43 protein-coding genes, 3 tRNA genes and 1 pseudogene are annotated in these 43,738 nt (G+C 63.4%); 38 read left to right on the top strand and 9 right to left on the bottom strand.

The genetic code is table 11. From position 1 onward, the window contains the following. The first annotated feature begins 526 nt into the window (after positions 1-526). Positions 527-1,744, top strand: a complete 1,218-nt coding sequence (locus tag IOC69_RS01180) for a tail fiber domain-containing protein (RefSeq protein ID WP_290541693.1) — start codon at positions 527-529, stop codon at positions 1,742-1,744. 407 nt (positions 1,745-2,151) lie between these two features. Here IOC69_RS01180 and IOC69_RS01185 read toward each other — a convergent pair whose 3' ends face one another. Together IOC69_RS01185 and IOC69_RS01190 are read right to left on the bottom strand one after the other, a co-directional pair. Next, positions 2,152-2,436, bottom strand: a complete 285-nt coding sequence (locus tag IOC69_RS01185) for a hypothetical protein (RefSeq protein ID WP_290541694.1) — start codon at positions 2,434-2,436, stop codon at positions 2,152-2,154. A gap of 207 nt (positions 2,437-2,643) precedes the next feature. Further along, positions 2,644-3,678 (bottom strand): Fe(3+) ABC transporter substrate-binding protein, encoded by a 1,035-nt coding sequence (locus IOC69_RS01190; RefSeq protein WP_290541695.1) that lies wholly within the window; start codon positions 3,676-3,678, stop codon positions 2,644-2,646. Positions 3,679-3,845: 167 nt separating this feature from the next. On the opposite strand from IOC69_RS01190, the gene IOC69_RS01195 reads away from it, so the two are divergent. The 9 genes from IOC69_RS01195 (at position 3,846) to IOC69_RS01235 (ending at position 13,076) form a co-directional block, all read left to right on the top strand. Next, positions 3,846-4,052, top strand: a complete 207-nt coding sequence (locus tag IOC69_RS01195) for a hypothetical protein (RefSeq protein ID WP_290541729.1) — start codon at positions 3,846-3,848, stop codon at positions 4,050-4,052. 55 nt (positions 4,053-4,107) lie between these two features. After that, a tRNA-Ser gene (locus tag IOC69_RS01200) sits at positions 4,108-4,200 on the top strand. A gap of 603 nt (positions 4,201-4,803) precedes the next feature. Next, positions 4,804-4,880: transfer RNA gene (locus tag IOC69_RS01205), tRNA-Met, on the top strand. A gap of 173 nt (positions 4,881-5,053) precedes the next feature. Next, the gene (locus tag IOC69_RS01210) at positions 5,054-5,263 is read left to right on the top strand and encodes a helix-turn-helix domain-containing protein (protein WP_290541696.1); all 210 of its coding nucleotides are present in this window, start codon (positions 5,054-5,056) and stop codon (positions 5,261-5,263) included. Continuing rightward, positions 5,256-8,318 (top strand): BPTD_3080 family restriction endonuclease, encoded by a 3,063-nt coding sequence (locus IOC69_RS01215; protein WP_290541697.1) that lies wholly within the window; start codon positions 5,256-5,258, stop codon positions 8,316-8,318. The genes IOC69_RS01210 and IOC69_RS01215 overlap by 8 nt, the downstream gene beginning before the upstream one ends. Positions 8,319-8,336: 18 nt before the next feature. Beyond that, positions 8,337-8,570 (top strand): hypothetical protein, encoded by a 234-nt coding sequence (locus IOC69_RS01220; RefSeq protein WP_290541698.1) that lies wholly within the window; start codon positions 8,337-8,339, stop codon positions 8,568-8,570. Then, positions 8,567-9,301, top strand: coding sequence for an NYN domain-containing protein (locus tag IOC69_RS01225; RefSeq protein WP_290541699.1), 735 nt, complete (start codon positions 8,567-8,569; stop codon positions 9,299-9,301). The genes IOC69_RS01220 and IOC69_RS01225 overlap by 4 nt, the downstream gene beginning before the upstream one ends. Continuing rightward, positions 9,298-12,204, top strand: a complete 2,907-nt coding sequence (locus tag IOC69_RS01230) for a site-specific DNA-methyltransferase (RefSeq protein WP_290541700.1) — start codon at positions 9,298-9,300, stop codon at positions 12,202-12,204. The genes IOC69_RS01225 and IOC69_RS01230 overlap by 4 nt, the downstream gene beginning before the upstream one ends. Further along, positions 12,204-13,076, top strand: coding sequence for an HNH endonuclease signature motif containing protein (locus IOC69_RS01235; RefSeq protein WP_290541701.1), 873 nt, complete (start codon positions 12,204-12,206; stop codon positions 13,074-13,076). Before IOC69_RS01230 ends, IOC69_RS01235 begins: the two co-directional genes overlap by 1 nt. Positions 13,077-13,370: 294 nt before the next feature. Here the strand turns inward: IOC69_RS01235 and IOC69_RS01240 are convergent, their stop codons facing one another. Then, on the bottom strand, positions 13,371-13,784 hold the full coding sequence (locus IOC69_RS01240; protein ID WP_290541702.1) for a hypothetical protein: 414 nt from the start codon (positions 13,782-13,784) through the stop codon (positions 13,371-13,373). A gap of 133 nt (positions 13,785-13,917) precedes the next feature. Continuing rightward, positions 13,918-14,805 carry a branched-chain amino acid aminotransferase gene (locus IOC69_RS01245; RefSeq protein ID WP_290541703.1) on the bottom strand — a complete coding sequence of 296 codons (888 nt, stop codon included), beginning with the start codon at positions 14,803-14,805 and terminating at the stop codon, positions 13,918-13,920. Between the two features lie 116 nt (positions 14,806-14,921). On the opposite strand from IOC69_RS01245, the gene IOC69_RS01250 reads away from it, so the two are divergent. The 4 genes from IOC69_RS01250 to IOC69_RS01265 are packed head-to-tail and all read left to right on the top strand — an operon-like array spanning position 14,922 to position 17,949. After that, entirely contained in the window at positions 14,922-15,452 is a 531-nt protein-coding gene (locus IOC69_RS01250; protein ID WP_290541704.1) for a MarR family transcriptional regulator, read from the top strand. Next, positions 15,442-16,125: a response regulator gene (locus IOC69_RS01255; protein WP_290541730.1), complete on the top strand. Its 684-nt coding sequence runs from the start codon at positions 15,442-15,444 to the stop codon at positions 16,123-16,125. The genes IOC69_RS01250 and IOC69_RS01255 overlap by 11 nt, the downstream gene beginning before the upstream one ends. A gap of 5 nt (positions 16,126-16,130) precedes the next feature. Next, on the top strand, positions 16,131-17,471 hold the full coding sequence (locus tag IOC69_RS01260; RefSeq protein ID WP_290541705.1) for an ATP-binding protein: 1,341 nt from the start codon (positions 16,131-16,133) through the stop codon (positions 17,469-17,471). A gap of 7 nt (positions 17,472-17,478) precedes the next feature. Then, complete coding sequence (locus IOC69_RS01265; RefSeq protein WP_290541706.1) at positions 17,479-17,949, top strand: hypothetical protein; 471 nt, start codon at positions 17,479-17,481, stop codon at positions 17,947-17,949. 299 nt (positions 17,950-18,248) lie between these two features. Here the strand turns inward: IOC69_RS01265 and IOC69_RS01270 are convergent, their stop codons facing one another. The 5 genes from IOC69_RS01270 to IOC69_RS01290 form a co-directional block, all read right to left on the bottom strand. Continuing rightward, positions 18,249-18,800, bottom strand: coding sequence for an NUDIX domain-containing protein (locus tag IOC69_RS01270; protein ID WP_290541707.1), 552 nt, complete (start codon positions 18,798-18,800; stop codon positions 18,249-18,251). An 8-nt stretch (positions 18,801-18,808) separates the two neighbouring features. Next, positions 18,809-19,144, bottom strand: coding sequence for a tRNA-binding protein (locus IOC69_RS01275; RefSeq protein ID WP_290541708.1), 336 nt, complete (start codon positions 19,142-19,144; stop codon positions 18,809-18,811). Between the two features lie 8 nt (positions 19,145-19,152). Next, positions 19,153-19,977, bottom strand: coding sequence for a pyrroline-5-carboxylate reductase (gene proC / locus IOC69_RS01280; protein WP_290541731.1), 825 nt, complete (start codon positions 19,975-19,977; stop codon positions 19,153-19,155). After that, the gene (locus IOC69_RS01285; protein WP_290541709.1) at positions 19,974-20,477 is read right to left on the bottom strand and encodes a YbjN domain-containing protein; all 504 of its coding nucleotides are present in this window, start codon (positions 20,475-20,477) and stop codon (positions 19,974-19,976) included. Before IOC69_RS01285 ends, proC begins: the two co-directional genes overlap by 4 nt. Before the next feature lie 189 nt (positions 20,478-20,666). Beyond that, positions 20,667-20,945, bottom strand: coding sequence for an accessory factor UbiK family protein (locus IOC69_RS01290; protein ID WP_290541710.1), 279 nt, complete (start codon positions 20,943-20,945; stop codon positions 20,667-20,669). 119 nt (positions 20,946-21,064) lie between these two features. On the opposite strand from IOC69_RS01290, the gene lgt reads away from it, so the two are divergent. The 24 genes and pseudogenes from lgt to IOC69_RS01410 all read left to right on the top strand — a co-directional run. Beyond that, the gene (lgt, locus tag IOC69_RS01295; RefSeq protein ID WP_290541711.1) at positions 21,065-21,898 is read left to right on the top strand and encodes a prolipoprotein diacylglyceryl transferase; all 834 of its coding nucleotides are present in this window, start codon (positions 21,065-21,067) and stop codon (positions 21,896-21,898) included. Then, positions 21,885-22,934 carry an SAM-dependent methyltransferase gene (locus tag IOC69_RS01300; protein WP_290541712.1) on the top strand — a complete coding sequence of 350 codons (1,050 nt, stop codon included), beginning with the start codon at positions 21,885-21,887 and terminating at the stop codon, positions 22,932-22,934. The genes lgt and IOC69_RS01300 overlap by 14 nt, the downstream gene beginning before the upstream one ends. Positions 22,935-22,937: 3 nt before the next feature. Continuing rightward, on the top strand, positions 22,938-23,699 hold the full coding sequence (gene pgeF, locus IOC69_RS01305) for a peptidoglycan editing factor PgeF (protein ID WP_290541713.1): 762 nt from the start codon (positions 22,938-22,940) through the stop codon (positions 23,697-23,699). 277 nt (positions 23,700-23,976) lie between these two features. Beyond that, positions 23,977-25,236, top strand: a complete 1,260-nt coding sequence (locus IOC69_RS01310) for a hypothetical protein (RefSeq protein WP_290541714.1) — start codon at positions 23,977-23,979, stop codon at positions 25,234-25,236. A gap of 118 nt (positions 25,237-25,354) precedes the next feature. Next, positions 25,355-26,287 (top strand): ribose-phosphate pyrophosphokinase, encoded by a 933-nt coding sequence (locus IOC69_RS01315; protein WP_290541732.1) that lies wholly within the window; start codon positions 25,355-25,357, stop codon positions 26,285-26,287. A 386-nt stretch (positions 26,288-26,673) separates the two neighbouring features. Next, positions 26,674-27,054: a RidA family protein gene (locus IOC69_RS01320; protein WP_290541715.1), complete on the top strand. Its 381-nt coding sequence runs from the start codon at positions 26,674-26,676 to the stop codon at positions 27,052-27,054. Between the two features lie 52 nt (positions 27,055-27,106). After that, positions 27,107-27,183 (top strand) — tRNA-Asp (locus IOC69_RS01325). Positions 27,184-27,505: 322 nt separating this feature from the next. Beyond that, positions 27,506-27,871 (top strand): NADH-quinone oxidoreductase subunit A, encoded by a 366-nt coding sequence (locus IOC69_RS01330; protein WP_290541716.1) that lies wholly within the window; start codon positions 27,506-27,508, stop codon positions 27,869-27,871. Positions 27,872-27,912: 41 nt separating this feature from the next. Beyond that, positions 27,913-28,386, top strand: a pseudogene (locus IOC69_RS01335) (NADH-quinone oxidoreductase subunit B family protein); the annotation flags it as partial. Positions 28,387-28,388: 2 nt separating this feature from the next. Then, a complete protein-coding gene (locus IOC69_RS01340) occupies positions 28,389-28,988 on the top strand; it encodes an NADH-quinone oxidoreductase subunit C (RefSeq protein ID WP_290541733.1) in 600 nt (199 codons plus the stop codon). A gap of 259 nt (positions 28,989-29,247) precedes the next feature. Continuing rightward, complete coding sequence (locus IOC69_RS01345) at positions 29,248-30,441, top strand: NADH-quinone oxidoreductase subunit D (RefSeq protein WP_290541734.1); 1,194 nt, start codon at positions 29,248-29,250, stop codon at positions 30,439-30,441. Beyond that, positions 30,438-31,121, top strand: a complete 684-nt coding sequence (gene nuoE / locus IOC69_RS01350; RefSeq protein ID WP_290541717.1) for an NADH-quinone oxidoreductase subunit NuoE — start codon at positions 30,438-30,440, stop codon at positions 31,119-31,121. The genes IOC69_RS01345 and nuoE overlap by 4 nt, the downstream gene beginning before the upstream one ends. A gap of 9 nt (positions 31,122-31,130) precedes the next feature. After that, a complete protein-coding gene (gene nuoF / locus IOC69_RS01355) occupies positions 31,131-32,438 on the top strand; it encodes an NADH-quinone oxidoreductase subunit NuoF (protein WP_290541718.1) in 1,308 nt (435 codons plus the stop codon). A gap of 3 nt (positions 32,439-32,441) precedes the next feature. Then, a complete protein-coding gene (locus tag IOC69_RS01360) occupies positions 32,442-32,897 on the top strand; it encodes a DUF3291 domain-containing protein (RefSeq protein WP_290541719.1) in 456 nt (151 codons plus the stop codon). Between the two features lie 12 nt (positions 32,898-32,909). Further along, on the top strand, positions 32,910-34,991 hold the full coding sequence (nuoG, locus tag IOC69_RS01365; RefSeq protein WP_290541720.1) for an NADH-quinone oxidoreductase subunit NuoG: 2,082 nt from the start codon (positions 32,910-32,912) through the stop codon (positions 34,989-34,991). 3 nt (positions 34,992-34,994) lie between these two features. Then, entirely contained in the window at positions 34,995-36,056 is a 1,062-nt protein-coding gene (gene nuoH, locus IOC69_RS01370; protein ID WP_290541721.1) for an NADH-quinone oxidoreductase subunit NuoH, read from the top strand. Positions 36,057-36,176: 120 nt separating this feature from the next. Continuing rightward, the gene (gene nuoI, locus IOC69_RS01375; RefSeq protein ID WP_290541722.1) at positions 36,177-36,665 is read left to right on the top strand and encodes an NADH-quinone oxidoreductase subunit NuoI; all 489 of its coding nucleotides are present in this window, start codon (positions 36,177-36,179) and stop codon (positions 36,663-36,665) included. A gap of 11 nt (positions 36,666-36,676) precedes the next feature. After that, positions 36,677-37,282 carry an NADH-quinone oxidoreductase subunit J gene (locus tag IOC69_RS01380; protein WP_290541723.1) on the top strand — a complete coding sequence of 202 codons (606 nt, stop codon included), beginning with the start codon at positions 36,677-36,679 and terminating at the stop codon, positions 37,280-37,282. Between the two features lie 3 nt (positions 37,283-37,285). Beyond that, entirely contained in the window at positions 37,286-37,594 is a 309-nt protein-coding gene (nuoK, locus tag IOC69_RS01385) for an NADH-quinone oxidoreductase subunit NuoK (RefSeq protein ID WP_290541724.1), read from the top strand. A gap of 11 nt (positions 37,595-37,605) precedes the next feature. Beyond that, positions 37,606-39,651 carry an NADH-quinone oxidoreductase subunit L gene (gene nuoL, locus IOC69_RS01390; RefSeq protein WP_290541725.1) on the top strand — a complete coding sequence of 682 codons (2,046 nt, stop codon included), beginning with the start codon at positions 37,606-37,608 and terminating at the stop codon, positions 39,649-39,651. Next, positions 39,648-41,162: an NADH-quinone oxidoreductase subunit M gene (locus tag IOC69_RS01395; RefSeq protein WP_290541735.1), complete on the top strand. Its 1,515-nt coding sequence runs from the start codon at positions 39,648-39,650 to the stop codon at positions 41,160-41,162. The genes nuoL and IOC69_RS01395 overlap by 4 nt, the downstream gene beginning before the upstream one ends. 13 nt (positions 41,163-41,175) lie before the next feature. Then, positions 41,176-42,621: an NADH-quinone oxidoreductase subunit NuoN gene (gene nuoN / locus IOC69_RS01400; RefSeq protein WP_290541726.1), complete on the top strand. Its 1,446-nt coding sequence runs from the start codon at positions 41,176-41,178 to the stop codon at positions 42,619-42,621. 10 nt (positions 42,622-42,631) lie between these two features. Further along, a complete protein-coding gene (locus tag IOC69_RS01405; RefSeq protein ID WP_290541727.1) occupies positions 42,632-43,384 on the top strand; it encodes a biotin--[acetyl-CoA-carboxylase] ligase in 753 nt (250 codons plus the stop codon). After that, a partial coding sequence (locus IOC69_RS01410) for an MBL fold metallo-hydrolase (RefSeq protein WP_290541728.1) occupies positions 43,381-43,738 on the top strand: 358 nt, incomplete at its 3' end. The genes IOC69_RS01405 and IOC69_RS01410, both read left to right, overlap by 4 nt.

The following is a 43,738-nucleotide window of genomic DNA, read 5'->3' on the forward strand; positions in this document are numbered from 1 at the left end:
CCGAAGCCGGCAAAAGCCACGCCTGATCTACTTCCCACGATCGAAATGTCTTGCTCATAACCCGAGTGAATCAAATTCTATCCCCGCCGTCTAGGCTGTTTTCCAGACAGGCTCCTAGGGCAAAATGCGCCAAAGAGGACACCCCTTTGCGCCAAGATTATGCATAAGCCGCCGGGCTCGTGTGCCTTGCTGCCGGCCAGTCGAGCCCATCCGGCAGCAACGCGCCAGATGAGACCGGTCAACGGCCTGCCCATCCGGTCCGGATTGAGAACGTTGTGATCATGAAGTGACGCACCCTTTGCAAAGGCGCGGATTAAGCTTCTCAAACATGCACAGCTGAAAGAAGGCCTATGTTTGGCTATGCCGCAGCGGACGCGCGCGCCGAACATGATTGCGCGCGGTACAAACTCGGATAAATTGTTAGCGCCGGGAACGCGGCTTGCGGTTGTGGTGATGACCCGGCCCGCCACGGCTTTTCGCAGTGCAGTGCCAAGTCAAGCCATCAGCTCCAGAAAGGGTGACATTCATGCTAAAACGCCATCATGCTTTTACCGCCGCGCTTGTAGCTCTCGCCGCCGCAGCGGGGCTTCCCACCGCCGCCGAAGCCGGCCCCTGTGTGCCGGGCACCGGCAGCAATGCAGACAATAACACCTGCATCGGCACGGCAGCGCTGTCGAGCAACACCACTGGTGTCTTCAATGCTGCAATCGGCGTTCAGGCGCTCAATAGAAACACCACCGGCAGCCTCAACACGGCCAGCGGCGCCGGTGCGCTGCAGAACAACACCGGTGGCAGTGGAAATACCGCGAGTGGCGCCAGTGCGCTCACGCGGAACACCTCCGGTAGCTTTAACACCGCAGCCGGCATTTCGGCGCTTTTCAGCAATACGACCGGTGGCAACAATGCCGCCAGTGGCGCAAGCGCGCTCTACTCCAATACGACCGGCGCCCTTAACACCGCGAGCGGCGTCAGCTCGCTTTACAGCAACCAGACTGGGAGCAACAACACCGCGAGCGGCGGCTACGCGCTCTACGCCAACACGACCGGCAGCGGCAATACCGCAAACGGCTACAACGCGCTCTTATACAACACCACCGGCACCGGTAATATCGCACTCGGTTTTCAAGCTGGCCTCAACTTGACGACGGGCAGCAACAATATCGTCATCGGCAACACCGGCACTGCCGCCGATCTGAACACGATCCGCGTCGGCGCGCAGGGCACCCAGACCCGCACCTTCATCGCCGGTATCCGTGGTGCCACGGTCACCGGCGGGCAGTCAGTGGTGGTGAACGCTGACGGGCAGCTTGGCGTGACCTCGAGCTCGCGCCGCTACAAGGACGACATCCAGCCGATGGGCGAGGCCAGCAGCCCGCTGATGCAGCTTCGCCCCGTCACCTTCCGCTACAAGGAGGCTGATGCAGATGGCAGCAAGCCGCTCCAGTATGGCCTGATCGCCGAGGAGGTCGAGCAGGCGATGCCAGGCCTCGTGATCTACAACAAGGACGGCACGCCGGAATCGGTGGCCTATCAGGTGCTGCCCAGCCTGCTGCTCAACGAATACCAGAAGCAGAACCGCGAACTTGCGGGCATCGAAGCCAAGTTGGCTGCTGCCGAAAGCAAGTTGGCTGCCTCGGATGCGAAGGTGGAAGCCATGCAAGCCGAACTGGCCGCGCTCAAGCTGGCGGTGAGCCGCTTTGCAGCCGCGCCATCCGCCATCAAGCTGGCGGCCAGCCAGCCATAAGGTCCGCGCCCACCCGGCGCGCATCGGCCGGCCGGGCGCGGACCGGGATAGTTTGGCTATTGAAGCGAAGGTTGATCCGAAGCCAATCGCTCGCGCAACGCTTCGCCCTCACGTGCGAATGCATATGAGGGCCCGTTGCGCCAGCTGTGATCTCTCAATAGTTTGTCGATCCGGTCCGGATCGAGGAAGCTGTGGTTGTGACACTGCAGTTTCTTCGAAGAGAACCGGATGAGAATTCACAAGACGGCACGATTGACGCCCATTGCCCGAGAGCGGCTGGCGAGTGCGGTAATGCTCGAACTCTTGCAGGAGCGCAGGGTGATGCCGAACCTCAAAACGCTCTCTGGCAAAAAGCAAAAGGGCCGGAAATCCGGCCCTCGCTGGTCATGCGGATTGTCGGCGCGGGATCAATAGTCGAGCTGGTTGTCATCCCCCAGATTGTCCGGCGTTTGCTCCTGGGTGAGGTTGAAGATGTTGCTGTCGAACTGCTTCCTGGCGAGGTTCCGGTTATAGACCTCGGACTGATAGATATCGACCTGGGCGTTGAACTTGCTCTGCTCGCTGTCGAGCGGCGGCGCGGCATCCTTGCCGAGGCCGTAGTCCTGCCCCATGGGGATGAAGTTCTGATCCGCCAGCGCCGGAAGAGCCGAAAGGGCAAAAACCGCCGCGGCGGCCATTATCGAATAACGCATGATCAACTCCAATCACGCATACGATAGCCGAGTATGGTTGAAAAAGCATCTACAATCCGCAACCCGGAACCTTAACTTTTCAGCCCCTCCCGGCGGTCCTCAAAGCATGATCCGCAAAAGTGGAACCGGTTTTGCGATAAGATCATGCTCAAGCTTTTGGTCTGGCGCATGATCCGACCAGGTGACTCCACCTCACCGGAACATGCGCTAATCGTTGAAGCCCACCTCGTCGACCAGCTTCGAGGCTGCGGGCTCCAGCCTGGCGATCTCGGCGACGTTCAGCGTGTCGGGGGTGAAGCTGCCCCATGAGGTGACGACGGCGTTGGCCGGCACCTTGGGGTTCACCGGATATTCGAAATTGCCGTTGGCATAAAGCGCCTGGGCCTCGTCGCCGGCGAGGAATTCCATCAGTCTCAGGGCATTGTCCCTGTTGGGGGCATTGGCGGTGAGCAGCATGCCGGAGATATTCACATGCGTGCCGAAATCGGGCGAGGCGGGGAACACGATCTTCACTGACCTGGCCCAGTCCTGCTGCTCCGGCTCCTTCGTCTCGGTCAGCATCTTGCCCATGTAATAGGTGTTGGCCAGCGCCAGGTCGCATTCGCCCGCAAACACGCTCTTGGCCTGGCTGCGGTCATTGCCCGACGGCTTCACCGCGAGGTTGGCCTTGAGGCCCTGGAGCCACTGGCGCGTATAATCCTCTCCCTTGTGCGCGATCATCGCGGCGATGAGGCCCAGATTATAGGGATGGTTGCCGGGCCGCATGCAGATCTTGCCCTTCCACTTGGGGTCGGCCAGCTCCTCATAGGTGATGGCGGTGACCGGCGCCCGCTCGCGCGAGGCATAGACGACGCGGGCGCGCATCGTGAGGCCGAACCACCGGTTGTCCTTGTCGCGCAGGTTGGCCGGCACCCTGTCGAGAATCGCTCTGTCGTTCACCGGCTGGGCGAGGCCGCGGCCAGCGGCCTCGACCAGGCGCCCGGCATCGGCGGTGAGCAGCAGGTCGGCCGGGCTGTTGCGGCCCTCCTGGGCGAGGCGTTCGACGAGGCCATTGTCGGCGAAGACCGCCTTCACCTCTATTCCCGTCCTGGCGGTGAAGGCGTCGAACAGCGGCTTGATCAGCTCGGGCTGGCGGTAGGAATAGACATTCACCACAGCAGCGGCCTGCGCCGCGCCGCCGCCCCCCGCGGCGACGGCGAGGGCAAGACCGAGACCGATGATCTGGCGGCGGGTGGCAGGCATGGGCAACTCCCTGAAGCGAAACAATCCCTGCGCGCTGTATGACGCGCCGGGGCAGGGCCTGTCAATAAAAACCGAGTAAAATAGTCAGGATTAGAATCGTTCCAGGCTGGAAGCCGGGCGCGGGACCGGCTATGATGGTTTTCGGCCAGCAATCGAAATGGTGGACCATGGCATTCGAGCAACTGAAGGCGCAGATCGGACTCCTGCTGGGCGAGATGAACGACCAGCCGGAAGACCTGCATGAACTCTATCAGCAGGTCCACCAGGAGCTGGCCCAGATGCGCGCCACCGGCATGGACGTGCCCGCCGACCTCGTCGAACTCGAGCAGCGCCTGCTCGCCGAATTCCCGCTGGCGCCGCCGCCTGAAGCTTAAGCCAGCCACGGCAGGCTTGCATCCCCCGTCAAATCACGGCAAAAAGCCGCAAGCAGGAGACGTGGCCGAGAGGCTGAAGGCAACGGTTTGCTAAATCGTCATACGCTTTCAAGGCGTATCGAGGGTTCGAATCCCTCCGTCTCCGCCACTTAACCCCTCGGCGAGGGCAGTGCCCCCGGTCGTGGTGTGGTGTCTGACCGGGCAGGCGCTCGCAAAGCGCGGCCACAGTGAGCACCATCGACAGTGAGAGGCCAAGCACGAAGGTTTCCGCATCGATCCCGGCATTGCGCATGACCGAGGACATGGACCCCGGCCAAAGCGCCGGTTGCGATGCCAAAGGCGATGACGACGGTGGTGTTGGCGGTGCGGGGCGACGGCAAGCCGGGCATCTTGCAACCGTCAGCGCATGTTTCGTTCATTGGGAATCGCCTGGACGCAACATGCGCCGGATCAAAAGCCTGAGCATGATCTCATCGCAAAAGCGGTTCCACTCTTGCGGATCATGCTCGAGCCCAACCGGCCTGCGGGAAGAACGCGGCCCCGCCGGATGGCCGGACCCCTTCGCGAAACGGTCCGTCTTGCGGCGGACCCCGCGGGCCTGAACCCTGTCTTTCCGGCGATTGAGCGCCAGACCGCGGTTTTCCCGCCGATACAATGATCCGAGCCGCGACATTTTCCAAAGCGAAAAGAAAATTGTCATGAGGGCTTCACAAACGGAACAGGCATTGCTACGTAGTAGCTGCGTTCATGACGCGGGATGGAGCAGCCCGGTAGCTCGTCAGGCTCATAACCTGAAGGTCGTCAGTTCAAATCTGGCTCCCGCAACCAAAATCCGAAAGTGAATTCAAAAGCTTACGCAAAGCCCCGCAGGCCCTCGGCCGCGGGGCTTTTGCTTCATGTCCGCACTGTGTCCGTTTTTTGGGGGCATTCGGAAGCACGCCTAGTCAGGTTTGGCAAAGTCTGGCATCCTTTGAGCACTCGAATCGAGAAAGGACGGGTCCATGCCGGACTCCATTCTCACGCTCCCTGAGGTGGCGGTATTGCTGAAGGTTGCCGAGAAGACTGTCTACACGATGGCGCAGCGCGGACAGCTTCCTGCGTTCAAGGTGCGTGGGCAGTGGCGTTTCAAGCGATCCGATCTCGAACAGTGGATTGAAGATCAAAAGGCGGCGGTTAAAGGCGAAGCCTCGAAAGGTGACGCGCATGACTGAGCATTTCTTCGAAAAGCCGATCCTCAATACACCCTACGCTTTTCCTGCGCGGCATTGGGAGTTCGATGCCGATGGGCAGCCGACGAACCAGATTATCGAGACGCGCCGACGTTCGGACCTGATCACGCCGGTCCCGAAGCCGAAGAAGCGACGGCAGAACCAGAAGCAAGGTTCGCTTGTCCTTGGCGGCGCCGACGACCTTTCGACCGGGAAACAGGAATACAACCCAACACCGATCATCAACGAGATCCGGACCTACGTCGAAACCTGGCGCAATCTGCCGAACTCCGATCAGTGGCTGGTCACACCTGAAACCGCTCGCCTCCTGAAGCATTGGCGACATCATCAGTTCGAAGGCATCCGTCCGTTTTTCTGTCAGATTGAAGCCGTCGAGACGGCGATATGGCTTGTGGAGGTCGCGCCGAAGCTGGGCGCGCGGGTCGCGAAGTTCTGGGCGCACATCAAGGGTGGCAACGAGCAGGCCAATCCGGAGTTGCTTCGCCTCGCTTTGAAGCTCGCGACTGGCGCGGGCAAGACCACCGTCATGGCGATGCTGATTGCGTGGCAAACGGTCAATGCCGTGCGGCATCCGAACAGCAGGCAGTTCTCACGCGGCTTCTTGATTGTCGCGCCGGGCATCACCATTCGCGATCGTCTGCGTGTCCTGATCCCCAACGATCCCGAGAGCTATTACAAGCACCGGGAAATCGTACCGCCCGACATGCTGGCGGATATCGACCGCGCCAAGATCGTCATCACCAATTATCACGCCTTCAAGCTGCGCGAGCGCATGGAGGTTGCCAAGGGCACACGGACGGCGATCGAAGGATGGCGGGGCGAAAAGCTGCAAACCCTCGAAACCGAAGGCCAGATGCTTCAGCGCGTCATGCCCGAACTGATGGGCATGAAGAACGTCGTCGTGCTGAACGACGAGGCGCACCATTGCTATCGCGAGCGCGTGAAGGATGCGACGGGCGAAACCGAGGAGGACTTGAAGGGCGAAGAGAAGGACGAGGCGAAGGAGAACAACGAGGCCGCGCGGATGTGGATTTCGGGCCTTGAAGCCGTCAAGCGCAAGCTTGGCCTGGCGCTGGTCTATGACCTTTCCGCGACGCCGTTCTTCCTGCGCGGATCGGGCTACATCGAGGGCACGCTGTTCCCCTGGACGATGAGCGATTTCTCGCTGATGGACGCCATCGAATGCGGCATCGTCAAGCTGCCGCGCGTGCCCGTCGCCGACAACGTGCCGGGAGGCGATACGCCGAAGTTCCGAAATCTCTGGGATCATATCGGCAAGAAACTGCCGAAGAAGGGGCGTGGCGCATCCGGCAAATCGCTCGATCCGTTGAGCTTGCCCGCCGAACTCCTGACGGCGCTCGAAACCCTCTATGGCCACTACGCGAAAACATTCGAACTCTGGGAAAACGAGGGGATAGGCGTGCCGCCTGTCTTCATCGTCGTTTGCAACAACACATCCACGTCCGAGCTGATCTACAAATACGTTTCCGGGTTCCATCGCGAGAACGACGACGGATCGACCACGCTTGAGAACGGGCGCCTGGCGCTGTTCCGAAACTACGACGACTTCGGCAACCGCATCGCGCGGCCGAACACGATTCTGATCGACAGCGCGCAGCTCGAATCCGGCGAAGCGCTGGACAAGGACTTCCGCGAAATGGCCGCCGACGAGATCGAACGGTTCCGCCGCGAGATGATCGAGCGCACCGGCGACATACACGCGGGCGACGCCATCGACGAAGCCACGCTGCTCCGCGAAGTCATGAACACGGTCGGCAAGAAGGGCAGGCTCGGCGAGCAGATCCGCTGCGTGGTCTCGGTCTCCATGCTGACCGAAGGCTGGGATGCGAACACCGTCACGCATATCCTCGGCGTTCGCGCCTTCGGCACCCAGCTTCTGTGCGAGCAGGTCGTCGGCCGCGGCCTGCGCCGCCAGTCATACGACCTGAACGACGAAGGGCTGTTCAACGTCGAATATGCGGACGTGCTCGGCATCCCGTTCGACTTTGCCGCCAAGCCGGTCGTTTCGCCTCCGGCCAGGCCGCGCGAAACCGTCCGCGTCCATGCCGTGAAGCCGGATCGAGATTCCCTGGAAATCGTCTTCCCGCGCGTCGAAGGCTATCGCGTCGAATTGCCCGACGAGCGGCTGGAAGCCACCTTCGGCCCGGACCATGTCCTCAACCTCACGCCGCAGCTGGTCGGCCCGTCGGTGACGAAGAACCAGGGGATCATTGGCGAAGGCATCGATCTGACGATCGCGCATCTGGAAGATATGCGGTCCTCGACGATCCTGTTCCACCTGGCAAAGCATCTGCTCTACAATAAGTATCGCGATCCCGGCGAAGAGCCGAAGCTTCACCTTTTCGGCCAGTTGAAGCGGATCACGCGCCAGTGGCTCGAAGGCGGTTATCTCAAATGCACGGGCGGCGCCTATCCCGCCCAACTGATCTACAAAGAGATCGCCGATATGGCGGCGGAGCGGATCAAGGCCGCGATCACGCTGAGCCTCGTCGGCGGGAACCCCGTCAAGGCTATCCTCGACGCCTATAACCCCACCGGTTCGACGGCCTATGTGAACTTCACCACCTCGAAGGAAACGCGCTGGCAGACGAACGGCCCGCCGCCGAAATGCCATGTCAACTGGGTGGTCTGCGACAGCGATTGGGAAGCCGAATTCTGCCGCGTCGCCGAGGCGCATCCATCCGTGCGCGCCTACGTCAAGAACCAGAACCTCGGCCTCGAAGTGCCCTATCTGATGGGCTCCAGACCACGCAAATACATCCCCGATTTCGTCGTGCAGGTGAATGACGGGAAGGCGGAGCCGCTGAATCTGATCGTCGAGATCAAGGGTTTTCGCGGTGAGGACGCGAAGGAAAAGGCCAACACGATGCGCAGCCTTTGGGTGCCAGGTGTGAACAACCTGGCCAAGTTCGGCCGCTGGGCCTTTGCCGAATTCACAGCCGTCTACGAGATCGAGGCGGAGTTTGGAAGGTTGATGGCGGGTCTGGCACCGTTGGGAGTGGACCATGCACGCTGAAGCGTCAAAGGCGATGTGATGAGCGAGGATGCAAAGGACCAGGCAGGCCAGAGCAAAAGGCTTGAGATCAGCCGCGCTGATCTCAAGCCGAAGGCGATGGCCTGCCGCAGTGTCGAGAGAAATTCATTGATTTTTAGCACTGCTAAAGGTATGCTCATGTTCATCCGCCCCTTGGCAGTACGCTGCGATCCTCGCGATCATGAACGCAGCCGACCCCTTGGGGCTTTTGCGCTTCTGGGGGCGGCAGCATGACAAAGCTGGCTATCCTTATTGATGGGGGCTACTTCCTCAAGCGATTGCCGACGGTTTTCCCGCACGCCGATATCCAAAATGCAGAGTCGGTTGCAGGCGCGATCCAGCGGTTGATCACCTCCTACCTCAAGCATCGCAATAAGATTGAAAGATTGCCGCACGAGCGTGCGTTGCTCTATCGATCATTCTATTATGATGCGAAGCCATATCTGGGAAAAGAGCATCTCCCAGTGTCAAAGCGGGCGGTTGACTATTCCCGCACGCCTGAAGCCGTCTTCCGGCTTGATCTTTTTGAAAAGCTCCGGCGCATGTCGCATATGGCCGTGCGGCTGGGTGAAGTGCGTCGCGAACGCGGATGGATCCTTCGCGAAGACGCTCAGAAGCGCCTTCTCAAGAACGAGATCAATGTCGCCGAATTGACCGACGAGGATTTTACGACCGGTCTTCGACAAAAGGCAGTCGACATGCGGATTGGCACCGATATCGCGTCTGTCACCCTGAAGCGCCAGGTTGACACGATCGTGCTGGTGGCAGGCGACAGCGATTTTGTTCCGGCGTCGAAGCTCGCCCGGCGGGAAGGTGTGCGCGTCATCCTTGATCCCCTCTGGCGTAGTATTTCACCAGAGCTTTTTGAACATATTGACGGCTTGCGCAGCGGTTTCCCCAAGCCCGGAACACCCGCCGCGAACGCACAAGTGCCGGCGGACGATGATGAGGACGAAGCCACGTGACCAAGAAACCCCTTTCCGTTGAAGCGCTGAAGCACGACGCGGCCACGCGCCGCAACATCCCGACGGCGGAATATGAAAGCGTGATGCGCGAGGAGGAGAAATCTCCGGTTCAGCTTAGCTACGAGCGCCGCATTCCATATGACGCGAATGGCCCAAGGGCCACGCGCGACCGCGATCTCGATCCGCAGCTCGTCTGGCGCGGCAAGGATGAGCAGGACTGGTCCGATCTGATCGTCGCAGCACCGCCCCTCTTCATTCAGGAGAAGGTGCACCCGAAGGTCATCATCGATGATCTGAAGCGCGAGGCGAAGAAGCGCGCTGACGAGGCCGCACCGCCACCAGCCGATCTCTTCGCCGATTTCAACGGGTTGAAGGACAAGGAAGCCGCGACCGAGTTCTACCAGCACGACCAGCACTGGTCGAACCGGATGATCTCGGGCGACAGCCTTTCGGTGATGGCGAGCCTGGCCGAGCGCGAGTCCTTACGCGGTCAGGTGCAATGCATCTATTTCGATCCGCCCTATGGCATCAAATTCAACTCGAATTTCCAGTGGAGCACGACATCGCGCGACGTGAAGGACGGCGCGAAGGACCAGATCACGCGCGAACCTGAGCAGGTGCGCGCCTTCCGGGATACGTGGAAAGACGGTATCCACTCCTACCTCACGTATTTGCGCGATCGGCTAACCGTGGCGCGCGATCTCTTGCATGAGAGCGGGAGCATATTCGTCCAGATCGGTGATGAAAACGTGCACCGGGTAAGAGCATTGTTGGATGAGGTGTTTGGCGATGAGAATTTCATCGGCTTGATCTGGTTTCGTAAGAAAACCATGCCTCTCGGAGCCACGTATCTTGAGAGAATGGGCGACTACATAGTTTGGTTTGGAAAAAACAAAGAAAAAACCAAATTCAGGCGGCTTTACAAGAGCATCGATATATCTGGCGATTTCCATTGGAATTGGCGACAGGTAGATAACATCACACGCACCAAATTCTCTAAAGCTGATCTAGCTGGAAATCCAGCAGGCGATCCGTTGAGGCTCGTTTCGATGTGGCCTCCTTCCTTCAGTGCGAAGGATGTCTATGATCTTCCCTACCAAGGGAAGAAATGGCCACCAGCGCCGGGACAATGTTATCCGTCGGGTACTGAAAAACTTGAACGCGTCGCAAAGGCGGGGCGGTTTGAGATCGAAGGGAAATTTCTTCGATATGTTATGAAATTGTCGGACGATGATACGACAAAACTGAATTTGACTTGGACCGACACGGTTGGCGCTCGCGATCAGAGGTATGTAGTAGAGACGAACGAGTTTGTAGTTCAGTGGTGTCCTTTGCTCACAACTGATCCCGGTGACTTGGTTTTGGACCCCACCTGTGGATCTGGAACCAGCGCCTATGTTGCCGAACAATGGGGACGGCGCTGGATCACCATTGATACAAGTCGCGTGGCTGTCGCGCTGGCGCGGTCGCGTTTGATGGGCGCTCGATATCCTTACTATCTGCTCGCTGACACTCCGGAAGGACAGCGCAAAGAAGGTGAAGTCACCCGAACTCCGCCGAAGACCACGCAAACTCGTGGCGATATTCGTCACGGTTTCGTCTACGAGCGCGTTCCGCACATCACTCTGAAAGACATCGCCAACAACAAAGAGATCGATACGATCTGGGAGACTTGGCAGGAAACCCTGGACCCCTTGCGGGCCAAACTTAACGCCACGCTCGGCAAAGCATGGGAAGAATGGGAAATCCCGCGAGAAGCTGCGGCAGGGTGGTCCACCGAGGCAAAATCAACTCATGTCAAATGGTGGGAAGCACGCATTGCCCGGCAAAAGGAGATCGACGCCTCGATCTCAGCCAAGGCAGAATCCGAATTTCTTTACGACAAGCCATATCCGGACAATAGCCGCGTTCGCGTCGCGGGACCATTCACGGTCGAAAGCCTCTCGCCGCATCGCACGCTGGCGGTCGATTGGAACGATGAACTCGTCGATGTGCTCCAAGCCGCCAACGGCAAGCGCAAGGCGGCGGAGAAGGGCGATGCGGTCACCGACTTCGCGCACATGATCCTTGAAAACCTGAAAGCCGCTGGCGTGCAGCAAGCGCACAAGGAAGACCGGATCACCTTCACCGCGCTCACCGGCTGGCCGGGCCGCTTCATCTGCGCGGAAGGGCTCTTCACGGAGGGCGAGACTCCCGCCGCAGGCGGCAAGGGCGACCGCCCGCCGGCCGGTCAGGCCGCCCCCGCGGAGGCGTCGGCGCAGCCGATTGCCGCGAGCGCAAAAATGAAGCGCGCGGGCATCTTCATCGGCCCGGAATTCGGGACCGTGTCCCGCCCCGATCTTGTCGCCGCCGCGCGCGAGGCGGGCGATGCGGGCTTCGACGTGTTGATCGCCTGCGCCTTCAACTATGATGCCCATTCCGCCGAGTTCGACAAGCTCGGCCGCGTGCCGGTGCTCAAAGCCCGCATGAACCCCGACCTGCACATGGGCGCCGACCTCAAGGCGACAGGTGCTGGCAATCTGTTCGTGATCTTCGGCGAGCCCGACATCAAGATCGAGGATGCGGGCGACGGCCTCATCCGCGTGAAGGTGTTCGGCGTCGATGTGTTCAAGCCGCAGACCGGCGAGGTGATTTCGGAGGGCACCGACGGCATCGCGCTGTGGATGCTCGACACCGACTACAACGAGGAGAGCTTTTTCGTCCGCCACGCCTATTTCCTCGGCGCGAACGATCCCTACAAGGCGCTGAAGACGACGCTGAAGGCGGAGATCGATCAGGAAGCCTGGGACAGCCTCCATTCCGACACCTCGCGCCCCTTCGCGAAACCGGCCTCGGGCCGCATCGCCGTGAAGGTCATCAATCACCTCGGCGACGAGGTGATGAAAGTGTTCGGGGTGGAGTGATGAGAATTGGCGATCTGGTTCGGCACTACATCCCGTTCATCCTTGAATACTGCGAAAAGCATGATCATTCAGAGTTTTATCGGTTGTGTGATCGCGCCTATTCGACGGACACGCTGGATGTGAATTTTCCGTTCTGTAAGCCGGTTGCGGAAATTTCGGCATTGGAAAATCGGCGCTTTTGGTCACAGGTTTACGTCGTGAGCGGCATTTCCGTCCGTGTCATCAGCCAATGGTATGACCCGCCAATCAGCAAGAGCCGACCCAGTCTTGTCCAATATCAGGAGCGCTGCGGGATCGAGATGATCGACGCAGCCCGGGTTGTCGCGGGTGCTGAAAGTGCCGAGGATATGCCAGTCGAAAGGGCCCCGCGCGCCGCCCGCAGCCGGTTCAAGGGCAACGCGATCGGCAATGCCCAGAATCCGCTGGTGCGGAACATCTTGAGCAATCTGGGCATGGAGAGTTTTGGACAAAATCATTGGCTGCAGGTGATCGACGCCTTTGGTGGATGCTGCGCCTATTGCGGGCAGGAGGGCGATGTGGTGATGGATCACGTGGTGCCTATCAACAAGCAGTCACTTGGCGAACATCGTCTCGGCAATATCGTCCCCTGCTGCCGTGCATGCAACGACCGCCTCGTATTCGACGGCAATTTCGGCTTCGATGTGGTCACGGACTTCTCGGCCGGCGTCGGCGAAGGCGACGTGCTTCAGCTCTCACTTGGAAGCGCCTGCGACAGCTATGCCGAGGTGATGGCGGTGGCGAGCCAGGTCAACGCGGATACGGTCTTCGATTTTGGCGGTCTTGGCAGTATCACTTTGCAGGGCGTGAGCATGGCGGCCCTCAACCCGGACGACTTCCTGTTTGCGGCGTAGAGGTCGCCCCCGTCGCTCTTGCCGGCTTCGACAAGGATGATGCGGCCGATTGTCTTCTGCTCCAGCGCATGTTCCGTTCAGGCGGAATCGCCTGGACAGAACATGCGTCGGGTCAACAGTTTGAGCATGATCTTGTCGCAAAAGCGGTTCCACTTTTGCGGATCATGCTCCAGCCGCCGTGCGGCAGCGGTTCCGGAGGAACCGCCGCCGATGATCAGGGCATCGCACTGTGCCGCCAGTGCCGGCGGGGGCGGGGCTCAGGCCTCTCCCGCGCCAGGCGATCGGTCCGTGCGGTCAGTTCCCGAAGACGCGGGCCGTCCATTTGTTGGCGATCGAGCCATTGGATTCATTGAAGCAGAGCCCGCGGTCCGGATAGCAGACCACGCTGGCCACCGGGCTGAAGGGCCTGGCATAGGCGGGGCGATAGACCGGCTGCGGATAATAGACCGGATAGGGCTGCGCATAAGCATAGGGCGGCGGCGGGGGATAGGGCTGGTAGCGCGGCTGATAATCCCTGCGATTGCGGTTGGCGCTGTCGGCGATGGCGGCGCCGATGGCAAGCCCCGCGATGCCGCCGACGATGGCCGCGCCCGTGTTGCTGATTTTCTTGTCGGCGCGCGCGTCCGGGGCCGTGGCCGCCAGCAGGCTCACCGCGGCGGCTGCGGCGATAAGGCGTGAGGGGACGGCGGAGATAAGCGGATGAAACAAGTTAGCCTCCTGTGCTGCTCGCGAAGATGACGTTCCGTTGCGGCCTGACCGCGACGGTAATGTGGCAGCGGCATGGAACGGGCCGCTTCGATTCTTGTTCTAAGGGATCGCCGATGAACCGCCGATGAATGGCTCAGGCGGCCTTTGACTTCGGCCGCACCGCATTGGCGTAGCTGTCCATCATGGTGCGGCTGATGTTGCCGGGCTTGAAGCTGTGGGGGCCGATTTCGGCGACCGGCGTCACCTCCGCCGCCGAGCCGACGATGAAGCATTCATTGAAGCTGGGAAGTTCTTCCGGCAGGATCCGGCGCTCGATCACCTCGAGGCCCTGTTCCCTGGCGAGAGCGATCACCGTCTGGCGGGTGATGCCGTTGAGGAAGCAGTCGGCGATCGGCGTGTGTATGGCGCCGTCGCGGGTGAAGAAGATGTTGGCGCCGGTGCATTCGGCAACACGGCCCTGCCAGTCCAGCATCATGGCGTCGGCACAGCCCTTCTTCTCCGCCTTGTGCTTGGAGATGGTGCAGATCATGTAAAGGCCCGCCGCCTTGGCATGAACCGGCGCACAGGCGGGGTCGGGCCGGCGGTAGTCCGCGATGTCGAGCCTGATGCCCTTCATCTTGGTTTCGGGATCGAACATCGAGGGCCAGGCCCAGGTGGCGATCGCCACATGGATCCTGCTGTGCTGGGCGGCGACCGCCATCATCTCGGAGCCGCGCCAGGCCACGGGGCGGACGTACTGGTCGCCGCCGCCGTTGAGCGCCACCACCTTGTCCTTGGCCGCGTTCAGTTCCTCGACCGAATAGGGGATCTCGAAGTCCATGATCTCGGCGGATTTCCTGAAGCGGATCGAATGCTCCGCCGATTTGAAGATCGCGCCGTCATAGGCGCGCTCGCCCTCGAACACGGAGGAGCCGTAGTGCAGGCCGTGGGTCAGCACATGCACCCTGGCCTCTTTCCAGGGCACGATTTCGCCATTGAACCAAATCCAACCGTCGCGCTGGTCGAAGGGAATGGTTGCCATGCTGAGCCGCTCCTGTCCGGGGTAGAAGGGCGCCAAGGGGCTGATTTTTCAGCCTTTCGCGCCCTTTCTTAACTTTCGACTGGCAAAGCGTAGCGATCCGGGGTAAATATGTCAATATGGCTGACGTAATTTCTGCCCAGGGAACGGGCGAGCAACTCCTGAGCGAGCAGGAGACGGTGGCGCTCATCGAGCTGATGTTCTTTGCCTACCGCGATTTCGTGTCGGATCCGGATGAGATTCTCGGCACATACGGCTTCGGCCGGGCTCACCACCGGGTGCTGCATTTCGTCGGGCGCGACCCGGGCATGACCGTTCAGCGGCTCCTCGATATTCTGCGGATCACCAAGCAGAGCCTCGGCCGCGTGCTGAAGGAGCTGATCGGCAAGGGCTATATCTTCCAGAAGGAAGGCGAGGCCGACCGCCGCCAGCGCCTGCTTTATCTCACCGAGGCAGGCGAGGAATTGCGCCAGCGCCTGATGGACCCGCAGATCGGCCGCATCCGGCGCGCCGTGGCGCTGCCGGAGGGCGATGCCGCGCATCTTTACCGCACGGTGCTCTACCGCATGGTCTCGCCCGCCAACCGCGAGACGGTGCGCGACTGGATCGGCCGCGCGGGCCTGCCGGGTGACGCTCAAGATGGTGGATGACATTCCGCACATTCTGGTGGTCGATGACGACCGCCGCATCCGCAACCTGCTCCAGGCCTATCTCATGGACAACGGCTTCCGCATTTCCGTGGCGGCCAGCGCGGCGGAGGCGCGCGGGCACATGCGCATCGTGGCCTTCGACCTTGTGGTGCTCGACATCATGATGCCGGGCGAGACCGGCCTGTCCTTCACCGGCTGGCTGCGCGCGGAGGGAAGTTCCGTTCCCGTGCTGATGCTCTCGGCGCTGGCCGAAACTCCGGACCGCATCGCGGGGCTCGAGACGGGCAGCGACGACTATCTTGCCAAGCCCTTCGAGCCGCGCGAGCTCCTGCTGCGCATCCGCGGCCTGCTGAAGCGGCAGGAGCAGCCCGCCCGCGGCCGGCCGGAGGTGGTTTTCGGTCCCTTCACCTTTCATATCCAGCGCGGCGAATTGCGCCGCGGCGCCGGGCTCATCCGCCTCACCACGCGCGAGCGGGAGTTCCTGCGCATCCTCGCCGCCAACGCCAGCACCACGGTGACGCGCGGCGACCTCGCCCCCGAAGGCTCGGAGGAGGGCGCGCGCAGCGTTGACGTGCAGATCAACCGGCTGCGCCAGAAAATCGAGGACGATCCCTCGAACCCCGTCTATCTCCAGACGGTGCGCGGCGCGGGCTATGTGCTGCACACCGGCTGAGCGCCATGGCAGGGAACTGGTTCTACAGCCGCTTCAACACCTTCCTCGAGCGCCACATGCCCGAGGGTCTGTTCCCGCGCGCCCTCATCATTCTTGTGGCGCCCGTGGTGCTGCTGCAGACCATCATGACCGGCCTCATTCTCGAGCGGCATTTCGAGAACGTGACGCGCCTTCTGGCGCGGAGCTATGCGCGCGACGTGGCCATGCTGGTGCAGCTCTACCACGACTCGGACAGGAGCGCGGCGGCCGAGGACAGGATCGAGAATCTCGCCAACAACACCCTGGGTCTCGGGCTCACCATCACGCGCGGCGAGTTGCCGGAGCCGCTGCCCACGCCCTTCTTCTCGCGCGCCGACACACGCCTCACGCGCGAACTCACGGTGCAGATGAACCGCCCCTTCTGGCTCGACATCAGCCAGCAGCCGGATTTTGTCGGGGTGAAGGTGCTGGCCGCGCCCGGCGTCATCTTTGACTTCCGCACCAGGGGCGAGCGCACCTTCGCCACCTCCACGGGTTTCCTGCTTGTCCTTATGCTGCTGTCCTCGGTCTTGCTGCTCGGCATCGCCATCGTCTTCCTGCGCAATCAGATCCGCCCCATCACCGATCTCGCCCGTGCGGCGCAGAGCTTCGGCACGGGGCGCGATCTTGGCGTCTTCCGCCCGCGCGGCGCGCGCGAGGTGAAGGCGGCGGGCGAGGCCTTCCTCGACATGCGGGACCGTATCGCAAGGCAGGTGGAGCAGCGCACCGCCATGCTGGCCGGCGTGTCGCATGACCTGCGCACCATCCTCACCCGCTTCAAGCTGGAGCTCGCGGTGCTGGGCGATGGCCCCAGGGTGCAGCCCCTGAAGGAAGACGTGGACGAGATGCAGCGCATGCTCGAGGCCTATATTGCCTTCGTCAGGGGCGACGCCGGGGAAAGCCCGCGGGAGGTCGATCTTGCGGGCCTCGTCCAGAATGCCGCGCGCGCCTGCCGCAATGGAACTTGCGAGATCGACGTGCCGCGGGGCCAGATGGTGCGCGTCAAGCCCAACGCCTTCGGCCGGCTCCTGGCAAATCTCATTGGCAATGCCGTGCGCTATGCCAAAACCGTGAGGGTGACGGCCACGGTGGCCAATCACATGCTGACGCTGCTGGTCGATGACGATGGTCCGGGCATCCCGCCGGACAAGCGGGCGGATGCCTTCCGGCCCTTCGTTCGCCTCGACAATGCCCGCAATCTCGACGAAACGGGAACCGGCCTCGGTCTTGCGATCGCGCTCGACATTGCCCGCGCCCATGGCGGCGAACTGCACCTGGGCGACAGTCCGAAAGGCGGGCTTCGCGCCGTGGTGCAAATTCCTGTATAGGGGACGCATGATGGATTTCCGCCTCGACCCGCTCTGGCTCAGGCTCAACCTGATGAATTCCGAAGGCCTGCAGGCCTTCGCGCCGCTTATGGACGTGATGCGGAGGCAGATGGGCCAGAACGCCGAAATGGCCCAGCGAGCCATCGAGGAATACCGCAAGTTCCTGTTCCTCGCCATGCGCGCCGGCCACCAGGTGATCCCGCCCGGCCCCGTCAACGACGCCTGGATGCTTCATCTCCAGAACGCCCAGAACTACTGGGAAAAGCTGGGCCAGATGATCGCCGAGCCCCCGGGGGTCCAGGGTGCGGGCGTCAGGGAGTTCGCCTCCATGGCCGATGCCTGGAAGGCAACGCTCGAGAGCTACGAGAAGATCTTCGGCATGAAGCCCCCCATGGACATCTGGGGCCAGGGCCCCGCCGCCGGAAACCCGTGGATGCAGGCCATCAACGGCTGGAAAAAGATGTTCGGGATGGGCTGAGACGGCAACGCCCCGCTCCTTGAATTCCATCATGCCCGGGTTCATCCCGGGCATCCTTTTCCGCCACCCCCAAAAGGATCGCCGAGACAAGCCCGGCGATGATGAACCGCGAGCGAGTGCTGCTGTCGGTGGCTTCCCAGCAATGACAGCAACCAGGGCAAAGAGCGCCACCACCATGCGCCACACCGTAGCGAACATCACACCTCCCTACTGACCGCCGCACACCCCAATGCCAATTCCATCACCCCGGCCTGCGCCGCGATGACTTCCCTGAACGGATTTTCGGAGTATGCGCCTTCCTACCACACCGAGCGCGCGCTGTCAAGGACTAAATTCCAAAAATGGATTTCTATCCAGCTGCGCCCCTCATTGCCGTCACCCCGGCGGAAGCCGGGGCCCAGCTTACCCCGCACGCCACTGCCAGAAGCTGGATCCCGGCCTTCGCCGGGATGACGGTGCTGGGGGAGTATGGTGTTGATGAGCGCGTCCTTGATCGCCTTGGGCCGCACATCCAGTCGTTCAAGCTCCTGACACGCAGCCCAGCAAAATGTCAGCGTCGCGTCGTGCGGCACAATAGCCTCGGGCGGATTGTCGAACACAATCTGAAAACAGTGCTCAAGCTGCGCGATCAGCGAGCCGTCATGTTCGAAGGTATTCTCGAATGCACAAAGCCTGCGGCCCACCTGCACGTCCCAACCAAGTTCTTCCATAAACTCGTGGGCGAGCGCGGCCTCGACGGTTTCTGCATCTTCCACCCGTCCGCCGGGCAGCGCCCAAATCGTCTCGTGAACTTTGCGCTGCAGGAGAACCTTGCCCTCATGAACCAGGATGCCGCAGGCCCGGGTGCGCACGGCCAGCCCTAATACAGCCTTCCGCCGTTCGGCACCGCCCGTTCCACCGCTGCCAGCACCACGTCGCCCTCGCCGTCGGGAAAGCCCAGGGTCAGCACTTCCGACATGAATTTGCCGATCTGGCGCGGCGGGAAGTTGACCACCGCCGCGACCTGGCGGCCCATCAGCGTCTCCGGCGTATAGTATTTCGTCACCTGGGCGGAGGATTTCCTCACCCCGATCTCCGGCCCGAAATCGATCTTCAGCTTGAAGGCGGGCTTGCGTGCCTCGGGGAAGGGCTCGACCCCGATGATGGTGCCGACCCGCACATCGATCTTCAGGAAATCATCGAAACTGGCCGTCATCGCTGCTCTCAGCTGGCCAGTTCGCGCGAGCGGCGAAGGGCGGCGGCCACGGCCTTTTCGAACAGCGGCTTCATGCCGGTGTCCTCCGCCATCAGCACCTGGAGGGCCTCATGGGTGGTGCCCCTGGGCGAGGTCACGTTCTGGCGCAGCACGGCTGCGTCCGTGCCGGACTGGCGCATCAGCTCGCCCGAACCCGCCACGGTGGCGCGGGCCAGCTGCGCGGCCAGCTCCTTCGGCAGCCCGATCTTCTCGCCCGCCGCGGCGAGGCATTCGGTGAGGTAAAATACATAGGCCGGCCCCGAACCCGAAACCGCCGTCACCGCATCGATCATCGCCTCGTTCTCGACGGTCACAACCTCGCCCACCGCCTCCAGCAGCCTGCGCGCCAGGGCCAGCTGGCCGGGAGTCACATTGGCGTTGGACGCCATGGCGGTGATGCCGCGGCCCACCGCGGCGGGCGTGTTGGGAATGGTGCGGATCACCGCGGCGTCCGCGCCGAAGTGCCGCTCATAGGATGCGATGGTCTTGCCCGCCGCCACCGTCAGCACCAGCGGCTTCGAGGCCTTGAGCGGGGAGATGCTGAGAAGAACCTCCTCCATCAGCTGCGGTTTCACCGCAATCACCACCACCTCGGCGTCCGGGATCGCCGCGACATCGGGGTTGAGACGGATGCCATGGCGCCCGATCAGCTGCTTCGTCTCCGGCGGCGGCGCGGGGTCCAGCGCCACGATCCTCGCAGGGTCCGCCCCGCCGGCAAGCCAGCCTTCCAGCATCGCGCCGCCCATCTTGCCCGCCCCCACCAGCACCAGCGTTCCGGCGAGCGTCACCATCAGGCCTCACCCCATGTATCGATCATTGCGGCCTCCAGCGCGTGGCCGGCCGGCTGGCCGGCCCACACGACGAAATGCACGGCGGGAAAATAGCGCTCGCAGGTTTCGACGGCAAGACGGATGAGCGCCTCGCACTGCGCGTCATTGGCCTCGGCATTGCCGGAGAGGAGAAGGCTGTTGCGGAAGATCAGGCTGCCGTCCGCATGCCACAGGTCGAAATGGCCGACGAGGAGCTGCTCGTTGATGCGCGCCAGAAGCTTCGCGACCTCGTCGCGGCGGCCCGGCGGCACTTTCGCCTCGAGGCTCGCCGCCACATGCAGGATCTCGAACTCGTCGCGCCAGCTGAGCGAGATCGACATGCCGCTCCAGCCGCCGGACACGTCCATCGTCACCTCACGGGCGTCGGTGCGCGAGAAGGCCCACTCATGGGCCTCGGCGATGCGTTCCACCCGGTCGAGCGGATTGCCCGGCTCCGCGTCGCGTTCAAGGGCCTCGAGGGCCATCGTCGTTCCTCCGCTGGCTGACGAATCATCCGCCGGGCCACGGAGCGGAAACTGCCCAACACATCGAGTCGCATCAACAGCCGACCGGAGGGCGGAGGTGATTCCTCCACAGGGGAATGATTTTTTTCCGCAGCGCCCGCAGAAACGATTGCGCCGCCCGTCGATGACGGGAAGTGCCCGGGCGGCGGCTCAGTCGGCCCGTGAACCGTCGGCCCCGCCGGCGCCGAACCTGGCTTCCAGCGCCGCGATCCGGGCATGAAGCGCCTCGTTCTCCTCGCGGGCCTTTGCGGCCATGGCCTTCACGGCCTCGAATTCCTCGCGCTTCACCAGTTCCATGTTGTTGAGCAAGCGCTCCATCTGGGACTGGACGAGGGTGTCCACCTCGCGGCGCAGGCCCTGGGCAGCTCCGGCGGCATTCGTCATCAGCTTGGCCAGTTCGTCGAAGAAGCGGGTCTGCGTGGTGGTCATGGCGGTATTCCTCCCCTGACGTGTTAGCTATGGGTTCTGGCCACCGAGTTCAAGATGCGGCCTTGCCGCGCCCCCCGCCGCCTTGACGGGGCAGGGGCCAGACCCCAGTGTCCGCCGCCATGAGTATCCCAGGCCTTTTCGCCGTCCTCGCCTACCCTCATGTCGATCCGGTCATCGTCCAGTTCGGCCCCTTCGCGGTGCGCTGGTATGCGATGGCCTATATCGCCGGGCTGGTCTTCGCGTCCTGGTACATGAAGCGGCTGGTCACGAACTCCAGGCTCTGGGGCGCTCAGAGGCCTTCCATGACGGTCCGGCAGGTCGATGATTTCTTCATCTGGTCCATCCTCGGCGTGGTGCTGGGGGGCCGGCTCGGCTACGTGCTGTTCTACAAGCCCCTGTTCTATGCCGCACACCCGCTTGAAATCGTGAAGATGTGGGATGGCGGCATGTCCTTCCATGGCGGTTTTCTCGGCGTCGTGGTGGCCTGCATGCTCTATGGGCGTTCGATCGGCTGCAGCCTTGACCGGATGCTGGACCTCGGCGCTGCCTCGGTGCCGGTGGGCCTCGGGCTGGGGAGGCTGGCCAATTTCATCAACGGCGAGCTCTGGGGCCGGCCTGCGGACCTGCCCTGGAGCGTCGTCTTCCCGCATGACGAGCTGCAGGTTCCGCGCCACCCCAGCCAGTTGTACGAAGCCGCGCTCGAGGGCCTCGTCCTGTTCCTCGCCGTGCGGACCGCCACCCACCGTTACGGCGCGCTTCAGCATCCGGGGCGGGCGTCGGGCATTTTCGCGCTGGTCTATGGCCTGTCGCGCATCTTCGCCGAGTGCTTCCGGGAGCCTGATCACTTCCTCGGCTATTTCGGCGGCTTCCTCACCATGGGCATGATCCTGTCGCTGCCGCTCTGCGCGGTGGGCATCTGGCTTCTCCTCAGGTCCCGGCATGACCCCGCTTGAGACTTTCCTCACCGGCCTGATCGGCGCCGAGGGTCCGCTCAGGATCGACCGCTACATGGCCCTCTGCCTGGGCCACCCCCGCTATGGCTATTACATGACCCGTGACCCGCTGGGCGACCGGGGCGATTTCATCACCGCCCCCGAGGTCAGCCAGGTTTTCGGCGAGCTGATCGGCGTCTGGGCGGTGGGGGCCTGGGGCGCCATGGGCCAACCGGAGGCAATCAACCTCGTGGAACTCGGCCCGGGCCGCGGCACACTGATGGCCGATGTGCTGCGCACGGTGCGCAAGGCCGCGCCCCGCTTCGCTGCCGCGGCCAGCGTCCACCTCGTCGAGACCAGCCCCGTGCTCCGCGCGAAGCAGCACGGCGCAGTGGGCGAGGCCGCCACCTGGCACGACCGCCTCGGGGACGTTCCTGACAGCCCGATGATCCTCATCGCCAACGAGTTCTTCGACGCGATCCCCATCCGCCAGTTCGAGCGCCGCGGGGGTGCGTGGCGCGAGCGGGTGATCGGCCTCACCGATGGCGGGCTCTCGATGGGTCTGGGCGGAATCGTGCCGGGCTCGATGGGCAAGGACGGCGACGTGATGGAATTCGCCCCCGCGCGGGACGAGATCGCGCGGCACATCGGCGGGCGGCTCGCCGCACATCCGGGTGCCGCACTCCTCATCGACTATGGCCATCTCCGCACCGCGCCGGGCGACACGCTGCAGGCCATGCGCGCGCACCGCTTCGTGCCCCTCACAGAAGCGCCGGGCGAGGCCGACCTCACGTCGCATGCCGATTTCGAAAAGCTGGCCGCCGCGCTGCGCGAAGGCGGCGCCGTGGCGCATCACGCCATGACCCAGCGCGGCTTCCTCATGGCCATGGGCCTTGAGCAGCGCATGGCGCAGCTGGCGCTGCGGGCGGATGACCAAACCCGCGCAACGCTCGCCCGCCAGATGGCGCGGCTTGCGGACGGGGCGCAAATGGGTAACCTGTTCAAGCTGCTCTGCGCCACCTCGCCGGGCATGAGCGCGCCCTATCCCTTCGGATGATCCATGATCGCATCGGACGCACTGGCCCTCGGCGGCATTTCCCACGGCTTCTTCACCCGCGAGGGCGGCCATTCGACCGGCCTGTTCTCATCCCTCAATTGCGGCATGGGCTCGGGCGACGACAAGGAGGTGGTGGCCAAGAACCGCGCCGTGGTGGCGGAAAGGCTTGGGCTTGCGCCCGATAGTCTGCTCTCCGCCTGGCAAATCCACAGCCCCGATGCCGTCGTCGTGTCTGGTCCATGGGACGGCGGGCAGCGCCCGCGCGCCGATGCGCTGGTGACGAAGACGCGCGGCGTGGGCCTTGGCGTGCTCACCGCCGACTGCGGCCCCGTGCTCCTCGCCGATCCGAAGGCCAAGGTCATCGGTGCGGCGCATGCGGGCTGGAAGGGCGCGCTCACCGGCGTCACGACCAGGACTCTCGCGGCCATGGAAGAGCAGGGCGCGGACCGCGCCAATGTCACCGCCGTCATCGGCCCGACGATTTCGAAGGCGGCCTATGAAGTCGGTCCCGAATTTCCGGGCCATTTTACTGAAACTGACCCTGGCAATGCGCGCTACTTCACGCCGTCGCCGCGCGCGGGGCATTTCATGTTCGATCTTCCCGGCTACCTCGCCGGTCGCCTGCGCGCGGAAGGTGTGGGCGCCGTCGTCAATCTGTCGCTCTGCACCTTCAGTGACGAGCGGCGCTTCTTCAGCTACCGGCGCGCCACGCACCGCAGCGAAAAGGATTATGGCCGCCTGATCTCGGCCATCGCGCTCACCTGAGGCAGGTTCCGGTTCCGGGGGAATCGAAACCTGCTCCATCTATTTGTTTGGTCGCATTTTCGACGGTCAACCGGTGACCAATTGACCAGAAAATGCTTCAGGAACGACCCATGGCACTGCATGTCGGACGCGCCGGATACGCCCGCCGCATCAAGGGCACACTCGCCGCTGTCTCGGAACCGGCGGCAAGCTGGCGCCCGGCCGCACCCATATCACTGGGGAAAAGAGGGCGGAGCCCGTTTCAATGGCGCCGCTGAAAATGATAATCCGGCAGGTCATGGGCGAATTGTGTGCGATCCGCGGGGCGGAAGGGCGCCGGGGCTTTCTGGCCACGGCGCTGCTGGCTGTGTTTGCCCTGCTGCTCACCGCCTGTTCGGCGGGTTCGATCCTCACCGATTCCGGTCCCTCGGCCAAGGGCAACCCCAAGGGCAAGACCGTGCCGCCCGTCGCCCTCCAGCAGATCGCCGGCATTCCGCCGGATATGCTCTCGTCGTTCAAGCAATCGCTTTCAGCGGCCGGTGGCCAGCATGACATCGGCTTCGTCGAGGGCAATCTCGGGCCTGGCGCGTTCAGCCTCGGGGGATCGATCCGCGCCATTCCCGGCAATGCGGGCGTGCGCGTTGTTTATGAGTGGCAGTTCCGCGATGCCGACGGCGTGCTGATCGACACGCTGACCGGCGAAGACAATGCGGGCGTCTATTCCGGCCCCGACCCCTGGGGCGCGGTCACGCCTGACGTGCTCGACCGCGTGGCGCGGCGCACGGCTGGCCTGATGGCGCAGCGGCTGTCTTCCATGGGCTATGCCGCGCGGCTCGCCAGCCTGACGTCGCCGCCGCCGGAGCTGTTTGCCAGGGCCGGCCCCGCGGCGGGCCGCCAGATCGACTTCGAGACCGTGCATGGCCCCGGGCTGGCCGAGATCGGCGCCGCCCAATTCGCCACCGCCGACCAGGTGGTGGAACACGAGGACATCACGCCCCAGGAGGCCGGCATGTCGCCCATCCCGGGCGAGGCGCTGATGCCGAAGGTCACCGTCTCGGATGACGGGCGCGCGGCGGAGCCGCCCGTCACCGGCGATACGGGTGAGACGGCGCTCGCCGCGGCCCAACCGGCAAAGACCCCGGGGGTAAAGCCCGTCAGGCAAGCGGCGGCGGCGCCCGCCTCGGCGAAGCCCGGCCAGCAGGCGATCCGCGCCGTGGCGGTTGTGCCGGTCAGGGGCTCGCCCGGTGGCGGTGACGCGGAACTGACCACCGCCATGCGCAAGGCCCTTTCCGAGGCGGGCTGGCCGGTGGTCAGCAAGCCGCAGCCCGATGCGCTGACCATCGAGGGCCATGTGAAGCTCGCAGCGAAGAACGGCGACACCCAGCCGGTGGCGTTGCGCTGGCTGGTGAAATCGCCCGCGGGCGAGGTGCTGGGCGATGTGAAGCAGGCCAATGACGTTCCGGCAGGCTCGCTTGACGGCGGCTGGGGCGGGGCCGCCACGGCGGTGGCCGAGGCCGCCGCGACCGGCATTTTCGACGTGGTCAAGCGCTATCGCTGACGTGCGGTTTTCCCATAAGCGGGCGCTATGGCTGCATGAGCGAAATGCCCCTTTGCATTGCGTCATACGGTTGTTATAGACCCCCGCACCCGGGGCGGATCAAGGAATTTGGGGCATGATGAAGATCGTGGCAGGCAACAGCAACCGGCCGCTTGCCGAGGGTATTTGCTCCTATTTGGGCACGCCGATCACCCAGGCGGTGGTGAAGCGCTTCAACGACATGGAAGTCTTCGTCGAGATTCAGGAGAATGTCCGCGGCCAGGACATGTTCGTGGTGCAGTCGACCTCGTTTCCCGCCAATGACCACCTGATGGAACTCTTGATCATCATCGACGCGCTGAAGCGGGCCTCCGCCAGGCGCGTCACCGCGGTGATCCCCTATTTCGGTTATGCCCGGCAGGACCGCAAGACCGGCTCGCGCACGCCCATCTCCGCCAAGCTGGTGGCCAACCTCATCACCCGCGCGGGGGCGGACCGCGTGCTGACCATGGACCTCCACGCCAATCAGATTCAGGGCTTCTTCGACATTCCGACCGACAATCTCTTCGCCGGTCCGGTCATGGTGCGCGACATCAAGAGCCATCTTGATGTGCATAACACCGTCGTCGTCTCGCCGGACGTGGGCGGCGTGGTGCGCGCCCGGGCGCTGGCCAAGCGCCTCGACACGCCCCTGGCCATCGTCGACAAACGCCGCGAGCGAGCGGGCGAATCGGAGGTTATGAACATCATCGGCGACGTGAAGGCCAAGTCCTGCATCCTGATCGACGACATCGTCGATTCAGGGGGCACGCTGGTCAACGCGGCCGAGGCGCTGCTGACCCAGGGCGCGAAGGACGTGACCGCCTATATCACCCACGGCGTGCTGTCAGGTGGCGCGGTCTCGCGCATCACCAACTCGAAGCTGAAGGAGCTGGTGATCACCGACTCGATCCAGCCAACCGAGGCCGTGAAGGTTGCCCGCAACATCCGCACCATGCCAGTCGCCTCGCTGATCGGCGAGGCCATCGGCCGCACCAACCGCGAGGAGAGCGTGTCGAGCCTGTTTGAGTGACGGTCCGCCGCCCGCTGTCGACGGCACATCAATCTGTCCGGTGCAGGTGGCGCATGAAATGTCCGTGTCCTGACGGTGTTTCGCCCGTGGGACAGGGTGGGCTTGAGCCGCGAAACTGCGATCGGTGGGCGCTCCTGTCCGGCCGCGGCGTCCGAGGCGGAGCGGACCGTGGAAGAGGGCATGGCTGCCATGCGAGGCGGGACAGCGCGGCCCATAAACGGGCACGCAAGCCCGGCCGGGGCGGCAGCCTCGCCCCCGGAACCAGAGCAAGATCCGCAAAAGTGGAAGCCGCTTTTGCGACAAGATCATGCTCAAGCTTTTGATCTGGCGTATGGTCCGTCCAGGCGATTCCGCCTGAACGGAACATGCGCCAGGAAGGACATTCCATGACCCGCCGCCAGATTTCATCCGGATCGAAGTTCGAGGCCGAGATCGGCTATTCCCGCGCCATCGTCGACGGCGACTGGATGTGGGTCTCCGGCACCACGGGTTTCGACTATGACACGATGACCATTTCTGAAGATGTCGCCGAACAGGCCGACCAGACCTTCCGCAACATCAGGGCGGCGCTCGAAAAGGCGGGCTTCAGCCTCGCCGACGTGGTGCGCGCAACCTATATCTTCCCGAAGGCGGAGGACTTCGCGCCGTGCTGGCCGGTGTTCCGGAAATATCTCGGCGATGTCCGGCCTGCATGCACCGCGATCGTCGCCGGCCTTATCGATCCGCGCATGAAAATCGAGATCGAGGTCACCGCGAGGAAACGTTGAAGGCTCGCTTGACAGGCCAAGGGGGTTCCCCTATCAGACCGTTCACCGAATTGCGGGTGTAGCTCAGTTGGTTAGAGCGTCGGCCTGTCACGCCGAAGGTCGCGGGTTCGAGCCCCGTCACTCGCGCCAACTACTTCAACGGGTTGGTTAATACCGCGGTTCGAATTTCCAACTTTCCCAGCCGACGTGTCCAACTTTTCGATCATTTTTCGTTCTCGCGCAGGCGCCGCCGGTTGATCTTCCGGGCATCTTCCACCTGGTGGACATGTCGGTCTGCCCGTGATCCCGAAACCGCAGCTGAGGGCGAAACCGCGCCCTGTGCGCGTCACCCTGTCACATTTGTCATCAAGCTTTGACATCTGTGCCGAAAAACTTGCGGGAGCGGGGGCGGTGCGCTACCAAGCGGCGGGGTCTTGTCCGCCGCTCCGGCGGATCGGGAGGCGAGAGCAACATGCCAGAACTGTTGAGAGAATATCTGCCGCTGGTCATCTTCCTGGGGGTGGCACTCGGCTTTTCCCTGATCCTGCTGATCACGCCGATTCTGATCGCCATCCGCAACCCCGACCCCGAGAAGCTCTCGGCCTATGAGTGCGGCTTCAACGCCTTTGACGCTGCGCGCCTGAAGTTCGACGGGCGCCTCTACCTGGTGTCCATCCTCTTCATCATCTTCGATCTCGAGGTGGCCTTCCTGTTTCCCTGGGCGATTTCGCTGAAGGAGGTTGGCGTCTTCGGCTTCTGGTCGATGATGATTTTCCTCGCCGTCCTCACCATCGGCTTCATCTATGAGTGGCGAAAGGGAGCTCTCGAATGGGATTGATCGAACAGGCGGCCCCCGGGCAGCGCGAGTTCTTCAGCGGCATCAATGCCGAACTCGCCGACAAGGGCTTCCTCGTCACCGCATCCGATGACCTCATCAACTGGGCCCGCACCGGCTCGCTGATGTGGATGACCTTCGGGCTGGCCTGCTGCGCTGTCGAGATGATGCAGGCCTCGATGCCGCGCTGGGACCTCGAGCGCTTCGGCTTCGCGCCGCGCGCCTCGCCCCGCCAGTCGGACGTGATGATCGTCGCCGGCACGCTGACCAACAAGATGGCGCCGGCGCTCCGCAAGGTCTACGACCAGATGCCGGAACCGCGCTACGTCATCTCCATGGGCAGCTGCGCCAATGGCGGCGGCTATTATCATTATTCCTATTCCGTGGTGCGCGGCTGCGACCGCATCGTGCCGGTTGACATCTATGTGCCGGGCTGCCCTCCCACCGCCGAGGCGCTGGTCTATGGCGTGCTGCAGCTGCAGAAGAAGATCCGCCGCACCGGAACGATCGAGCGTTGATGATGGCCGGAACCCTGCAGGACCTGGGCGCGCGCATCGCGCAGGAGCTTGGAAGCGCGGTCACGGGCTTCGGCGTGGAATATGGCGAGCTGACGGTGGGGGCGCAAGCCGCGGAAATCATCAGCGTGCTGAGCTTCCTGCGCGACGACGCCGAATGCGGCTTCGTGTGCTTCATCGACATCTGCGGCGTCGACTACCCCGGCCGCGGGATGCGCTTTGACGTGGTCTATCATCTCCTCTCGCCCCACAAGAACCGCCGCATCCGCGTGAAGGTGGAGACGGATGAGGATACGGCTGTCCCCTCCGTCATCTCCGTCTTTCCCGCGGCCAACTGGTATGAGCGCGAGACCTTCGATCTCTATGGCGTGCTCTTCTCCGACCACCCGGACCTGCGCCGCATCCTCACCGACTATGGCTTTGCCGGCCACCCGCTGCGCAAGGACTTCCCGCTCACCGGCTATGTCGAGGTGCGCTGGGACGACCTCGCCAAGCGCGTGGTCTATGAGCCCGTCAAACTCACGCAGGAATTCCGAGCGTTCGATTATTCGAGCCCGTGGGAAGGCGGCGAATACATGCTGCCCGGCGATGAAAAGGCGAAGTGAGCGAATAGCGAGTGGCGAATAGCGAACAGGGAAGATGATTGGCGAAGGGGTAGACTGATGGGATCGATGTCTCTATGGCACTGGCTAATGGTGGCTGTTTGGTTGGCCACATTATCATTCCATTATGGCGCGTGTTGCCTAGGGCGGGCATTCCTTCTTGGGTCTCTTTGCTCGGTATCATCCCGCTCGCCTCTATTGTTCTATGGTGGGTCATCGCTTTCAAGGCTTGGCCTGGTGACGACATGAAGAAGATCACATGATGTCCGACACGTCTTCCGTCCGCAATTTCTCCATCAACTTCGGGCCGCAGCACCCGGCTGCGCATGGCGTTCTTCGTCTGGTGTTGGAACTCGACGGTGAAGTCTGCACCCGCGTCGACCCGCATATCGGCCTGCTTCACCGCGGCACCGAGAAGCTGATCGAGCACAAGACCTATCTGCAGGCCGTTCCCTATTTCGACCGCCTGGACTATGTGGCGCCGATGAACCAGGAACATGCCTGGTGCCTGGCCATCGAGAAGCTGCTGGGCCTCACGGCGCCGCGGCGCGGCCAGATCATCCGCGTGCTCTTCTCCGAGATCGGCCGCATCCTTTCGCATCTCCTCAACGTCACCACCCAGGCAATGGATGTGGGCGCGCTCACCCCGCCGCTGTGGGGCTTCGAGGAGCGCGAGAAGCTGATGGTGTTCTATGAGCGCGCCTCGGGTTCGCGCATGCATGCCGCCTATTTCCGCCCCGGTGGCGTTCATGGGGATCTGCCGCCGGAACTGGTCGAGGACATCGGCGTCTTCTGCGAGCACCACAACAAAGTGCTCGATGACATCGAGGGCCTGCTCACCGACAACCGCATCTTCAAGCAGCGCAACGTCGATATCGGCGTCGTGTCGCTGAAGGAGTGCTTCGCGTGGGGTTTCTCCGGCGTCATGGTGCGTGGCTCGGGTGCCGCCTGGGACCTGCGCAAGGCTCAGCCCTATGAATGCTATGACGAGATGGACTTCGACATTCCCATCGGCAAGAACGGCGACTGCTATGACCGCTATCTGATCCGCATGCGGGAAATGCGCGAGTCGGTGAAGATCATGAGGCAGTGCGTCAACCTGCTGCTGGGTGCCGAGAAGTCCGGGCCGGTCTCGGCGGATGACGGCAAGGTGGTGCCGCCGAAGCGCGCCGAGATGAAGCGCTCGATGGAAGCGCTGATCCATCATTTCAAGCTCCACACCGAAGGCTTCCACACGCCGCCGGGCGAGGTCTATGCCGCCGTCGAGGCGCCCAAGGGCGAATTCGGCGTCTACCTCGTGTCGGACGGCGCCAACAAGCCTTACCGCGCCAGGCTGCGCGCCCCCGGCTTCGCGCATCTGCAGGCGATGGACCACATCTGCCGCGGCCACATGCTGGCGGACGTCTCCGCCGTGCTCGGCTCTCTGGACATCGTTTTTGGTGAGGTGGACCGGTGAGCGTCCGTCGCCTCCATACGGAACAGCCGGATCAGGCCTTTGCCTTCAACGCGGAGAACCTTGCCTGGGCCAGGCAGACCATCGCGAAATACCCCGCGGGCAAGCAGGCCTCCGCCGTTATCCCGCTGCTCTGGCGCGCCCAGGAGCAGAACGGCAACTGGGTTTCGAAGCCGGCGATCGAGTACATCGCGACTATGCTCGACATGGCCTATATCCGCGTGCTTGAGGTCGCGACCTTCTACACCATGTTCCAGCTTCAGCCGGTGGGCAAGTTGGCCCACATCCAGGTGTGCGGCACCACGCCCTGCATGCTGCGCGGCGCCGAGGCGCTGAAGGAGGTCTGCCAGAACCGCATCCACCACGAGCCGCATCATTTGTCCGGGGACGGACGGTTCTCCTGGGAGGAGGTCGAATGCCTCGGCGCCTGCGTGAATGCGCCCATGGTGCAGATCTTCAAGGACACCTACGAAGACCTGACGCCGGCCACGCTCGAAAAGCTGATCGATGACCTGGCCGTCGGCCGCAAGGTGAAGGCGGGCCCGCAGATCGGCCGTCACTTCGCAGCGCCTGAGGGCGGGCCGACGACGCTCATCGACCAGATGCTCTATGAAGGCAACCGCACATTCACCCGTGTTGAACCGCCTCCGCCGCCTCCGGCGGATGAAGCTGCGAAGAAGTGAGGAGCACACATGCTCGCTGACAAGGACCGTATCTTCACCAATATCTACGGCTTTCATGACTGGGGCCTTGAAGGCGCGAAGAAACGCGGCTGCTGGAGCGGCACAAAGGGCTTCATCGACAATGGCCGCGACTGGATGATCAACGAGATCAAGGCCTCGGGCCTGCGCGGCCGCGGCGGCGCGGGGTTCCCCACCGGCCTCAAATGGTCGTTCATGCCGAAGGTGATCGGCGAGCGGCCGCATTACCTTGTCGTCAATGCGGACGAGTCAGAGCCCGGCACCTGCAAGGACCGCGAGATCCTCCGCCACGAGCCGCACCTCCTGGTCGAGGGTAGCCTGCTGGCGGGTGCGGCGATGGGCTGCCACACGGCGGTGATTTATGTGCGCGGCGAATTCATCCGCGAGCGCGAGCATCTGCAGGCCGCCGTCGAGCAGGCCTATGAGGCGCGCCTCATCGGCAAGAACAATGTCCATGGCTGGGACTACGACATCATCGTCCACCATGGCGCCGGCGCTTACATCTGCGGCGAAGAGACGGCCATGCTCGAATCGATCGAGGGCAAGAAGGGCCAGCCGCGCATGAAGCCGCCATTTCCGGCCAATGTCGGCCTCTATGGCGCGCCCACCACGGTGAATAATGTCGAGTCGATTGCCGTCGCCGGCACCATCATGCGGCGCGGCGCGACCTGGTTCAACTCCATCGGCCGCCCCAACAATGCGGGCACCAAGCTGTTCTGCATCTCTGGCCACGTGAACAAGCCCTGCGTGGTGGAGGAAGAACTCGGCATTCCCTTCCGTGAGCTGATCGAGAAGCATGCCGGCGGCGTGCGCGGCGGCTTTGACAATCTGCTCGCCGTCATCCCCGGCGGCTCTTCCGTGCGCATGGTGCCGGCAGACCTCATCATCGACACGCCGATGGACTTCGACTCGCTCTCGAAGCTGCGCTCCGGCCTCGGCACCGCGGCGGTGATCGTGATGGACAAGTCCACCGACCTCATCAAGGCCATCGCGCGGCTTGCCTATTTCTACAAGCACGAGTCCTGCGGCCAGTGCACGCCCTGCCGCGAGGGCACGGGCTGGATGTGGCGCGTCATGACCCGCATGGCAGAGGGCCGCGCGGAGAAGCGCGAGATCGACATGCTGCTGGATGTGACCAGGCAGATCGAAGGCCACACCATCTGCGCGCTGGGCGATGCGGCGGCCTGGCCGATCCAGGGACTGATTGCGCATTTCCGCCACGTGATCGAAGAGCGCATCGACCAGTATGCGGCGAACCCCGATCCTGACGGCGCTGTCGCCAAGATTGCGGCGGAATAAGTGATGCACCTCGCTGAACTCAACATCGGCAAGTTCAAGTACCCGACCCATGACCCGCGCATGGCCGGGTTCATGGACAATCTCGATCGCGTCAACGCGATTGCCGAGCGTTCGCCTGGCTTCGTGTGGCGTCTCAAGGGCGACAACAACAACGCCACCGATTTCCGCATTGGCGACGACATGGCCGTGAACCTGTCTGTCTGGACCGATGCGAAGTCGCTCGAAGACTATGTGTTCAAGACCGTGCATGTGCAGTTCTACCGCAAGAAGGCCGCGTGGTTCGACTTGATGGAGAAGCCGCACATGGTGTTGTGGTGGGTTCCCGAAGGGCGCCGCCCGACGCTTGATGAGGCCTATGCGCGTCTTCTGAAATATGAGGCAGAAGGCGCCACGCAGGAGGCCTTCGGCTGGAAAGAAGTGATGGATGAACACCGCATGCGGGCGCTCCGCTGTGCGTGAGGAATAAGCAAGATGCCAAAAATCAAGATCGACGGCACCGAGATCGAGGTCGAGAACGGCCTCACCCTGCTGCAGGCCTGCGAACTGGCGGGCGCGGAGGTGCCGCGCTTCTGCTACCACGAGCGCCTGTCGATCGCCGGAAACTGCCGTATGTGCCTTGTTGAGGTGAAGGGCGGGCCGCCCAAGCCGCAGGCATCCTGCGCCATGTCGGTCAATGACCTGCGCCCCGGCCCCAATGGCGAGCCGCCGGAGGTCTTCACCAAAACCGCGATGGTGAAGAAGGCGCGCGAAGGCGTGATGGAATTCCTGCTCATCAACCACCCGCTCGATTGCCCGATCTGCGACCAGGGCGGGGAGTGCGACCTGCAGGACCAGGCCATGGCCTATGGCATCGACAAGAACCGCTTCCACGAGAACAAGCGCGCCGTCGAGAACAAATATCTGGGCCCGCTGGTCAAGACGTCGATGAACCGCTGCATCCAGTGCACGCGCTGCGTCCGCTTCACCACCGAGGTGGCCGGCATCGAGGAGATGGGCGCCACCGGCCGCGGCGAGGACATGGAGATCACCACCTATCTCAACAAGGCGATCTCCTCCGAGCTCCAGGGCAACATCATCGACCTCTGCCCGGTGGGCGCGCTGACGTCGCTCCCCTATGAGTTCAAGGCGAGGCCGTGGGAACTGCGCAAGACCGAGACCATCGACGTGATGGATGCGGTGGGCTCCAACATCCGTGTCGATGCGCGCGGCCGCGAGGTGATGCGCATCCTGCCGCGCACCCATGAGGACGTGAACGAGGAGTGGATCTCCGACAAGACGCGCTTCGTGTGGGACGGCCTCAAGGCGCAGCGCCTCGACCGTCCTTATGTGCGCGAATTCGGCAAGCTGCGGCCGGCCTCCTGGGCTGAAGTCTTCCAGCGCATCGCACAGCGCATGAACGGGGTGAACCCGGAGCGCATCGGCATCATCCTCGGCGATCTCGTCTCTGCCGAGGAGGCGTTTTCGCTGCGCCAGATGGCGGACCAGTTCGGCATCAAGAACATCGACTGCCGCCAGGACGGCACGCCGCTGGGCGAGAGGGGCGGCCGCGCCGGCTATCTCTTCAACAGCGGCATCGCCGGCATCGATGAGGCGGACCGGATCCTCCTCATCGGCGCCAATCCGCGCCTTGAGGCGCCGGTGCTGAATGCCCGCATCCGCAGGCGCGTGGCGCGCGGCGGCTGCCCTGTTTCGCTGATCGGCGAGAAGGCCGATCTCACCTATGGCTATGACTGGCTTGGCGCCGGGCCGGAGACGCTGAGCAAGTTCCTTGGCTCCGAGGTCAAGGCCGGCGGCAAACCGATGGTGATCGTGGGGCAGGGCGCCATCGCGCGCCGTGACGGCGCCCAGGTGCTCGCCGCCGCCTATAGGGCCGCCGATAAGCTCGGCGCCATCACGGATGGCTGGAACGGCTTCAACGTGCTGCACACCGCGGCGGGCCGCGTGGGCGCGCTGGACGTCTGTGCGCTGCCCTCCAAGGATGGCGGCAAGACCACGCGCGGGATGCTGGAGTCCGCGAAGCAGGGCGAACTCGACATCCTCTTCCTCATCGGCGCGGATGAGATCGACACCCAGGCGCTGGGCTCAACCTTCGTCGTTTATGTCGGAACCCATGGCGATGCCGGCGCGCACCGCGCCGACGTGATCCTGCCGGGCGCGGCCTATGTCGAGAAGCAGGCGACCTATGTGAATACCGAGGGCCGGCCGCAGCTGACCGGGCGCGCCTCCTTCCCGCCGGGCGAGGCCCGCGAGGACTGGGCGATCTACCGCGCCCTGTCCGAGGCGCTTGGGCTTGCGCTGCCCTGGAACAACCTCGATGAGCTGCGCGCCGCCATGTACAAGATCGCCCCGCAGCTGATGCGCATCGACCAGCGTACGCCCGCGCCCACCAGCGAGCTCGCCGATCTCGGCAGGACTGAAGGCGCGATGTCGGGCGAGGCGTTCCGCTCGCCCATCACCGACTTCTACATCACCAACCCGATTGCCCGCGCGTCCCGCATCATGGCCGAATGCTCGGCCCTGAAGAACGTGCGGAAGCTCGAGGCCGCCGAGTAAATCATGATCGAGGCTCTTCTCACCCTGCTGTTCTTCGCCGTCGTGAGCTTCGGCTTCATGGCGGGCTTGCTTCTGATCGTCGCCTATCTGTTGTGGGCCGACCGCAAGATCTGGGCCGCCGTGCAGATGCGCCGCGGCCCCAACGTCGTTGGCCCCTGGGGCCTGTTCCAGTCCTTCGCCGACCTGATCAAATTCGCGCTGAAGGAAGTGGTGATTCCGGACGGCGCCAACAAGGGCGTCTTCGTGATTGCACCCCTCGTCACCGCCACGCTGGCGCTCGCCGCCTGGGCGGTGGTGCCGGTCTCCGAAGGCTCCTTCTTCGGCCTCGCCGAAGGCAAGTGGGTGATTTCCGACATCAATGTCGGCATCCTCTATCTCTTCGCGCTCTCGTCGCTTGGGGTTTATGGCGTCATCATGGGCGGCTGGGCGTCGAACTCGAAATATCCCTTCCTCTCGGCGCTGCGCTCCGCCGCCCAGATGGTGTCCTATGAAGTCTCGATCGGCTTCGTCATCGTCACCGTGCTGCTGTGCGCGGGCTCCTTGAACCTCACCGAGATCGTGCGCTCGCAGCACACGGGGCTGGGCACCATGCTGGGCCTGCCGGGGTCCTTCCTCGACTGGTATTTCATTCCGCTGTTTCCGATGTTCATCATCTTCTTCGTGTCCGCATTGGCGGAGACGAACCGCCCGCCCTTCGACCTCGTCGAGGCGGAATCGGAACTCGTGGCGGGCTTCATGGTGGAATATTCCTCCACGCCCTACCTTCTCTTCATGCTCGGCGAATATGTGGCGATCACGCTGATGTGCGCGATGACCGTCATCCTGTTCCTCGGCGGCTGGCTGCCGCCCCTCGACCTGCCGCCGCTGAACTGGGTGCCCGGCTTCATCTGGTTCTTCCTCAAGGTGGCGCTGGTGTTCTTCATGTTCGCGCTGGTCAAGGCCTTCGTGCCGCGCTACCGCTATGACCAGCTGATGCGCCTGGGCTGGAAGGTGTTCCTGCCGATCTCGATCTTCTACGTGGTGCTGACCGCCGCCGTGCTCGTCGGCTTCGGGTGGGCGCCATGACCGGCGGCATCATCCGGTCTCCCGTCTTCACCGGCATCTCAAGTTCCGGAGCCTCATTCTCATGCCGGTCCTCAGGCTTCGTGCCCGGTGGCCGGATGAAACTGTTCGGGTGAAACACGCATGAAACTCGCACAAGCCGCCCGCTCGCTGTTCCTGAAGGAGTTTATCGACGCCGCCGTGCTGTCGATGCGCTACTTCTTCGCGCCCAAGGCGACGATCAACTATCCCAACGAAAAGGGCCCTGTGTCGCCCCGCTTCCGCGGCGAGCACGCGCTGCGCCGCTATCCGAGCGGTGAAGAGCGCTGCATCGCCTGCAAGCTGTGCGAGGCCGTGTGCCCCGCGCTCGCCATCACCATCGAGGCCGGCCCCCGCCGCAACGACGGCACCAGGCGGACCACGCGCTACGACATCGACATGGTGAAGTGCATCTATTGCGGCTTCTGCCAGGAAGCCTGCCCGGTCGATGCCATCGTCATGGGCCCCAATTTCGAATTCGCCACCGAAACCCGCGAAGAGCTGCTCTACGACAAGGAGAAGCTGCTCGCCAACGGTGACCGCTGGGAACGCGAAATCGCGCGAAACATCGCGATCGACGCGCCCTACCGCTGAAGGATCCCGTAATGGCCGCCGCTCTGTTCTTCTATCTCTTCTCGGCCATCGCGGTCGCTTCCGCGGTCATGGTCATCTCGGCGAGGAACCCGGTTCATTCGGTGCTCTTCCTCATTCTGTGCTTCTTCAATGCCGCCGGCCTCTTCGTGCTGCTGGGGGCGGAGTTCCTGGCGATGATCCTGGTCGTCGTCTATGTCGGCGCCGTCGCCGTGCTGTTCCTCTTCGTCGTGATGATGCTCGACGTCGATTTCGTGGAACTCCGGCAGGGCTTGCTCAACTACCTGCCCATCGGCGGCGTGATCGGGCTCATCGTGCTGGTTGAACTGGCGCTCGCGGTGGGCGGCTGGGTCATCAGCCCGGCAAGCCTCAAGTCGCGCGTGGCGCCGCTGCCCGAGGGTGTCACCAACACCGAGGCGCTGGGCCGCGTGCTCTACACCGACTTTATCTTCTATTTCCAGGCGGCGGGCTTCGTGCTGCTGGTGGCCATGGTGGGCGCCATCGTGCTGACGCTGCGCCACAAGGAAGGTGTGAAGCGCCAGAACATCTCCGTGCAGGTGGCCCGCTCCCCGGCCACCGCCATCGAGGTCGTCAAGGTCAAGCCGGGGCAGGGGATCTGAGCCATGGAAATCGGCCTCTCGCAATATCTCACCGTCGCGGCGATCCTTTTCACCATCGGTATTTTCGGCATCTTCCTCAACCGCAAGAACGTCATCGTCATTCTGATGTCGGTGGAGCTGATCCTGCTGTCGGTGAACATCAACCTCGTGGCCTTCTCCGCCTTCCTCGGCGATCTCGTGGGCCAGGTCTTCGCGCTGCTGGTGCTGACGGTGGCCGCCGGCGAAGCGGCCATCGGCCTTGCCATCCTCGTCACCTATTTCCGCAACCGCGGCACCATCGCGGTTGAAGACATCAACCTCATGAAGGGCTGACGGGCATCATCATGGACACCGTCCTTTCCGCCATCGTCTTCCTGCCGCTGCTCGGCGCGCTGATCGCCGGGCTTTTCGGCACCAGGCTGTTCCGCCAGCTTGGCCAGGATTCAGAGGTCTATGGCGAACACCATGCGCATGACGGCCACGCCGATGAGGCCCACGGCCATGACGGCGACCACGGCCACCATGGCCACTACGACGGGCCGGTGTGGCCGATGTACCTGACGACGGCGTTGCTCTGCCTCTGCGCCGTGCTCTCCTGGTATGTCTTCGCCGGTTTCCTGCACGAGCCGCGCGTCGAGAAGGTGGAAGTTCTGCGCTGGATAAACTCCGGCGCGCTCTCCGCAAACTGGATGATCCGGGTGGACACGCTCACCGCCGTCATGCTGGTGGTGGTCAACACGGTGTCCGCGCTCGTCCACATCTACTCGCTCGGCTACATGAGCCATGACGGGTCGCAGCCGCGCTTTTTCGCCTATCTCTCGCTCTTCACCTTCGCCATGCTCATGCTGGTGACGGCCGACAATCTGGTGCAGATGTTCTTCGGCTGGGAAGGCGTCGGCCTCGCGTCCTATCTGCTCATCGGCTTCTGGTACCAGCGCGACAGCGCGTGCGCGGCCGCCATGAAGGCCTTCATCGTCAACCGCGTGGGCGACTTCGGCTTCGCCCTCGGCATCTTCGGCTGCTTTCTGGTTTTCCAGACGGTCGATTTCGACACGATCTTCGCCGCAGCCCCCGGCATGACCGGCAAGCCCATGCAGTTCCTGGCCTGGGAGCCCGATACGCTCACCGTGCTGTGTCTGCTGCTTTTCATGGGCGCTATGGGCAAGTCGGCGCAGTTCCTGCTGCACACCTGGCTGCCGGACGCCATGGAAGGCCCGACGCCGGTTTCGGCCTTGATCCACGCCGCCACAATGGTGACGGCCGGCGTCTTCATGGTGGCGCGCCTGTCGCCGATGTTCGAACTGGCGCCTCACGCCAAGGACTTCGTGGTCGTCATCGGCGCCATCACCGCCTTCTTCGCGGCCTCCGTCGGCCTCGTCCAGAACGACATCAAGCGCGTCATCGCCTATTCGACCTGTTCGCAGCTCGGCTACATGTTCGTGGCGCTGGGCGTCGGGGCCTATGGCGCGGGCGTGTTCCACCTTTTCACGCATGCCTTCTTCAAGGCGCTGCTGTTCCTCTCGGCGGGCTCCGTCATCCACGCCGTCTCGGGCGAGCAGGACATGCGCAAGATGGGAGGCCTCGGCCCCTTGATCAGGATCACCTTCGCCATGATGGTGATCGGCAACCTGGCGCTTACGGGCTTCCCCTATACATCGGGTTACTTCTCCAAGGATGCCATCATCGAGGCGGCTTATGTCTCCGGCTGGGGCTTCGCCTTCTGGGTGCTGCTCGTTGCGGCTGTCTTCACCTCCTTCTACTCCTGGCGCCTCGCCTTCATGACCTTCAGCGGCAGGCCGCGCGCCAGTCATGAGGTGATGGAGCATGTGCACGAGAGCCCGCTGGTGATGCTGATCCCGCTCTTCGTGCTCGCCGCCGGCGCGCTGTTCGCGGGGCTGGCGTTCAGGGACTATTTCATCGGCCACCACTTCAGGGAGTTCTGGGGCGAGTCGCTGGCCAATGGCCCGGTGATGGAGGAGATGGAGCAGGAGGGCGCGGTTCCCGCCCTTGTCAAGTGGTCGCCCTTCGTGGCCATGGCGCTGGGCTTCGTCACCGCCTGGGTCTTCTACATCCGCGACGCCTCGATCCCGAAGCGCCTCGCCGAGCGGCACCAGCCGCTCTACAGGTTCCTGCTCAACAAGTGGTACTTCGACGAGCTCTATGAACTCATCCTCGTCAAGCCCACCATGCGGCTTGGCCGCTTCCTGTGGAAGAAGGGCGACGGCTTCATCATCGACGGCTTCGGCCCCGATGGCGTGTCCGCCGTGGTCAATGACGTGACCAGGGGCGTCGTCCGGCTGCAGACCGGTTATCTCTATCACTATGCCTTCGCCATGATGATTGGTGTCGCCGCGTTGACGTCCTGGTTCCTGTTCGGGGGCGCGCACTGATGAACTGGCCCATTCTTTCGGTCATCACCTTCCTGCCGCTTCTGGGCGTGCTTTTCATCCTGCTGGTGCGGGGCGATGACGAGACGGCCCTGCGCAACATGCGCTGGGGCGCCTTCTGGACAACGCTGGTCACCTTCCTCGTCTCGCTGCTGATCTGGGCGGGTTTCGATTCCAACGCGTCAGGATTCCAGTTTCTCGAGGAGCGCTCGTGGCTCGGCGCCGCGGCCACCTACAAGCTGGGGGTTGACGGCATTTCCATGCCCTTCGTGATCCTCACCACCTTCCTGATGCCGATCTGCATCCTCGCCTCGTGGCGCGTCACGAAGCGGGTGAAGGAATACATGATTGCCTTCCTCGTGCTGGAGACGCTGATGATCGGCGTGTTCTGCTCGCTCGACATCGTGCTGTTCTACCTGTTCTTCGAGGCGGGCCTGATCCCGATGTTCCTGATCATCGGCATCTGGGGCGGCCCGCGCCGCGTCTACGCCAGCTTCAAGTTCTTCCTCTACACGCTGCTGGGCTCGGTGCTCATGCTGCTCGCCATCATCTACATGTACTGGACGAGCGGCACGACGGATATCATCCAGCTTCTCGCCCACCCCGGCTTCACGCCGGAGGCGCAGAAGTGGCTGTGGCTCGCCTTCTTCGCCTCCTTCGCGGTGAAGATGCCGATGTGGCCGGTGCACACCTGGCTGCCCGACGCCCACGTCGAGGCGCCGACCGCCGGCTCCGTCATCCTGGCGGCGATCCTGCTGAAAATGGGCGGCTACGGCTTTCTGCGCTTCTCGCTTCCCATGTTCCCGGATGCCAGCCTCTACTTTCAGGACTTCGTCTTTTTCCTCTCGGTCATCGCCATCGTCTACACCTCGCTGGTGGCGCTGATGCAGGAGGACATGAAGAAGCTGATCGCCTATTCCTCCGTCGCCCACATGGGCTTCGTGACCATGGGCATCTTCGCGCTGAACCGGCAGGGCATTGACGGCGCCATGTTCCAGATGATCAGCCACGGCCTCGTGTCGGGCGCGCTGTTTCTCTGCGTGGGTGTCGTCTATGACCGCATGCACACGCGCGAGATCGCGGCCTATGGCGGTCTCGTCAACAACATGCCGCTCTATGCCTGCATCTTCATGGTCTTCACCATGGCGAATGTCGGCCTTCCCGGCACGAGCGGATTTATCGGCGAGTTCCTGTCGCTCATGGGCGCCTTCAAGGCGGCGGGCTGGGTGGCCTTCTTCGCCACCACCGGCGTCATCCTGTCTGCCGCCTATGCGCTGTGGCTGTACCGCCGCGTGGTCTTCGGCAAGCTGACCAAGCCGGCGCTCATGCGCCTGCCGGACGTCACCCCGCGCGAACTGGCAACGCTGCTGCCGCTCGTCATCCTCACCATCTTCTTCGGCGTCTATCCGGCCCCGATCCTCAACGTCTTCGGCCCCGCGGTCGAAAGCATCATCAAGCCCTTGAACGAGGCCGCCGCCGCAGCGCTCCTGCTGGCGGATGCCTCGCTGAAGTAAGGACAATCGACCCATGTGGCTTCTCCAACAGGCCGATGCCGTCGCCGCCCTGCCCGAAATCGTGCTGGCGGTGCTGACTCTGGCTCTGCTCATGCTCGGCGTCTTCCGCAAGGGTGATCCATCGGACACGGTGACGCTCGGCGCGCTCATTGCGCTCGGCATCACCGCGCTTCTCGTCATCTTTGCGGCGGATCACCAGGACACCGCTTTCCACGGCGCGTTGATGGTCGATACGTTCGCCAGGGTGATGAAGGTGCTGGCGCTGTTCGGCTCGGCCGCGGCCCTGGCGCTTTCGGTGAGCTTCATGAAGCGTGACGGCTCGCAGCGCTTCGAATATCCGGTGCTCATCCTGCTCGCCGCCCTTGGCATGATGCTGATGATCTCGGCCAACAGCCTGATTGCCCTCTACATGGGCCTCGAGCTGCAGTCGCTGTCGCTCTATGTGCTGGCCGCCATCAACCGTGACTCGGCGCGCGCCTCCGAGGCGGGCCTCAAGTATTTCGTGCTGGGTGCGCTCTCCTCGGGCATGCTGCTCTATGGCGCCTCGCTGATCTACGGCTTCACCGGCACCACCGGGTTCCCCGGTATCGCCGCCTATCTCACCAACAGCGGCGCCGACCTCGGCGCGATCTTCGGCCTCGTCTTCGTCATCGCCGGCCTCGCCTTCAAGATATCCGCCGTGCCCTTTCATATGTGGACGCCGGACGTCTATGAAGGAGCGCCCACGCCGGTGACGGCCTTTTTTGCGGCCGCGCCCAAGGTGGCGGCGATGGCGCTCATCACCCGCACCATGATGGCGCCCTTCGGGGCCATCTACCCCGCCTGGGGCCAGATCATCATCTTCGTGTCGATCGCCTCCATGTCGCTCGGCGCCTTCGCCGCCATCGGCCAGACCAACATCAAGCGCCTGCTGGCCTATTCTTCGATCGCCAATATGGGCTATGCGCTGGTTGGCCTCGCCGCGGGCACGCAGGAGGGCGTTCAGGGTGTGGTCGTCTACATGATTATTTATATGATCATGACGCTCGGCTCCTTTGCCTGCATCCTGTCGATGCGCCGCAAGGGCCACATGGTGGAGGAGATCGCCGATCTCGCCGGGCTGTCGCGCAACAACAAGGGCCTGGCTTTTGTCTTTGCCATTCTGATGTTCTCCATGGCCGGCATCCCGCCGCTCGCGGGCTTCTTCGCCAAGTACTTCGTGTTTCTCGCGGCGGTGAAGGCGGGCCTCTATGCGCTGGCGGTCATCGGCGTTGTCACCTCGGTGGTTGGCGCCTACTATTACCTGCGCATCGTCAAGATCATGTATTTCGACGAGCCGAAGGAGGCTTTCGAGCCGATGGACGGCGAGGTGAAGCTCATTGCCTATGCCTCGGGCGCCTTCACGATTGCTTTCGTGCTGCCGTGGATCGCCAGCCCCGTGATCGCGGTCGCGGCGGCGGCGGCCAGGTCATTCTATTGAAGTCCTTCTGTTGACCCTCGCGACGGGACATCCGGTCCGCCATTTCGACCGGATCGATTCCACCAATCTCGAGGCCCGCAGGCTTGCTGAGGAGGGCGAGCGCGGGCCTCTCTGGCTCGTGGCGGATCAGCAGACGCTGGGCCGCGGCCGCCTCGGCCGCAGCTGGGTGAGCGAGCCCGGCAATCTTTACGCTACGTTCCTGTTCGCCATCGCCGCGGACCCGCAGGCGGCAGCCGAGGTGAGCTTCGTGGCGGCGCTCGCCGTGCATGACGCCGCCGTCGCGCTCCGACCCGGGCTTTCGCCGCGCATCAAATGGCCCAATGACGTGCTCATCGGCGGCGCCAAGTTCTGCGGTGTGCTGCCGGAGGTGGTGGGCGGGAGTCCCACCCGAATCGCCATCGGCTGCGGCGTCAACATCGCCCATGCACCGCAGGGAACACCCTATCCGGTCACGTCACTGGGGGCCGGTCTTGCCGTCGCCTCCGTGCTGGCGGAACTCGATGCCAGCCTCGCCCGCCGCCTGGCGCAGTGGGACGAGGGCCGGGGCTTCGCCGCCATCCGCGCCGCCTGGGCCGCGCATGCGCTGGGCCTTGGCGGCAAGGTGACGGCAATGGCGGGAGCCAAACAACTCACCGGAACCTTCACGGGCCTCGCCGCCGATGGCGCGCTGATGCTCCAGGAAGCGGACGGCACGCTCACTCCCATCCACTCCGGCGAAGTCTCCTTCGCCGAACTTGAAGCCCTGAGGCGGAAACACGCATGAACGCGCGGCGCAGAGCCCAACTCCCCAGCGAACTCGTCTTCCTGCCGCTTGGCGGCACGGGAGAGATCGGCATGAACTGCTACGTCTATGGCCATGGGCCAGCGGATGACCGGCACTGGCTGATGGTCGACCTGGGCGTCAAATTCGGCGAGGAGACGGACCCCGGCATCGATGTGGTGCTGCCCGACGTGGGCTTCATCACGGCGGAGAAGTCGCGCCTCCACGCCCTCGTGCTCACCCATGCGCATGAGGATCACCTCGGCGCGGTCGCATGGCTGTGGCCGCAGCTCGAATGCCCCGTCTATTGCACGCCGTTTGCCGCGCAGATCCTGGCGCTGAAGCTGAAGGAGGCGG

This window comes from Aestuariivirga sp. (assembly GCF_020252405.1).
In the GTDB taxonomy this organism is placed as follows: Bacteria; Pseudomonadota; Alphaproteobacteria; order Rhizobiales; family Aestuariivirgaceae; genus Aestuariivirga.

What these genes read in the sequence shown, in the direction of transcription:
- IOC69_RS01380 (WP_290541723.1), top strand. Translation starts at nt 36,677, where the DNA reads ATGGCCGCCGCTCTGTTCTTCTATCTCTTCTCGGCCATCGCGGTCGCT.
- IOC69_RS01315 (WP_290541732.1), top strand. Translation starts at nt 25,355, where the DNA reads ATGAAGATCGTGGCAGGCAACAGCAACCGGCCGCTTGCCGAGGGTATT.
- IOC69_RS01275 (WP_290541708.1), bottom strand. Translation starts at nt 19,144, where the DNA reads ATGACGGCCAGTTTCGATGATTTCCTGAAGATCGATGTGCGGGTCGGC.
- IOC69_RS01340 (WP_290541733.1), top strand. Translation starts at nt 28,389, where the DNA reads ATGGCCGGAACCCTGCAGGACCTGGGCGCGCGCATCGCGCAGGAGCTT.
- IOC69_RS01180 (WP_290541693.1), top strand. Translation starts at nt 527, where the DNA reads ATGCTAAAACGCCATCATGCTTTTACCGCCGCGCTTGTAGCTCTCGCC.
- nuoL (WP_290541725.1), top strand. Translation starts at nt 37,606, where the DNA reads ATGGACACCGTCCTTTCCGCCATCGTCTTCCTGCCGCTGCTCGGCGCG.
- IOC69_RS01345 (WP_290541734.1), top strand. Translation starts at nt 29,248, where the DNA reads ATGTCCGACACGTCTTCCGTCCGCAATTTCTCCATCAACTTCGGGCCG.
- IOC69_RS01220 (WP_290541698.1), top strand. Translation starts at nt 8,337, where the DNA reads ATGAGCGAGGATGCAAAGGACCAGGCAGGCCAGAGCAAAAGGCTTGAG.
- IOC69_RS01225 (WP_290541699.1), top strand. Translation starts at nt 8,567, where the DNA reads ATGACAAAGCTGGCTATCCTTATTGATGGGGGCTACTTCCTCAAGCGA.
- nuoK (WP_290541724.1), top strand. Translation starts at nt 37,286, where the DNA reads ATGGAAATCGGCCTCTCGCAATATCTCACCGTCGCGGCGATCCTTTTC.
- IOC69_RS01250 (WP_290541704.1), top strand. Translation starts at nt 14,922, where the DNA reads ATGGCTGACGTAATTTCTGCCCAGGGAACGGGCGAGCAACTCCTGAGC.
- pgeF (WP_290541713.1), top strand. Translation starts at nt 22,938, where the DNA reads ATGATCGCATCGGACGCACTGGCCCTCGGCGGCATTTCCCACGGCTTC.
- IOC69_RS01310 (WP_290541714.1), top strand. Translation starts at nt 23,977, where the DNA reads ATGGGCGAATTGTGTGCGATCCGCGGGGCGGAAGGGCGCCGGGGCTTT.
- nuoI (WP_290541722.1), top strand. Translation starts at nt 36,177, where the DNA reads ATGAAACTCGCACAAGCCGCCCGCTCGCTGTTCCTGAAGGAGTTTATC.
- IOC69_RS01215 (WP_290541697.1), top strand. Translation starts at nt 5,256, where the DNA reads ATGACTGAGCATTTCTTCGAAAAGCCGATCCTCAATACACCCTACGCT.
- IOC69_RS01320 (WP_290541715.1), top strand. Translation starts at nt 26,674, where the DNA reads ATGACCCGCCGCCAGATTTCATCCGGATCGAAGTTCGAGGCCGAGATC.
- IOC69_RS01235 (WP_290541701.1), top strand. Translation starts at nt 12,204, where the DNA reads ATGAGAATTGGCGATCTGGTTCGGCACTACATCCCGTTCATCCTTGAA.
- IOC69_RS01245 (WP_290541703.1), bottom strand. Translation starts at nt 14,805, where the DNA reads ATGGCAACCATTCCCTTCGACCAGCGCGACGGTTGGATTTGGTTCAAT.
- IOC69_RS01300 (WP_290541712.1), top strand. Translation starts at nt 21,885, where the DNA reads ATGACCCCGCTTGAGACTTTCCTCACCGGCCTGATCGGCGCCGAGGGT.
- IOC69_RS01360 (WP_290541719.1), top strand. Translation starts at nt 32,442, where the DNA reads ATGCACCTCGCTGAACTCAACATCGGCAAGTTCAAGTACCCGACCCAT.
- IOC69_RS01195 (WP_290541729.1), top strand. Translation starts at nt 3,846, where the DNA reads ATGGCATTCGAGCAACTGAAGGCGCAGATCGGACTCCTGCTGGGCGAG.
- IOC69_RS01190 (WP_290541695.1), bottom strand. Translation starts at nt 3,678, where the DNA reads ATGCCTGCCACCCGCCGCCAGATCATCGGTCTCGGTCTTGCCCTCGCC.
- nuoN (WP_290541726.1), top strand. Translation starts at nt 41,176, where the DNA reads ATGTGGCTTCTCCAACAGGCCGATGCCGTCGCCGCCCTGCCCGAAATC.
- lgt (WP_290541711.1), top strand. Translation starts at nt 21,065, where the DNA reads ATGAGTATCCCAGGCCTTTTCGCCGTCCTCGCCTACCCTCATGTCGAT.
- IOC69_RS01330 (WP_290541716.1), top strand. Translation starts at nt 27,506, where the DNA reads ATGCCAGAACTGTTGAGAGAATATCTGCCGCTGGTCATCTTCCTGGGG.
- nuoF (WP_290541718.1), top strand. Translation starts at nt 31,131, where the DNA reads ATGCTCGCTGACAAGGACCGTATCTTCACCAATATCTACGGCTTTCAT.
- nuoH (WP_290541721.1), top strand. Translation starts at nt 34,995, where the DNA reads ATGATCGAGGCTCTTCTCACCCTGCTGTTCTTCGCCGTCGTGAGCTTC.
- nuoG (WP_290541720.1), top strand. Translation starts at nt 32,910, where the DNA reads ATGCCAAAAATCAAGATCGACGGCACCGAGATCGAGGTCGAGAACGGC.
- IOC69_RS01265 (WP_290541706.1), top strand. Translation starts at nt 17,479, where the DNA reads ATGATGGATTTCCGCCTCGACCCGCTCTGGCTCAGGCTCAACCTGATG.
- IOC69_RS01255 (WP_290541730.1), top strand. Translation starts at nt 15,442, where the DNA reads ATGGTGGATGACATTCCGCACATTCTGGTGGTCGATGACGACCGCCGC.
- IOC69_RS01210 (WP_290541696.1), top strand. Translation starts at nt 5,054, where the DNA reads ATGCCGGACTCCATTCTCACGCTCCCTGAGGTGGCGGTATTGCTGAAG.
- IOC69_RS01285 (WP_290541709.1), bottom strand. Translation starts at nt 20,477, where the DNA reads ATGGCCCTCGAGGCCCTTGAACGCGACGCGGAGCCGGGCAATCCGCTC.
- IOC69_RS01260 (WP_290541705.1), top strand. Translation starts at nt 16,131, where the DNA reads ATGGCAGGGAACTGGTTCTACAGCCGCTTCAACACCTTCCTCGAGCGC.
- IOC69_RS01290 (WP_290541710.1), bottom strand. Translation starts at nt 20,945, where the DNA reads ATGACCACCACGCAGACCCGCTTCTTCGACGAACTGGCCAAGCTGATG.
- IOC69_RS01185 (WP_290541694.1), bottom strand. Translation starts at nt 2,436, where the DNA reads ATGCGTTATTCGATAATGGCCGCCGCGGCGGTTTTTGCCCTTTCGGCT.